The following is a 56,614-nucleotide window of genomic DNA, read 5'->3' as shown; positions in this document are numbered from 1 at the left end:
GAGCCGCCGAGGAACTCGCTGCTGATGGCCATCAGCAGCGCGATGGTGGCCGCGATGCGCAGGCCGGCGAAGACGAACGGCAGCATCGACGGCGCGACGATGAAGCGCAGCCGGTACCAGCGGCTCAGGTGGTAGGCGCGGCCCACCCGCTTGAGCTGCGGGGAGATCTGGCCGACGGCGTAGCTGGTCTGGATGATGATCGGCCACACGGCGGAGACCAGGATCAGCACCACGCCGAGCGTGCGGCCGGCGCCGAAGACCAGCAGGAACAGCGGGAGCAGTGCGATCGCCGGCACGGTCCGGCCGAAGTCGAGCACGAGCTGCGTGCTGCGGCGGGTGATCTCGTTGGAGCCGATGAGCAGGCCGACCGGCAGGCCGACCAGGACCACCAGGGCCAGGCCGGTCACCGCGGTGCGCAGCGAGGTGGCGATGTTGGCCCAGAAGTCCTGGGTGGGGACCGCGTCGGCGCCGGCTTCGAAGATGTCCAGCGGGGTGGGGAAGTCGCTCGAGCCTCCCGGCCCGGTGGCGAAGAGGTGCCACACCACGAGGGCGACGAGGATCGCGAGGACCCGGTAGGCCAGGCGCCTCACCGGGGAGGGTGCCTGCGAGGGCTTGGTGCGCGTCACGGCACTACCTCTCTTGCTTGGCGGATGTCGGGGTGCCTGCCGGGTGCGGGCTCGGCAGGAGCCGCGCACCCGGCAGGGTCAGCGGATGGTTCGTCGAGTCAGCGACTCAGCGGGTGAAGAGCACGTCGGCAGCGGCGGGAGCGCCCTGCTCGAACATGTCGTACTTCTCGAGGTAGTCGATGGAGAACTGCACGTCGTCCTCGGTCAGGGTGGCCTCGGTGTAGACCGGCAGGGCCGACTTGGCCAGCACGTCGGAGGGCGCCTTGATGACCTCGGCGATGGTGGAGACCAGCAGGTCCTTGTCGGCGTTGACCTTCGCGTTGGCCGCGCGGACCGCCTCGGCGAACGACTCGACGACGTCGGGGTTCTTCTTCGCGAAGGCCGCGGTGGTGACGTAGACGTAGGCGTGGCCGCCGCCGCCGGAGTTCGTCGGGCCGAGCAGCTTCAGCTCGCCCTTGGCGCGCTCGATGGTGCCCACCGGCTCCGGGGTCGTGGTCGCGTCCACCTGGCCCGACTTCAACGCGGTCAGCGGGTCGGGGCTCTCGACGAACTTGACCTTGGAGCTGTCGCCGCCGGCCTCGTCGACCGAGGCGCGCAGGTCGAGCCAGGGCTGGCTCTTGATCTGCGGGATGCCGACCTTCTTGCCCTCCAGGTCGGCCATCGAGTCGATGCCGGAGTTCTTGGCGACCCAGACGTTGGCGAAGGAGAAGTCCTCCTGGCCCTCCGGGATGCCACCGTCGGTGCCGCCTGCGATGTAGACGAGGTCCATGCCCTGACCGATGGCGACCAGGGAGGTCGCGACGTCGAGCAGTGCGATGTCCACCTTGCCGCCGATGAGCTGCGGGATCATCTCGCTCGAGGTCTTGGCGGTGGTCAGCGCGACGTCGAGGTCGTTGTCCTCGAAGACGCCCTCGTCGTCGCCGGCGAAGGCCGGGGCGCCGTTGACGGACGCGAAGACCGCCAGGTTGATCTTGCCGTCCGCGGCACCCGAGCCGCCGTCGTCGGAGGAGCACGCCGAGGTGGTCGCCAGCAGGGCGGCGACGGCGAACGCCGCTGCGCCGAGACGCTTAGAAGCCATAGGTGTTCATGTCCTTCGTGACAGGGGGATCGAGATCGCTCCCCAGCCGTCGCGGCGACGGCATGTGACGACACTTACAAACCTCGATCGGCGGTGGCCCCGATCACTCACCGTGCGGAATTTCGATCTGCGAGCAGTAGTGCCGTCACGCCTGGCTCGGCCCGTGGGGAGATGTCTGCGACGTACGTCATTCCGCTGGGTGCGAGACCGCGCCCGACCCGCCGACCCGGGCCGGACACTGGAGCGGACGACCGGCGGCCCCGCCCCGGTCCCCGTTCCGCCCGCCGGCCCGCACCGGGTCGCCGCGTCGCGCCCGTCGATCCAAGGAGTCTGATCGTGACCGAGCTGTTCACCGAGGAAGCCACCAGCCGTTTCGTGGAGCTGCCCTCGGGCCGGGTCCACTACAACGAGTACGGCGAGGGCCACCCGATCGTGCTGCTGCACGGCTCGGGCCCCGGCGCCACCGGCTGGTCGAACTTCGCCGACAACATGCGTGAGCTCGGCAAGCACTTCCGCTGCCTGGCCGTCGACATGCCCGGCTGGGGCAAGTCCTCCCCCGTCTCCTACGACGACCGCGACCACGCCACGACGGCGCTCGAGTTCCTGGACGCCCTCGGCATCGAGAAGGCCGCCTTCATCGGCAACTCGATGGGCGGGGCGACGTCGGTCATGTTCGCCGCCACCCAGCACGACCGGGTCAGCCACCTGGTCACCATGGGCGCCGGCGTGGGCGGTGCCCACCTGTTCGTCCCCGGTGGCGGCCCGTCGGAGGGCGTGAAGGTGCTGCAGCGCACCTACCAGGAGCCGACCGAGGAGAACTTCCGCGCGCTGGTCGACATCATGACCTACGACCCGGCCTTCGCCTCCGAGGAGCTGCTGGCCCAGCGCTACCGCGCCGCGGTCGACCACCCCGAGCACATCAAGAACTTCGCCGACGGCATCGGCCGCCCGCGCCCGCACATGGCCACGCACGCCCAGATCGCCTCGATCACCGCGCCGTCGCTGTTCTTCCACGGCCGCGACGACCGGGTCGTGCACTACGAGTCGACGCTGAAGCTGGTCTCGCTGGTGCAGAGCTCGCGCGCGGTGCTGCTGGCCGGCTGCGGCCACTGGGCCCAGCTCGAGCACGCCGACGAGTTCAACCGGCTGGTCATCGACTTCCTTACGCACAACTGAGCGCCCGCTCACCCCGGCACACGACAGCACCCAGAACAGAACGAAGGTCCCCGATGCACGAGGTACACGAACGGATCCTGGCCCGCGCCGAGGAGCTCGCCGCCGAGGCGCCCGTCAGCGACGAGCTGGGACGCCTCAGCGACACCACCGCCGAGATCCTGCGCAGCAGCGGCGTGATGCGCATGCTGCAGCCCAAGGAGCACGGCGGCTACGAGGCCGACCCGATCGACTTCTTCCGCGCCCAGCTCGAGATCGGCACCCGCTCCTCCTCGGCCGGCTGGGTCGCCGGCGTCGTCGGCGTGCACGCCTTCGAGATGGCCCAGATGGATCCCACCCTGCAGAAGGAGATCTGGGCGGACGACCCCGACACCTGGATCGCGTCGCCGTACGCACCGCTGGGGCGGGCGAAGCCGGTCGACGGGGGCTACGTCTTCTCCGGCCGCTGGCCCTTCTCCTCGGGCACCGACCACTGCCAGTGGATCATCCTCGGCGGCCTGATCACCGACGCCGACGGCGTGCCGGTGCCCGGCGGGCTGCGGCACTTCGTCCTTCCCCGGGCGGACTACGAGATCCTGCACGACACCTGGGACGTCGTGGGCCTGCGCGGCACCGGCAGCAAGGACATCCTGATCAAGGACGCCTTCATCCCGGGCCACCGGGTGTTCGACCCGGTCCCGATGGAGGACGGCGGCCTCGCCGAGCAGGTCGGCCGCGGCGACAGCGCGCTCTACCGGATGCCGTTCCACCCGATGTTCACCGCCGGCATCACCACCGCCACGGTGGCCATGGCCGAGGGTGCTCTCGCCGCGTTCGTCGCCGCCATGCGCGACCGCGTCACCGCGCGCGGGGTGAAGACCGCCAACGACCCGCATCAGCTCGCGGTCCTGGGCCGGGCGTCCGCGGACCTCGCGGCCGGCCGCAACCAGCTCTTCGACGACATCGAGCAGATGACGGAGCACGCGCGCAGCGGCGAGCGGTTCAGCCCCGAGCAGCGGCTCACCCTGCGCCGCAACCAGGTCCGGATCGCGCGCCGGGCGGTCAACGCCGTCGACGAGCTGTTCCTGCACGCGGGCGGCACCGCCCTGCGCTCCGGCTCGACCCTGCAGCGGTGCTGGCGCGACATCCACGCCGCGCTGAACCACGCGTCGAACAACGCCGACCCGATCTACCAGGCGTACGGCCTCAACCTCTACGGCAACCCGACGCCGCCGACCGTGCTCTTCTGAGCGGCGCCGCCTGACCCGCCCACCACCAGACGACCTCCGGGTCCGGCCCCACACCGGACCCGGAGGTCTCCCTGTCCCACCCCCTGTCCCACCACCCGCCGCCGGCACCGGAGGTCCCGATGTCGCTCGAGGACCGCGTCGACCGCCTGGGCCGCGACCTGCGCCGCCCGGTGGTGCTCTACGACCAGGCCATGAAGCTGGTTGCGCACAGCGCCCACTCCGAGCAGGAGATCGACCCGAACCGCCGTGGCGCGATCCTGGCGCGTCGTACCGAGCCGCGGGCGCTGCAGCTGGTGCACCGCTCCGGCGTGCACCGCTCCCCCGGCCCCGTCCTGGTGCCCTCGGACCCCGGGCACGCCGACCGCATCGGCATGGCCGTGCGGCACGAGGGCGTCGTCCTGGGCTACCTGGTCTGCAACGTCGAGGACGGCGACGTCCCGTTCGACGAGCGCTTCGACGACCTCCTGCGCACGGCGGCCGCCGAGATCGCGCTGCTGCTGCAGATCCGCGTCCTGGAACGGCGCACCCGGCAGCACTCCTCGCTCGCCGCCGTCCGCGACCTGCTCGCCGACGACGAGGCCACCCGCGAGCACGCCGCCGCCACGTTGCACGCCGAGGGATTCGGCGCCGCCGCCCGCGGCTACCTCGCGCTCGCCCTCTCCACCCGCCTTCCCCTCGACGACCCGCCGCCCCAGGCGGACCGGCTGCGGCTGGAGACGATCCTGGGCGACGTCGCCGCGACATCGGCCGCCGGCAGCGCCGGCGCCGTCGGCGCCGTCGTGGCCGACACCGCGGTGCTGGTCTGCGCTGTCGCCGCCGACCACGAGCGGGCGTTGACCCGGCTGGGCCGGAGCCTGCCCGCCGGCGTCCGGGTCGGTGTCGGCACGTCGCGCGAACGGCTCGCCGACGTCGCGGCCTCCGCCCGCGAGGCGGCCCTGGCACTCGCGGGCTGCTGGCGCGACCCGGGGCGCTACGGCACCGTCGCGACGTGGGCAGACCTGGGCGCCGACCGGCTCCTGCTCCGGCTGCCGCTGACCGACCTGGGCGCCGCCGACCTGCCCGACGCCGTACGACGCCTGCTGGACGCGCCGGGCGGACCGGACCTGGCGCACACCGTCGAGGCCTACCTGCACCGAGGCGGGGACGCGCAGGCCACCGCGCAGGCGCTGTCGATCCACCGCAGCACGCTCTACTACCGGCTGGACCGGGTGCGCACGCTCACCGGGGTCGACGTGCGCCACGGCGCAGCCCGACACGACCTCCAGGTCGGGCTGCGCGTGGCCACGCTCTGCGGCCTGCGCTGAGGCTGGGTGGCCGGGTGGCCCGGTGGTTCAGCGAGCGCCGTCGGCCAGCAGCCGCTCGGCCATCCGCTCGGCCTCTGAGGTCTTGGGCGAGTTGAAGAACAGCACGCGGCCGATGATGGGGTCGCCGGTGTAGTAGCGCTCGTACAGCGCCTGCCGCGCAGCGAAGGGGCTGCTGGTGGCGTCCCACACCATGCGCATCACCTGCAGCCGGCGCTCGGCCGGCACGTCCGGCCCGTGCACGTAGGCCTCGACGAGGTGAGCGATGTCGGCGTGCCGCAGGTCGCCCTCGGTCATCGCGATCGCGCCGCTGCCGGCGACCAGCCGCAGGACCTCCACGGCCTTGGCGATCGCATGCGGGAAGAAGAAGGTCAGCGCCGAGATGCCCACCCGCGACTCCACCGCGGGCTCGCCCGGGCCGGGCACCGGTGCGTCGGCGCCCAGGCGGCGGGTCTCGATCCGGCGGTGCAGGTCGAGCGCGGCGGCGTCGAGCAGGCCCTCGGCGACGTTGAGCAGCCCGACCAGCTCGCCGACCTCCTCCTGGTAGCGCGGCGAGCCGGCGCGGCCGGTGGCCCGGGCGGCGACGGTGGCCAGGCCGGTGAGGAAGCGCAGCTTCGCGGTGCTCCGGGCGGCGCCCTGGAGCGGGCCGTAGCCGGCGGCGCCGCCGACCACGGCGTTGTAGGCCGCGAGGTCACCGTCGACGATGATCCGGTCGCTGGGTACGAAGACCTCGTCGAAGATGAGGATCGCGTCGCCCTCGTCGAAGCGGCCCGACAGCGGGGTGTCAAAGAGACCGTCACCGCGGTCGTACGCCTGCCGGCAGACGATCTTGAGTCCGTCGGTGGCGAGCGGGAGCGTGAACGCCAGCGCGTAGTCCTCCTGGCCGGTGCGGCGCGGCACGTAGGGGCCGACGAAGACCTCGTTGGCCACCGGCGCCAGCGTCGAGAGCAGCCGGGCGCCGCTCACCACCATGCCGTCGGCACGCCGCTCGACGACGTGCACGGCCTCCGGCGGCGCGTCGGTGGTGGACCGGTCGCTCTGCGGGTCGACGAGGGTGTGGGTGACGGCGAGGTCCTCGCGGCGCAGTCGCTCCAGGTAGTCGCCCAGCCGAGCCGCCTCGCGCTCCTTGCCGGCGTGCAGCAGGCTGCTGCGGATGTCGAGCAGGTAGGCGTTCATGAAGTCCGGGAGCCGGCCCATCATGCCGTAGGTCAGGTCGGTACGGAGCCGGTCGCAGCGCAGCCGGGTGCGCGCGTCGTCGAGGGTGTGCACCTCGAGCAGGGTGGTGCTGTGGACCTGTCCGGTGCGCGGGTCGGCGACCGTGAGCACGTCGGCGAGCTCGGGGTCGTGCTGGGCGTCGTACAGCCCCGCCAGGGTGCGCAGCACGCCCTGGAAGGCGGGGTAGGTCGTCACGTCCTCGACCCGCCGGCCGTCGACGTAGACGCTGCGCCCGTCGTCCAGGCTCTTCAGGTACTGCTCTCCGGTGCGGATGGCCATGCTCGCCTCGTCCTCGTCTCGCTCGTGTGCTGCTCCGGGCACTCCCTCGTCCCGGCGCCGGCTCAGGCTAGGAAGCGCCGCGGCGCGCCGCCTCCGCTCCGCGGCGGAACTTCGGGGGCGCCGATCCGACACCGTGTCGCACGGCCGGCATCTCGTCACGTGGGACACGGCCGTTGAAATCTGGACGAGATAGCGCTATCTCGCGTACGTTCCGTTATTCGGGACGGAGTTCCACTATGCTGAACGTACTGCGGAGCGTCAGATGAGCGATATCAACGGCAAGCGCGGCGTGCTGCAGCGCGCCTTCGACATCCTGGGTTGCTTCGGCGGTCCCGATCCCGACCGCTCGGTCGCGGATGTCTGCGCCATGACCGGCCTGCCGCCCGCTACGGTGCACCGCATGCTGGCAACGCTCTCCGAACACGGAGCGATCGACAAGGTGGGACGCGGCCGCTATCGGCTCGGCTCCCGGCTGTGGCGCCTGGGACACGGGGTCCCCGACATCCGCAACCTGCGCGACTGCGCCCGCCCGGCGCTGGTCGACCTGCACGCCAGCACGCGCCTCCCGGTCGCACTGGCCTCCGCCGAGGGCGACCGCCTGCACCTGATCGACAAGATCGCCGGTCGCAGCACCACCGCGGTGTGGCAGCAGCTCGGCACGCCCCGGCTCGCCGAGCACCCCGCCGGACTCGCGCTGCTGGCGTGGAGCGAGGACCAGGGCGTCCGGATCGCCCAGGAGACCCACCCGCGGTTCAGCGAGTTCGCCTGGCGCCAGCACATCGCCCGGATCCGCCAGGCCGGCTTCGCGCACTCCGCCACCGGCGCCGAGTACACCGCCCCCCTGGTGTGGGGCGCGGCGCCGGTCTTCGGCGACCGGCCCGACGCCCAGGTGTGCGTGATGCTCGGCGGACGCCGCGGCCAGCACCCGCCCGTCGCGCTGGGCCGCCTGGCCAAGACCACGGCGCAGGACATCTCCGCGGCGCTGCGCAAGCTCAGCAGCGAACCCTCGCTCTCGGGCACCCACGCCTAGCCGTGTCCGTCCTGGCGAAGGCCGCCGCCGCGATCGACCTCGTGGCCCGCTCCCACGAGCCGGTCCGGCTCAGCGACGCCGCCACCGCCCTCGGCATGCCGAAGTCGTCGGCGCACCGCCTGCTCGGTGACCTCGTCGACAGCGACCTGCTGCGCCGCGACGCGAGCGGCCGCTTCCTGCTCGGCATCCGGCTGCTCACGTGGGGCCAGGCCGCCGAGTCCAGCTTCGACATCCGCGGCCTCGCCCTGCCGCACATGCGCCGGCTGTCCGAGCTCACAGGCGAGACGGTCAACCTGCACGTGCCCCAGGGCGAGTACCGGGTCTGCGTGGCGACCCAGGCCGGCGCGAACATCGCCTTCGCCCCGGTCGTCGTCGGCCAGGCGCTGCCGCTGGGCATCGGCGCCACCGGCAAGCTGCTGCTCGCGTTCTCCCCCGAGCCGCTGCGCACCGACGTCCTGGAGGAGCTGCGGCGTACGGGACGTCCCGTGCCCTCGGCAGACGAGCTGGCTCGGATCCGCGGCCTGCGCTGGGCGACCTCGCAGAACGAGCAGGAGGTGGGGATGAGCGCCGGCGCCACCGTCGTCACCGGGGTGGGCGGCAAGGTGCTCGCCGCGCTCGCGGTCGGCGGCGACGTCGAGCGGCTGCCCCAGGCGCGGCTCGACGCGCTGCGTGAGGACGTGCTGCGCGCCGCCAGCGCCATCGCCGACGGCATCACCGGCGCCGAGGGCTGATCCGCTCCGACGCGGACGGGTGATTCGCCTGCTGTCCGGGCCTGCCGATTCGGGAACGGGCCGATTCCACTGGGTGCGAGCGAGCTGCCACGGCCCGCGCGGGCGCCCGAGACTGGGGCGTCAAGCGACGCGACCGCGTCGAGCCCCAGAGAGGACACCGTGAGCGCCGCTCCCACCGCGCCCCTGCCCGCCACCGCTACCGAGCAGCTGGTCGCCTTCGTCTGCGACGCCGCCCCGGCGCCCACGCCGGCCACCGTCGCCGCACTGCGCGGCCTGGTCGTGGACACGGTGGCCGTGGCCACGGCCGGCACCCGCACGCCGGCGGCCGACCTGCTCCGCTCCTGGGTCACCGAGCAGTACCCGGCGCGCACCGCCGACTCCACCGGCCTCGCCGCCGTCTGGGGCACCGGCACCCGGCTCGGCCCGGCCGACGCCGCCCTGGTCAACGGCACCGCGGCGCACGCGCTGGACTGGGACGACGCCGCACCGTCGATGGCGATGCATCCCGCTGCGGTGCTGCTGCCGACGCTGTTCGCGCTGTCCGCCCGACGCCCGGTGACCGGTGCCGAGCTCGTCGCTGCATACGACGTGGGCTCGGCCGTCTTCCGCGCCGTCTCCGAGATCCTGCCGCACCACGTGCACTACGGCCGCGGCTGGCACAACACCTCCACCACCGGCCGCCTGGCCGCCACCGCCGCCGCGGGCCGCCTGCTCGGACTGGACCGCACCGCCACCCGGCACGCCCTGGGCATCGCCGCGTCGTGCGCGGCCGGCAGCCTGGCGAACTTCGGCACGATGACCAAGCCGATGCACGCCGGGCTCGCCGCCCGGGACGCGGTGACGGCGGTGGGCCTGGCGGCCCGGGGGTTCACCGCCAACCCGGGCCAGCTGGACGCCCGCGGCGGCTTCCTGGAGCTCTTCGGCGAGCCCTCCGCCGACCGGACCGCCCGGCTGGGCGAGCGGCTGGAGCACTGGCGCGTCGCCTGGGTCGAGGACTACGCGATCAAGGCCTACCCGTCCTGCTTCGCTACGCAGCGCGCGATCGACGCCGGCATCTCGCTGCGCGAGGAGCTGGGTGCGGACCTCGGCGCGCACGGCGACGCGGTGGCCCGGATCGAGGTCACCCTCGAGCACCGCGGCACCCGTCCGCTGCGCGACGCTCCCGCGAGCACCGGCTTGGAGGCCAAGTTCTCCCTCGAGTACTGCCTCGCCGTCGCACTGGTGCACGGCGACGTGGTGCTCGGCGACTTCACCGACGCCGCACTGGGCCGGCCCGGGCTGGCCACGCTGGCGGCCAAGGTCGAGCTCGGGGAGCGCCCGGCCGCCGACGAGCCCGGGCACACCGTCGTCCGGCTGCACCTGACGGACGGCCGGACGCTCGAGCGCATCGTGCACCACTCCCGCGGCGACTCCCACCGGCCGCTGACGACCGACGAGCTGGCGGCGAAGTTCGGCCAGTGCGTGGGCGACGGCGCGCCGCAGCGAGCCTGGTTCGAGGCGCTGCACGGCGTACCGGACCGGACCACGGCGAGCGACCTGCAGGAGCTGCTCGCCGGGCCCGAGGCCTCCTGAACCGGCCGGCGGAGCGTCGGTCGCCGACCACTCCGCTCGGCTGGTCGTGACACACCGGCCGCTCGCGCGTCCTCGTTGCTTGTCGTGGAGACGTTGAACCTCACCGTGACCAGCACGAGGAAACCGGTCGGCGTCGCCGGCCGCGGGCCGAGGACGTCCTCGAACAGCCACGAGCCGCCGTCCGGCGGTCAGCAGGCCCACGCCGCGAACGGCACAAGCGTGACCGTTCGTGCCCCGGCGGGCCGTGGAGTGCCGTGCCGCTGCTGATGGGCCGGTGGCTGCTGGTGGCCGGTGGCGGTCAGTCTCGGGGGGCCTGACCGCCACCGGGTCTGAGAGGCGCAAACCCGGTCGGGGGAGATCCGGGCCGCACCTGCCTCCAGTCTCTCTCCCGCGGTGCCGCCGAACATCTCCCGGTGGTGGCACGTCCGTGCCTCCTTCGAGGAGCGTCGGGCGTTTGCACGCCGGTGACGCCGACCTACGCTGAAAGTGGTCCCGGTGCCGGTGCCGCGCCGGCAGCCCTCCGGGACGACTCCTCGGGACGGCAGGTGAGGTCATGAGCAGCAGGCCACGCCCCGAGCGCGATGCCGCCGAGCCCCCCACGATGCTGGCGGAGGCGCTCGGCGCCGACCAGCTGGCCGAGCTGCAGGCCGTGCTGGTGCAGGCCGAGCGGGTGCTCGGCGAGACCTCGGTGCCACCGCTGGAGGACATCGACGACTTCGGCGCCGCCGTGGCCGCCCTCGAGCGCGGGTGGCGCGACGTACGCACCGCGGTGGCCGACGCCGACGTCCGGGCCGACGACCTGGACCACACGAACGTCGAGGACCTGATGCGCCGCATCGTGCGCGCCGAGCGGACGGTGCGCACCGCCGACGTGCGCCGCCGGGAGTCCGCGGTCCGCCTGGTCCGCGAGGCGCTCGCCGAGCTGCGCGACATCGGCTCGGTGGAGGGGCTGATCGCGCACGGCGGGGAGGCGTTGTGCCGGCTCGGGTTCGACCGGGGGCTGATCTCCAGCGTGAGCGACGACGTGTGGCTCACCGAGTCGCTGCACCTGGACGACGACCCGGAGTGGGCGGCCTCGATCGTCGCCGCGGGCCGGGCGAACCCGGTGGTCCTGGGGCGTGGGCTGCCCGAGGACGAGGCCCGGCGCCGACGGCGACCGGTGTTGGTCACCGGCGTGCAGGAGCGCGAGGAGGTGCACCAGGCGGTCGCCGAGGCATCCCAGGCCCGCTCGTACGCCGCCGCGCCGATCATGCCCGGGCAGCGCCTGCTCGGCTTCGTGCACGGCGACCGGTTCTTCCACCGCGGGGACCTCACCGACTTCGACGCCGAGCTGGTCGGGGTGTTCACCCAGGGTTACAGCTTCGCCCTGGAGCGGGCGATTCTCGCCGAGGAGCTGGCGCGGCTGCAGGAGACCGTGCGGCTGATCGGCGCCGGCCTGCAGGACCTCGGCCCACCGAACGGCGGCACCGGCCCGGACCTGGCCTTGCCGCGCCGCCCGGAGCCCGGGCACCCGTGGGCCCCTCCCCCGGCGCGCACCCTGCGCAGCGTGCCCCGCACCACGGCGTACGACGCCACGCTGACCCGGCGCGAGCAGGAGGTCCTGGAGCTGATGGCCCAGGGCGACACCAACCAGCGGATCGCCCGGCGACTCTCGATCACCGAGGGCACCGCGAAGTCCCACGTCAAGCACATCCTGCGCAAGCTCGGCGCCGCGAACCGCGCCGAGGCGGTGGCGCGCTGGCACCAGGCGCGCAGCGACGTCGGGCGCTCGGGCTGACCTCCCCGCCCCGGTCCGCCAGCAACCCCGGCCCAGCGGGACCCCCCGGCTCGGCGGGAGCCGCGCTCCTGCGCCGATGCATCGAACGGCGGATGCTCCTACCCCCAGGGGGAGACGCCGTACCGCCCCCGCGGCCCGCACCATCGTGTGGTGCCCGCACGAGCCGGGCGCGCCGAGCCCCGAGCCACCCCGAGAAGGAGGGCCATGCACTGGCACACCTCGACGATCGAGCAGGACCGACTGCAGCACCTGATCCAGCGGATCCGTGCGGAGGGCGGCACCGTCGGCAGCTGCCAGCGCTGCAGCGAGGGGCTCCTCGTCACCTGGTTCGTGCCGTAGCCGACGCCGCGCCTTCCGGCCCCGCCCGAGCCGCCTCAGGCGCCGGTGAACACCGGCCGGCGGCGGGCCAAGAAGGAGCCGACCGCCTCCAGGTGGTCCACGGTGGTGCCGAGCACGGACTGCTCGGCGGCCTCGGCCGCCAGGCTCGCCTCCAGGTCGCGGTGGCCGGCGTCGGCGAGCAGCCGCTTGGACGCGGCGTAGGAGCGTGTCGGCCCGGTCGCGAGACGGCCGGCCAGCGCCAGCGCCGTGGGCAGCACCTCGCCCGGTGCGACGAGGTCACCGGCCAGTCCCCACTCCAGGCCCTGCTCGACGGGGAACGTCTCGGCGAGCAGCACCAGTCGCGCGGCCCGTGCCGCCCCGACGGAGCGGGCCAGGGTCGCCGACAGCCCGGAGTCGCAGGTCAGCCCCACCTTGGCGAACGCGGTGCCCAGGGTGGTCCCCTCGCCCCACACCTGCAGGTCGCAGGCGAGTGCGAACCCCAGCCCGGCACCGACGCAGGTGCCGGAGACGGCGGCGACCACCGGCTTCGGCATGGTCGCCAGCAGGCGGGTGATGGGGTTGTAGTGCTCCGCGACGGTGTCTCCCGCGCGGGCCGGGTCGCGGCGCAGCGCCTCGTGCAGCTCGGCGAGGTCCTGGCCGACGGTGAACACCTGCTCGTTGCCGGCGAGCACGACCGCTCGCGCGGTGTCGTCGGCGGCCACCTCGGCCAGGGTGTCGCGCAGCGCGGTCTTCAGCTCCACATCGAGCGCGTTGCCGTGCTCGGGCCGGTGCATCTGCAGCAGGACGACCCCGGCCTCGGGCCGGCTCGTCCGCAGGCCGCTCACGCCAGCTTCTCGTAGAGGGTGACCGGGTTGCCCGCCCGGTCGTGGACGAGGACCCGGCGCTCGTGCGGCCCGACGACGACGGGCCCGGTCTCGGTGCCGGCGTCGGCGAGGTCGGCGACCACGGCGTCGAGGTCGTCGACCTCCAGGCTGAGCACGGTGCGCCCGGCGACCGGCTGCTCGCCGGGGCCGGCCAGGCCCAGCGTGGTGGTGCCGTCGGTGAGCGCGGCGTAGCGGTCGCCGTCGCGGAAGCGGACGCTCAGCCCGAGCCGCTCGTAGAAGCCGAGCTGGGCGTCGAGGTCGTCAGCCGGCACGATGACGTGGCCGATCCTCATGCCTTGAACCTCGGCATGACCTCGCGGGCGAAGCGCTCCACGATCTCCATGGAGCGCTCGATCGGCAGGTCCAGCCACTGCGTGCGGAACACGAAGTGGTTGAACCCGGCCGAGGCGAAGTCGGTGACCTTGGCCGCGATGTCGTCGGGCGAGCCGAAGAACAGCGCCTTGTGCTTGATGCCCTCCCACTGGGACTCGAAGTAGTCCATGCCGTACTGGACGTACTCGCCGTACGAGCGCCGGACCGGGCCGCCCGCGATCTCCCAGGCGTCCTCGAAGGAGTCGGCCACGCACAGGTCGCGGTGGATCGGGAAGACCGCACCGGTGTCGTCGAAGCCGGCGTCCTTGCGGTGCGCGCGGTAGTCCTGCAGGTTGCCGACCGCCCAGTTGCGGCGCACGTTGGACGGCGCGAGCCACGGCAGCCCTTGGCGGGCGATCCGCTCGATCCCGATCGGCCCGTTGGCACCGACCCACACCGGGATCTCCTGCTGCGCCGGCAGCACGCTGCAGCGCACGCCGTCGAGGTCGAAGTGCTTGCCGTGGTGGGTCACGGTCTCACCGCTCCACAGCTTGCGCATCACCTCCAGCGACTCGTTGAGCCGCGAGACCCGGGTCCGACGCTCGACCCCGAACGAGGCGAACTCGTCCTCGCGGTAGCCCGAGCCGACGCCCAGCACGAAGCGCCCGCCGGACATCTGGTCGATGGTGGCGATCTCCTCGGCCCAGTGCACCGGATGACCCAGCGGGAGGATGAGGATGCCCGTGCCGAGCTCCATCGTCCCGGAGTGGTCGATCAACCGCGACAGCAGCGGCAGGGGCTGCGGGGTGCTCAGCGACGACAGGTAGTGGTGGATGCCGAAGACCGAGTCATAGCCGAGGTCGCGGATGTGCTGGACGAACTCGACCAGCTCACCGCTGCGACGACCGATGTCGTCGCCGCGGTCGTACTGGTGGTCGAGGAGGATGCCGAACTTCACGGCTCTCAGGCCTCCTGGGAGCGCGCGTCGCTGAGCCGGAAGTAGGGGGCCACCATCATGTCGCGCTTCTCCAGCGCCTTGCTGACACCCTGCGTCATCCGCTCCTTGAGGAAGTTGAAGTCACCGTCCTCGAAGGAGACGTTGGTGGCCCAGCCGTGGCCGACCCAGCCGGTCATCGCGCCGAGGCCCTTGCCGCGGGCCTCCATCACGATCTGCATCATCGACTTGCCCATCATCAGCGAGTCGAGCGGCATGACGGCGATCGCCTCGGCGTAGTCGGCGACCCACTGGTCGAGCTCGTCGCGGGGCACGACCTTGGTGACCAGGCCCTTGGCCTCGCCCTCCTCGGCGCCGATCGCGCGCATGGTGAGCATGACGTCCTTCATCGTCGTCAGGCCGACCTTCTCGATCCAGTGGTACATGTCCTGCGGGGCGGGACCGAGGTAGCGGAACGCCGGGTGGGTGAACTTGGCGTCCGGGCTGGCGATGACGATGTCGGCCGACAGCGCGATCTGGAAGTGGCCGCCGTAGCAGTAGCCCTGCACCTGGCAGATGGTCGCCTTCAGCGACTCGATGATCGGGCGGGTGAAGCCGGCGGTCAGCACGTTGCGGTCGGGCAGGATGCGCTGGCGCTGGGCGGGACGACGGCGCGAGGCCTTGTCGGTGCCCTTCTTGTAGCCGATGTAGTGGCCGAGCTCGGCGGCGTCCGCGCCGGTGCCGAAGTGCTTGCCCTCGCCCTTGAAGATGATGACCTTGACCCGGTCGTCGGTCTCGGCCTCGCGGACCAGGTCACCGACCCGCTCGAACGCCGCCACCGGGATGGCGTTGAGCAGCTCGGGACGGTCGAAGGTGATGGTGGCGGTCGCCAGCTTCTCGTCGACCTCGTAGCGCACGTAGCGCGCGAGGACCTCGGGGTCGACCTCCATGTTCTCGACGTCCCACTGGTTCTCCAGCATCTCTGCTTCGGTCTTCTTCACGGTTTCCTCGCTCGGGGTTCGTTGTCGGCGTCCGCCAGCCGGGGCGGACTGCTCGGGTTGATCGGTTCAGGGGGTGTCGGTCGGGGCGTCGGTCGGGGCGTCAGCGGAAGGCAGGGAAGACCTCCTCGGCGAAGAGCCGAAGCGAGGCACGCACCTTCTCGGGCGGCATGCCCAGCCAGCCGGGCCGGAAGATCAGGTGGTTGAAGCCGACCTCGCGCAGCTCGCCGATCCGCCTCACCAGGTCCTCGGGGCTGCCCAGGAGCAGCGTGTTGACCACCAGCTCGTCGAACCGGTCCCGCTGCCAACGCAGGGCGGGATACTCGGCGTAGGTGGAGTACTCGCGCCGGGCGTGCGGCAGCGCCTCGGCGACGGCCTGCTCGGTCGTCGGCGCGCAGTAGAGCTCGACGCCGACCGGACGCTCCACCGTCGCCGGGTCCTTGCCCGCCTCGAGCAGCGCGGCGTCGTACACCGCGACGTGGTCGGGCAGGAAGGACGGGTTCGGTGAGTTGCCGGGTGCGTACCAGGCGTCGCCGAGCCGCGCCGCACGCCGCACGGCCTTCGTGCCACCGGCACCGACCCAGACCGGCGGGCCGCCGGGGGTGAGCGGCCGGACGCCGATCGAGGCGTCCTCGAGTGAGAAGTGCTTGCCGGAGAAGGTGACCGGCTCGCCGGTCCACAGCTCGCGGATCAGCCGCAGGCTCTCGTCCAGGCGGCCGAACCGGGTGGCCGGGTCGATGCCGAAGGCAGCGAACTCGTTCTCCCGGTAGCCGGCACCGACCCCGAGCACCACCCGGCCGCCGGAGAGCTGGTCCAGCGTCGCGAACTCCTCGGCGACGTGCGCCGGGTGGAAGAGGGGCAGCAGCAGGATGCCGGTGCCGATGGTCATGTCCCCGGTGCGCGGGATGAGGCTGGCGATCATCGAGATCGGCTGCGGGGTGGCCAGGTTGGACTGGAAGTGGTTGATGGTCCACACCGAGTCGTAGCCGAGCTCCGCTGCCAGCTCCACCGTGCCGAACAGGTCGGAGAGGTGGGCCCGCAGGTCCTCCTCGTGCGGGTACTGGTGGGAGGCCATGATGCCGAACTTCACGGCGCCACCTCCGCCAGCTCCACCGCCGTGCGCTTGATCTTGCCGGCCTCGCTGCGCTCCAGCTCCGCCACGAACTCCCACCGGCGCGGGGTCTTGAAGTGCGCCAGGCGCTCGCGGGCGAAGGCGGTCAGCTCGGCGACCACGGAGTCGGCGTCGGCCCCGTCGGCCCCGTCGGCCCCGTCGGCCCCGTCGGCCCCGTCGGCCTGGTCGTCGCGGACGACCAGCGCGAGCGGGATCTCGCCCATCCGGTCGTCGGGCACGCCGACGACCCGGACGTCGCGGACCCGCGGGTGCTCGCGCAGGACGTCCTCGATCTCCTCGGGCCAGACCTGGAAGCCGCCGCACTTGATCATGTCGCGCTTGCGGCCGGACAGCCACAGCACGCCGTCGGCGTCGACGTGGCCCATGTCGCCGGTGTGCACCCAGCCGTCGCGGACCAGCTCCGCGGAGGCGGCGGCGTCGTCGACGTACCCCTTGGTCAGCTCGGAGCGTACGACGATCTCGCCCTCCTCACCGACGCCCAGCACGCGGCCGTCGTCGTCGCGCACCTCCAGGTCGACCCCGGGGTAGACCCGGCCGGCCGAGCCGGGCTTCCAGAGCCCGGCCTTCATGTCCTTGCCGGTCCAGCCGGCGATGTGCCCGGACTCGGTGGAGCCGTAGTTGACCAGGATCGGCACCTGGTAGCGCTCCTCGAACTGCCGCCGCAGGGTCCAGGAGATCGCCTGGCCGGCGACGAGCACCGACTTCACGCCCTCGAACGGCAGGTCCTGCTCGGCATGCACGATGTCGTAGACCATCGTGGGCAGGAAGAAGAAGTTGTCGAAGCGGTGGCGCTCCATGAGCCGGGCGAGCCGGTCGACGCCGAAGCGCTCCCACACGACCGTGCCGCGGCCCACGAAGTGGGCGAACAGCAGCGAGTGCTGGCCACCGGAGTGGAACAGCGGCAGCGCGATCAGGTTCGGGCGGGCGTCCGGTGCCGCCGAGCCCTGTCGGTCTGTGCCGGCGGACACGCGCGCCAGGCGGGCGAGCGAGGCGTAGGTGCCGCCGTGGGTGATGCTGACGGCCTTGGGCCGGCCGGTGGTGCCGCCGGTGAACAGGATGCAGGCCTCGGCGTCCTCGGCGACCTCGACGGCTGCCACGCGGGCCTCGTGCCGCCAGTCCAGCCGCGGCAGCCCGGAGTCCGCGGTGCCGATGCTGAGCACCTCCACGGTCCCGGCGAGGGTGGTGGCCGCCGCGCTCCCCCGGTCGTCGACGAGCAGGAGCCGGGGGGAGGTCTTGTCCACCGACTCCGCCAGCTCGGCCGCGTTGTAGAGGCTGCTGATGGTCACCGGGACGGCGCCGATCTTCCACGCGCCGTACAGGAACAGGGCGAGCTCGGGCCCGTTGGTCAGGTAGCAGGCGACCCGGTCTCCCGCGACGACGCCGTGCGCGGACAGCGCCTGCGCCACGCCGCCGGCGAGCAGGTCGACCTCGGTGAAGGTCCAGGTGCCGCCGTGCTCGGACCACAGCGCGGTGCTCTCGCCGCGGTCGGCGGCACGGCCCTCGATGATCGCGGCGAGGTTGCTGCTCATCGTCCGGCTCCGTCCCCGACCCGGGCGACGACCTCGTCGCCGAAGCGCCGGATCTGCTCCATGGTCTCCTCCTGGCCCGCACCCACGAACTGCAGGCGCAGGCACACCTCCGTGATGCCGAGCTCGGACTCCCAGCGGTGCAGCTTGGCGACGATGTCGTCCGCCGAGCCCACCAGGCAGTCCTCGGCGAGGTAGCGCTCGACGTCGACCGACTGCGCGTCGTCCCACGACTTGTAGCCGGCGTACTGCCGCTCCAGGTGGGGCCGGACGCCGGCGGCGGCCGAGGCGAAGGTGTCTCCGATGAAGCCCTCGCGGCTCATCGGGTACTCCCGCTCGAGGGAGAACCCGTGCTCGCTCAGCGTGCTGCGGTAGAGGTCGAGCTGGGCCGCCAGCTGCGCGTCGTCGCCCTTCGGCCCGATCAGCCAGGGGGCGTCGAGCCGGGCGGCGCGCCGGATCGCGGGGTCGGCGAAGGCGCCGATCCACAGCGGCGGGCCACCGGGCTGCACCGGGCGCAGGGCGAGCGAGGCGTTGGGCACCTCGCCCCAGGTGCCGGCGAGGTCGAGGCTCTCGCCGGCCCACAGCGCGCGCAGGATCGGCACGTACTCCCGCAGCCGGCGCAGCCGGTCCTCCCAGGCGACGCCGAAGGCGGTGGTCTCCCGCTTGCGGTAGCCGGCGCCCATCCCGACGGTGAGCCGGCCACCGGACAGCACGTCCAGGGTGGCCAGGTCCTCGGCCAGGGCGACCGGGTTGAGCAGGGGGGCGAGCAGCACGCCGAAGCCGATGCGCACCCGTTCGGTGGCAGCCGCGAGGTAGCCGGCGAGCGGGATCGGCTGCACGAACGCCGACTGGGCGAGGTAGTGGTGGCCCAGCATGACCGCGTGGAAGCCGGCCTCCTCGGCGGCCACGGCCTGCGCGAGCACGTCGTCGATGCCCTGGGTCGCCGAGGCGCCGGGGTCGAACTGCGCGCTCAGGAAGCAGCTGATCTTCACCCGACGACCGCCTCGACGGGGGCGGCCAGCTCGTCCTGCGCCCGGAAGTGCGGGATGACCTTGTCGGCGAACATCTCCATCGAGCGCAGCGCCTCGGCCCGGTCCAGCGTGGGGATCCGCAGCCAGCCGATGTAGTGGTTGATGCCGAGCTGCTCGCGGAGCATCTCGATGGTCTCGATCACGCGCTGCGGGGAGCCGAAGTTGCCGCCGTGCGTCAGCGTCTGCTCCAAGGTGAGCAGCTCGATGTTCTTGGCGACGGCGCGGTAGTAGTCGCGCTCCTGCTCCATGGCTTCCTCCGAGCCGGGGATCACCTTGCCCACCGACTTGTAGTAGTTCAGCGCGGCCTGCGCCGCCGCCCGGAGGCCATCCTCCCCGTCGCCGCACCACACCTGCTGCATGAAGGGCAGGTCGTAGGAGGCGAGGTCGAAGCCGTTCTCGGTCATCGCCGTGCGGTAGAGGGCGAAGTTCTTCTGCATGATCCCGAGCGGGGTGAAGTTCGGGGAGGTGATGATCGACTCGCCGATCTCGCCGCGCTCGCGGAAGCTGTCCGGCGAGACGGTGCCCTGCAGGATCGGCGGGCCGCCCGGGGTCAGCGGGCGCGGGTAGGTCGTCATGTCCTTGAACTGGAAGATCTCGCCCTCGTAGGAGAAGTTCTCCTGCGACAGCGCGAGCCGGACGACGTCGAGGGTCTCCTTGTAGCGCTGCTTGGACTCCTCGATCGGGACCCGGAAGCCGGCGAACTCGGCGGGGTTGTAGCCGCGGCCGACGCCGATGCTGACCCGGCCGCCGGAGAGCACGTCGAGGGCGGCGATGTCCTCGGCCAGGCGCAGCGGGTCGTGCAGCGGGATGACCAGGACGGCGGTGCCGATGGTGATCCGCTGGGTGCGCTCGGCGACGGCCATCGCGAAGTTCAGCGGGTTGCCGAGGATGCCGTACTTGGAGAAGTGGTGCTCGGCGAGCCAGATCGAGTCGAAGCCGAGCTCGTCGGCGAGCTGCACCTCCTCCAGGGTGTCGCGCAGCACCTGGTGGTCAGACGCCCCGTCGGCGACGGGGAAGAGGTTCATGATGCCGAACTTCACTGGGACTCCTTTATTCCGACCAGTTGGTATGTTACTGGCGACGACGGACCCCGGCAAGGGGCCCTTGGGACTGGGGGGACGAGTGGCCGAGGCGGCCTGATCAGGCGGACGCGCGGCGGTCGGCGACCCGCAGCGCACCCGTACGGCGTCGGTGCCAGGCACCGGTGCCGTACGACGCGTCGAGCACGAGCGCCCGGCGCAGGAACAGGTGGGGGTCCGCCTCGCGGGTGATCCCCATGCCGCCGTGCACCTGGATGCAGCGCTCGGCGGCGAAGACGGCGGCCTTGCCCGCGGCCGCCTTGGCCGCGTGCACCTGGATCGCCGCGTCCGGGCGGGCGTTGTCGACGGCCCACGCGGCGTACAGGGACAGGTCCCAGGCCGCCTTGCGCACCGCGACCGCCTCGGCGAGCTGGAAGGCGACCGCCTGGAAGGAGCCGATGGGCCGGCCGAACTGGTGCCGGTTGCGGGCGTACTCGGCGGCGAGGTCGATCGCGCCCTGCGCGACGCCGCTCAGCTCGGCGGCGGCGACCAGGGTGGCCCGCTGCAGGCCGGCCTCCCCCGCCCCGGCGAGCTCGCCGTCCGCGGTGGGCGTGACGTCGGCCAGGGGCACGGCCGGGTCGAACGACTCGCGCTGCCGCACCTCGACCGAGGCGCGGTCGAGGAGGCGGACGCCGTCGGTGCCGGCGACGACGAACGCGTCGGCGGACTCGGCGTGCGCGACCAGGGTCCGGGTCGTCGTACCGCCGGCGGTGGGGGCCCAGCCGGCCGCGCCGGGCACGACGACCGCGCCGGTGAGCACCTGCTGGCCCTCCAGGGCGGCCTCCGGCACCTCGCCACTCCCGGCGAGGAGCTGGATCGCGGCCGCGTGGGCGGCGAAGCGGGAGGGGACGAGCGAGGCGCCGAGGGCCTCGACGGCGACGAGCAGGTCGACCAGCGAGGAGCCGGGCCCGCCGGCGGACTCGGCGACGCCGAGGCCGGAGAAGCCCTCGAGCAGCGCGGCGTCGCACGAGGGCGCGGACCAGCCCTCGTCGAGCGCGGCGCGGGCGCCGGTCTTCTCATCGCCGACCATCGCGCGCACGGTGGCCGCGATGTCCTGCTGGTCCCGGGTGAAGGTTGCGTGCATCTGCCGGACTCCTGCTCAGCGCGAGCGGGGCAGGCCGAGGACCCGCTCCGCGAGGATGGACTTCTGGACTTCCTCGGTGCCGCCCTCGATCGTGTGGGCGCGGGCACGCAGGTAGCGGCGCATCCGGGCGGCGGCACCGTCGCCGTCGAGGAGGACGCCGCCCGCCTCGTCGAGCTGCACGGCCATGCGGTTGGCGTTCTGCACGACGCCGGCCCACAGGCTCTTCAGCGCGGAGGTCTCCGGGCCGGGGATGCCGCCGGCCTGGCTCTCGGCGACCATGCGCATCGAGCCGATCCGCACGGCCTCGGCGTCGCACTGCAGCGCGCCGACGGAGTCCCAGAAGGCCTCGTCGTCGCACCTGCCGCGCTCCAGGGCCAGGTCGACCAGGCGGTCCACCGCCTGGCGGGCCCAGACCCACAGGTTCAGGGCCATGCTCCCGCGCTCGAAGGCCAGCGTGGTCAGGGCGACCTTCCAGCCGTTGCCGACGCCACCGAGGACGTCGGAGTCGGGGACGAAGACGTCGTCGAGGAACATCTCGTTGAACTCGGTGTCCTCGTTGATCATCACCAGCGGCTTGACCGTGAACCTGTCCATCGGCGCCAGCAGGTAGGAGATCCCGCCGTGCTTGTTGGCCGGGTCCGGATCGGTGCGCGCCAGCAGCAGACACATCGAGGCGTTGTGCGCGTTCGAGGTCCAGATCTTCGAGCCGTTGACCAGCCAGCCGCCGTCGACCTTGACCGCCGAGGTGCGCAGGCTGGCGAGGTCGGAGCCCGAGCCGGGCTCCGAGAAGCCCTGGCACCAGTACGTCTCACCGGACAGGATCCCCGGCAGGTAGCGGGCCTGCTGCTCGGCGGTCCCGTGGGCGATGATCGTCGGCCCGGCGAGCATCATGCCGACGCCGTTGAGCGGGTACGGCGCGCCGCGCTTGGCCGCCTCCTCGTTGAAGATCGCCTGCGCGAGCGCGTCCATGCCGCGCCCACCGTGCTCGACCGGCCAGGACAGGCCCGCCCAGCCGGCCTCGCAGAGCCGGTCCTGCCAGGTCCGCGACCAGGCCTCGCGCTCGTCCTGGGAGAGCTCCTCCTGGTCCGGGACGTCGGCGAGCGCCCGGTCCAGCCAGGCCCCCACCTCCTCGCGGAACGCGCGGTCCTCAGTGCTGTCGTCGAAGTCCATCTGCACCCTTCCCTCGTGCTGGCCGGCTCACGCCGGGGTGGCGTCGGCGAGCCGCGCCTTGTAGAGCTTGCCGTTGGGGTCGCGTGGGAGCGCCCGGTGCACCACGTACTCCCGGGGATGCTTGGGCCCGGCCAGCCGGGCGGCCACGTGCTCGCGCAGCGCGGCGGTCACGGCGTCGGCGTCGGGGGCCTGCGCGGTGGTCGCGACGTGCGCGACCGGCACCTCGCCGTACTCGTCGTCGGGACGACCCACCACCCCGACGTCGGCGACCCAGGGGTGCTCGATGAGCGCGGCCTCGATCTCGGCGGGGTAGACGTTCACGCCGCCCACCAGGATCAGCTCGGCCGCGCGACCGGTGATGTAGAGGAAGCCGTCGGCGTCGACGTGCCCGACGTCCCACACGGTCAGCAGGTTGCCGCGGCGCGAGCCGTCGGTCTTGTCCGGGTCGTTGTGGTACTCCATGCGGTCCTCGCCCTGGCGCATGTAGACGATGCCGGTCTCCCCCGTCGGCACCTCCTCGCCCGCGGCGTCGAGGATCTTCAGCGTGGAGATCGACGCCGGCCGGCCGACGGTGCCGGGGTGGGCCAGCCACTCATGCGGGCGGGCGATGGTGGTGCCGACCTCGGTGGAGCCGTAGTACTCGTAGACGACCGGGCCGAACCAGTCCATGATCCGCCGCTTGACCTCGATCGGGCAGGGTGCGGCGCCGTGCAGCACGTAGCGCAGCGAGGAGACGTCGTACGACGTGCGCACGTCGTCGGCCAGCTGCAGGAGGCGGAAGAAGTGGGTGGGCACCATGCTGGAGCCGGTGACCCCGTGCTGGGCGACCCGGGCCAGGAAGCCCTCGGGGGTCCAGCCGTCCATGAGCACCAGCGTCCCACCCGCGTGCAGCGCGCCCATGGCGGGAGTGATGTTGGCGGAGTGGTACATCGGCGCGGAGACCAGCCAGGCGCCGAACGCCTCGCGCTCCATGCCGAACTCCTTGAACAGCCACACGTAGGTCTGCGCGCCGGTGTCGGCGTCGACGCCGCTGAGCGGGCGCTTGACGCCCTTGGGCCGGCCGGTGGTGCCGGAGGTGTACATCATCAGCGAGCCGGCCGGGGTCGTCTCCGGGCTGGTCGCGGGCATCTGGTCCGTCAGCTCGGCGAGCGGCCGCCCGGCCCTCGCCTCGCCGTCCACGAAGACGGGGACGCCGTGCTCGGCGGCCGCGGCGGCGACGGTGTCCTGCACCCGGTCGGTGCACACCACGACGCGGGCCGCGCTGTCACCGAGGATGTAGGCGATCTCGGGCGCGGTGAGGTGGTAGTTGACCGTGACCAGGTAGATCCCGGACTGCATCGCGGCGAGGTAGAGCGCGACCATGCCGACGCTGTTGGTCATCACGCACGCGACCGTGTCGCCCTCGGCCACGCCGTGCGCGCGCAGGCCGTGCGAGATGCGGTTGACCTCGGCGAACAGCTCGCCGTAGGTCACCTCGCGGTCGTCCGCGGTGATGACTGCGCGCGCCTGCGGCTGGGCGACCGCCCAGCGCCGGAAGCCCACCTGCCCCTGGTCCATCGCACTCCTTGAACTTGATTCCGACCGTTCGGTATGTTCTGTGCCACAACATTAGACGGGAGCTCGACCGATGTCCATACCCCTCCACGAGATCGAGGCGCGCACCTACCGGGAGCGGCGGGTCGCGAGCCCCGGCGCCGTCGTCGACGGCGTGTGGGCGGTGCCGGTCCCGCTGCACGGCAGCCCGCTGCGCTCGGTCACGGTGCACCTGCTCGAGTCGAGCGCCGGCCTGGTGCTCGTCGATGCCGGCTACGAGCACCCCGGCTGCTGGACCGCGTTCCGCGACGGCCTGGCCACGCTCGGCCTCGGCGTCGAGGAGATCTGCGCGGTGCTGCTCTCCCACAACCACCCCGACCACGTCGGGTTCGCCGACCGGGTGCGGCAGGCCTCGGGCGCGGAGGTGGTGATCCACCGCGAGGACGACTTCGACCACCAGCGCGCGATCGGCCGCGGCGGCTTCCTGGACCAGCTGCGCCGGGCGCTGCCGGCCGCCGGGGTGCCCGCCGAGACCGCGCAGCGGATGTACGACGAAGCGGTCAAGGTCGCCCACCACGCCGAGGACCTGGTTCCCGACCGGATCCTCGACGGCGACACCGACCTGACCTACGGCGACCTCGTGGTGCGCGTCCTGCACACCCCCGGGCACACCCCCGGGCACACCGTGCACGTCGCCCACGGGGTCGTGCTCACCGGCGACACGATGATGCCCGAGGGCCCCACCCAGCTCGCCATCCCGAGCCTGCCCGGCGACGCACCGGCCCGCGACCTGCTCGCCACGCTCACCCGGATCCGCGACCTGGCCGCACACGGCGAGGTGCACGCCGCCGCACCCGCGCACCAGTACGCCTACCGCGACGTCGCGGAGCGGGCCACCGAGCTGCTCGAGCACCACGCGGGCGAGCGGGAGCGCGCGCTCGAGGTGGCCGCCACCCACGGCGCCGGGGCGAGCGCCTGGGACGTGGCGCCGCACCTGAGGTGGGCCAAGCCGTGGGAGGACCTCGGCCACGGCACCCGCCGGTTCGCGCTCATGCACACCGCGGCGCTGCTCGCCGGGGGCTGAGGTCTGGGACTCGAGCTCTGGGACTCGAGGTCTGGGCGGGGTCAGGCGGGGCGGGTCAGGCCGGGGCGTAGCGCCAGTCGGGCTCCAGCCCGGCGAGCCGCTCGCGCAGGTCCCGTTTGAGCACCTTCCCGGACGGGTTGGTGGGCAGCTCGTCGACGACGTACACGGCCTTGGGCAGCTTGAACCTGCCCAGCCGTCCGTCGGCGCTGGCCACCAGGTCGGCGGGGTCCAGGCCGGGCCGGCCCACGACGAAGGCGACCGGCACCTCCTGCCAGCGCGGGTCCGGGGCGCCGACGACGGCGACGGAGAGGACGTCGGGGTGGTCGGCGAGCACGTTCTCGATCTCGGCGCTGGCCATGTTCTCTCCGCCCGAGCGGATCATGTCCTTGATCCGGTCGCGGATGTAGAGGTAGCCGTCGGCGTCGCGCACCCCGATGTCGCCGGTGTGGAACCAGCCGTCGCGGAATGCCGCCGCGGTGGCGGCCGGGTCGTCCAGGTAGCCGGGGCTGACCTTGGGACCGCGGGCGACGACCTCACCCTCGACGCCCGGCGGCACGTCCGCACCGCTGGGGTCGACCACCCGGACGTCGACCCAGGCGACCGGCAGCCCGACGGAGCCCTGCTTGGTCTCCATGTGCGCCTCGTCGAGGTAGGTCAGCCCGCTGCACGTCTCGGTCAGGCCGTAGCCCTCGATCAGCCGGGCGTGCCCGAACAGCTCGCGGGCGACCCGGAACAGCGCCGGGGTGACCTGGGAGAAGATCAGCCACCGCACGCTGCGCAGGTCCGCCGAGCGCTCCTCGGCCGCACGACGGACCATGTCGAGCATCGTCGCCGCCAGCACCATCCCGGTGATGCCCTCGTCCTCGATAGCGGCGAGGATGGCGTGCGGCTGCACCCGGCGCTGGAGCACCATCGTGCCGCCGACGTGCCAGATCGCGAAGCCCGGCAGGTCGGTGCCGCCGACGTGGTAGAGCGGGGCGAAGTTGAGGATCCGGTCGCTCGGTCGCAGGCCGAGCTCGACCACCTGGGCGTGCATGTTCGCGCGCACGTTGCCGTGGGTGAGCAGCACGCCCTTGGGCAGGCTGGTGGTGCCGGACGTGTAGACGATCCGCTGCAGATCGTCGTCGCCGAGCGCGACGTCGGCGACCACCGCACCGCGGTGGGCCTCGACCATCCGCGGGATGCTCGCCCAGCCCTCGTCGATCTCCTCCAGGCCGTAGCGGCGCACGCCCGGCAGCGCGGCGGCGGCCTCGGCGGTCAGCGCGGCGAATTCGGGGACCGTCGCCACCGCCTGCACCTGCGCGTGGCCGAGCAGGTGGGCGAGCTCGGCGGCGGTGAGCCGGTAGTTGAGCGGCACCAGCACCGCACCGAGGCGGCTCAGCGCCATCGCCAGCAGCAGGAATTCGGGGACGTTGTCGGCGACGACGGCGACCCGGGTGCCGCGGCCGACGCCGTCCTCGCGCAGCCCGGCGGCCAGCGCGGAGACGTCGCGGTCGAGCTCGGCGTAGGTCCAGCGACGCTCGGCGAAGACCAGGGCGGTGCGCTCGGCGAAGCGCACCGCGTTGCCGCCGACCACGCGGGCCAGGTTCGCGGTGCTCACCGGCCCGCTCCCCCCGCGAGCTCAGCGCTCCCGGCGGCTCCGGCGCTGGCGGTCCCCTGTTGGCGCAGCACCTTCTTGAGCACCTTGCCGGAGTCGTTGCGCGGCAGCGCCTCGACGATCTCGACGTGCTTGGGCACCTTGTAGCGGGCCAGGTTCGCCTCGCAGTGGGTGCGTACGTCGTCCTCGGTCAACCCGCTGCCGGGCCGGGCGACGACCCACGCCTTGGGCACCTCGTCCCAGCGCGGGTCGGGCACGCCGACGACGGCGACCTCCGCGACCCCGGGGTGGGAGGCGACGACCCGCTCCACCTCGGCGCTGGCGATGTTCTCGCCGCCGGACTTGATCAGGTCCGCGCGCCGGTCGACGAACCACAGATAGCCGTCGGCGTCGAGGCGGCCGACGTCGCCGGTCAGGAACCAGCCGTCGCGGCGCGAGCGCCGGGTGGCCTCCTCGTCGCGCCAGTAGCCGGGCGAGACCTTCTCGCCGCGCACCACGATCTCGCCCTCGACGCCGGGCGGCACCGGGCGGAAGTCCTCGTCGACGACCCGGATGTGCACCCCGGGGAAGGGAGCACCGAGCGCGCCGAGCTTCTCCACCTCGTGCGCGGCATCCATGTAGGCCACGCCGTTGCACAGCTCGGTCATCCCGAAGGTGTCCACGGTGCGCACGTGCGGCAGCCGCTCCTTGACCTGGCGGCGCACGCTCGGCGCGACGCCGGCGAAGAGCAGGTAGCGCAGCGAGGACAGGTCCGGGGCGGGGTCCGCCTCGAGGATGCCGAACAGGATCTGGGCGGCCAGCACCAGACCGGTGATCCGCTCGGTCTCCACCAGCCGGCCGATGTCGGCGGGGCTGGTGGTCGGCGCGACCACCAGCGTCGCCCCGGCCACGAAGGTGGCCAGGCCGGGCGCCTCGAGGCCGGAGACGTGGAACATCGGCGCGGAGAGCAGGATCCGGTCGGCCTGGGTCAGCTCGAGCTCGAGCACCTGGGCGCGGTGGTTGGCGGCCACGTTGGCGCAGGTGTGGATCACGCCCTTGGGGTGCGCCGTGGTGCCCGAGGTGTAGAGCAGCCGGTGCACGTCGTCGCGGTCCTTCTCCGCGTCCGGCACCCGGGTGCCGGCCGGCACCGCGGCCAACAGGTCGGTGAGCCGGAGGGCGCCGCGCTCCAGCACGTCGCCGTGGGAGACGAGGACGCGCAGCGGGAGGTCCGCGTCGACCTCGCGCACGAGGCCGGCGAACTCGTCGTCGTACGCCAGGGCGGTGATGCCGGCCTGGCGCAGCACGTAGCTCTGCTCGCTGGGGTGCAGCCGCCAGTTCAGCGGCACGGCGATCGCCCCGATCCGGGCCAGCGCGAGCAGCTCGAGCAGGTAGGTCGCGCTGTTGCGGCCCAGGATGCCGACCAGGTCGGCGGGGGTGACGCCGGCGGCCAGCAGCGCGGCGGCGTGCCGGTCGACGTCGGCGTCGAGCTCGGCGTAGGTCCAGCGCTCCTCGCCGTCGACGAGCGCCTCGCGCTGCCCGCGCCGCAGCGCCTGGCCGCGCAGCACCTCCGCGAAGTTAGCCGTCGTCACGGGCGCTCACCGCCGCCGCGACACCGCGCCGGAAGGCTCGGATCTCCTCCCGGCTGGGCAGGCTGACGAACTCCAGCAGGTTGCCGTCAAGGTCGCGGGCGGCGAACGCGGTGATGTAGCCGTAGTTCTCCAGCAGCACCCGGTTCGGCCGGGTCAGGCACTCCCCGCCGAGGGCGGCGACGCGGTCGTGCAGCTCCTCGATCTCCTCGACCGGCACCTGGAAGCTCAGCAGGAAGGTGCCCAGCTCGAGGTGGCCCGCAGTGCTGGTCCGCTGGGTCTGGCCGTTCCACTCGATCAGCTCGAGCTGGCCGATCTGGCTGGGGCCCTGCAGGTACTGCACCTTGCCGGTGGTGCCCTCGGGCAGGCCGAGGGAGGTCTCGATGCCGGGACCGCCGACGTCGGAGCGCAGGGTCCGGGTGTAGCCGAGCGCCTGCTCGTAGAACGCCGCCGCGCGCTCGACGTCGGAGACCGTCATCGCCACGTGGTGGACTTCGCTGACTGGCATGTTCGCCTTCCTGGTTCTGGCCTGGTTCTGCCGGCCCGGCTCAGTCGGAGCCGAGGACCTGCTGGATGAGCGCGATCTCGTCGGCACCGCCCTTGGGGACGATGAAGTCGTCCAGCGAGGTGATCTCGCCGATCGCGTCGAGCACGTCGTCGGGGGTGGCGGGCTCGCGACCGCCGTACCAGCCGGGGGTGACGCCGATGAAGACCCGGCCGACCCGGCCCCCACCGACGGTGAGGATCGTGCGGTCGAGCTCGCACTGCTCGGAGGCGAGGTACGTCGCCACGGCGGCCACGTGCTGGGGGTCGAACCGCTCGGCGAGCTCGCCGAGCAGGCCCTCGGTCATCCGGGTCGCAGCCGTCGGGGAGATCGCGTTGACCAGGATCCCGCTGCGGGCGCCCTCCAGGGCCAGCACGTTCATCAGCCCGATCAGCCCCGCCTTGGCCGCGGCGTAGCTGGACTGGCCGAAGTTGCCGAGCAGGCCCGAGCTGGAGGTGGTCAGCACGATCCGGCCGTAGCCGGCCTCGACCATGTGCGGCCAGGCCGGGCGCAACACGTTGAACGCCCCGCCGAGGTGCACGTCGAGGACCGACGTGACGTCGGCGTCCTCCATCTTCGCGAACGAGCGGTCGCGCAGGATGCCGGCGTTGTGGATGACCGCGTCGACCCGACCCCAGGCCTCGATCGCGGTGTCGATGAGGGCACGGCCGCCCTCGACGGTGGCCACCGAGTCGGTGGAGGCGACGGCCTCTCCCCCGGCGGCGACGATCTCGTCGACCACGCGCTGCGCGGCACCGGAGGTGCCGCTGCCGTCGACGGCGCCGCCGAGGTCGTTGACCACGACGCGGGCGCCGCGGCTCGCGAGGGTGAGGGCGTGGGCCCGGCCGATGCCGTTGCCGGCACCGGTGACCACGACGACGCGGCCGTCGTAGGAGACGAAGCTGCTCGAGCTGCTCATGCGCGCACCGGCTCCTCGTTGCCGAGCACCGCCACGAAGGCGACGCAGGATCCGGGCTGGCCGCCCAGGTTCTGGGCCAGCGCCAACCGGGCGCCGTCGACCTGGCGCTCACCGGCCTCGCCGCGCAGCTGGCTGAAGCACTCGAACATCATCCGCAACCCGGTGGCACCGATCGGGTGTCCGAACGACTTCAGGCCACCGTCGGTGTTGACCGGCAGCGCGCCGTCGAGGTCGTAGCGGCCGTCGAGGATGTCGCGCCAGGCCTTGCCGCGCTCGGAGAACCCGAGGTCCTCCATGAGCACCATCTCGGTCGGGGTGAAGCAGTCGTGCACCTCGGCCAGCGAGATCTGCGTGGCGGGGTCGGTGACGCCGGCCTGCTCGTAGGCCTGCGCCGCGGCCTGGGCGACCTCGGGGAAGGTGGTGAAGTCGTAGCCGTCGGTGGCCAGGCCGTCGCCGGAGCCGGCGATGAAGGACATCCCGTGCAGGAACACCGGCTTGTCGGTGTACTTGTAGGCGTCCTCGGCGCGGACCACGACCGCCACCGCGGCGCCGTCGGAGACGCCGGAGCAGTCCATGACGCCGAGCATGCCGGCGATCGGCGGCGCCTTCTCGACGACCTCGGGCGTGATCGGCTTCTGGAACTGCGCGCGCGGGTTGAGCGCACCGTTGGCGTGGTTCTTCACCGCCACGTGGGTCAGCGCGGAGCGCAGGTCGGGCTGCGTCACGCCGTACGCCGCGGCGTAGGCGGGGGCCAGCAGGGAGAACCCGGCCGGGGCGGTCCAGTCGACGTCGCTGCCGTCGGCGGGCGGGAAGACCGCGGAGAGGCCGGACTGCGAGGAGTCCTTGAGCTTCTCCACACCGGTCGCCATCACCATGTCGTAGGCGCCGGAGGCCACCGCGAAGGCCGCGTTGCGGAACGCCTCGGAGCCGGTCGCGCAGTAGTTCTCCACCCGGGTCACCGGCTTGCCGGTCAGCCGCAGCGGACGGGCCAGGGTCTGCCCGGACATGCCGGAGCCCTGGGTGCCCACCCAGAACGCGTCGACGGCGTCCAGGGTGATCTTGTCGTTGGACTCCAGGCAGGCCTGGACCGCGTCCACCAGCAGGTCGTCGGCCGACGAGCTCCAGTGGTCGCGGAACGGCGTGCAGCCCATCGCCACGATCGCGACGTCGTGGAACATCGGTTTGGCGCTCATCAGCGGTTGCCCTCCCAGGGACGAAGCTTCCAGAAGTGGTTGTGGATCCCGTCGGTGGTCCACATGCGGCGGAACGTCGGCCGCACCGTCATCCCGACCTGGACCTCGCTCGGCCGGATGTCGGTGGCGTAGCCGGTGAGCCGGCCGCCGCCCTCGACGTCGGCGACGACCACGGCCACCGAGGCCTCGGGCATGGTGGTGAGGTGGTCCTCGGTCACCGAGACGACGGTGGCGAAGGCGTCGCGCAGCGAGACCTTGCCGGTGCCGTCACCGCCGAGGGTGCCGCAGCCGGCACAGACCCGGCTGGGCGGGGTGCTCACGGCGCCGCAGGCCTCGCACCGGCTGCCCTCGAGCCGGTACTTCCAGCCCTCGCGGCGGTACATCGGCGGGGCGGCGGGCGCCGGGGCCGCCGGGCGAGCAGGACCCTGCACGTCGAGCAGCCCGCGCCAGCGCAGGTAGCGGCCGTAGCCCACGCTCGCGCGGCCGGCGAGCTGGTCGGCGACGGCGGGGCTGCGGCGGGCGTCCTCGATGCCGTCGGCGACCCGGAGCACGAACGCGTCCGCGCCCTCGGTGGCCGAGAGCAGCAGCACGGTCTGGCCGGGCTCGGCGACGTCGAGGGTCGCGGCGAGCAGCAGGCCGGGGTGCGCGGCGCCGGTGAAGCCGACCTGTCGCTCGACCGCGGCGTCGGCGCCGCTGCCGCCGAGGCGGCGGCGCAGCGCGGCGGCGGCACGGGCGTTGCTGGAGGAGACCACCACGTGGTCCACGGCCTCGACGCCGGCCTCGGCCAGCGCGGCGGAGGCGGCCGCCGACGCGGCCTCGACGAGCACCTCGGCGGTGAACCGCTCGTCCCACACCCGGTCGTGCTGCTCGCCGGGCAGCCGCCAGCGCTCCAGCAGCTCGGTGGTGCGTCCGGCGGAGGCGAGCAGCCGCACCGCGTCGCCGGGGGCGAACGCGGCGGCGGCGTCACCCTGGGCCAGCTCGTCCGGGGCGCCGGGCCGGGTGCCGCGCAGGTCGGAGGCGGCCGCGGTGGCACCCAGCCGGAGCACCAGGTCCAGCGCGGTGGCGCCGGCGCGGTGGCCGTGCAGGTCGGTGGCCCTCACCGACGGGTCGAGGCCGAGCGCGGCGTGCACGATCCCGGCCGACGTCTTCACCGCGTAGGGCGCCGAGGTGCTGGCGAGCAGCAGCGGGCCGCGGGTGGTCTCATCGACCAGGCCACGCAGGGCCTCCACCGCCATGGTGACGCTGTCCTCGTCGTACGCGGCGACGCTGCGGGCGGGCCCGCCGGGCCGCGCGGACCGGGCACCGTCGATCTGGTTGTCGGTGAGCACGTACGACGGCAGGTACGCCGCGTAGGCTCCGATCCCGTTCGCTTCGGGCATGTGGTTGCTGCTCCTGTCAGTTCCAGGTCGGGATGGCAGCCAGCAGCTGCCGGGTGTAGTCCTCGTGCGGGTGTTCGAGCACGTCCATCGCCGGCCCCTGCTCGACGACGCGGCCCTGGCTCATCACCGCGATCCGGTCGCACAGGTCGCTGGCCAGCATCAGGTCGTGGGTGACGAACAGCAGCCCGATGCCGAGCTCGTCGACGAGGGTGCGGAACAGCTCGACCACCTTGGTCTGGGTGGTCACGTCCAGCGCCGTGGTGCACTCGTCGGCGATGACGAGCGAGGGCCGGGTGACGACGGCGAGACCGATCGCCACCCGCTGCCGCAGGCCGCCGGAGAGCTGGTGCGGATAGCTGTCGAGCACCCGGCGCGCGTCGGCGATCCGCATCTGCTCGAGCACCTCGACCGAGCGCTGCTCGATCTCCTGCTTGGTGATGTGGGGGACGTGGCGCCGCAGCACCTCGGCCAGGTGCGCCCGGATCCGCATCAGGGGGTTGAGCGAGCGGGAGGCGTCCTGGAAGACCATGCCGACCTGTGCGCCGCGCACCTCGCGGGTGCGGTCGACGCCCGGCGCCACGACCTGGGTCTCGGCGAGGCGGACCTCGCCGGCCTCGACCCGGACGTTGCGCTCGAGCAGCCCGACCACGCAGCGGGCGAGGGTGGTCTTGCCGCTGCCGGACTCGCCGACGACGCCGAGCACCTCGCCGCGGCCCACGGTCAGGTCGACGTCGCGCAGCAGCGGCAGGTCGCCGTCGGCGACGCGGGCGGTGATCGCGAGGCCGGAGATGGTGAGCAGGTCGTTCATCGCCGCTTCTTCCTCGGGTCGTGGTGGGTGAGCAGGGCGTCGCCGAGCAGGTTGACCAGCAGCACGGTCGCCGTGATCGCCAGGCCCGGGAACAGCGCGATCCACCACGCCTGGCCGAGCTCGTCCTGGCCGGCGGCAAGCATGGAGCCCCAGCTGGCCTTCGGCGGGACGACCCCCAGGCCGAGGAAGCTCAGGGCGCTCTCGACCAGGATCGCGGTGCCGATCTGCAGCGTGCCCAGCGCGACGATCGTGCCGGCCAGGTTGGGCAGCACGTGCCGGAACACGATGCGCGGCTCGGAGGCGCCGGCAGCGCGCAGCCCCATCACGAACTGCCGCTCGCGCAGGCTGAGCGTCGCGGCTCGGGTCACCCGGGCGCACGGCGCCCACCCGGTCAGCGCGAGGACGACGAACAGCACCGGCAGCGAGCTGCCGCGGTTGGCGATGATCGCCAGCGCGATGAGGATGAACGGCAGGGCGAGCTGGGCATCGATCAGGATCGAGATGACCTTGTCGACCCATCCCCGGCAGTAGCCGGCGAAGAGGCCGAGCAGGGTCCCGGGGCCGATCGAGACCAGGGCCCCGACCAGGCCGATCAGGATGGTGAGCCGGCCGGCCTCGACGAGCTGGCTGAGCACGTCCTGGCCGAGCTTGTTGGTGCCCAGCGGGTTGGCCCAGGAGCCGCCGTCGAGGAAGGCCGGCGGGCGGCGCGTGGCGGTGAGGTCCTGGGCGGTGCCGGGCAGCAGGCCGGTCATCGGCAGCACGAACACGGCCACGGCCATCACCGCGAGCGGGAGCGCGAGCCAGAAGACCGCGGTCCTGCGGCGGCGGTTGCGGCGGCCGGCGCGGGCGGGGGCCGGCGGCGGCGTGGGGGCGACCAGTTCGACGTCGAGCTGGGTCATGACCTCTACCTCACCCTCGGGTCGACGACGGAGTGCAGGATGTCCACCACCAGGTTCAGGCCGACGAAGACGAGCGCGCCGAAGACGACGATCGCCTGGACCAGCGGGAAGTCGCGGAACTGGATGGCCTGCAGGGCGAGCTGCCCGAGGCCCGGCCAGCTGTAGACGTACTCGATGGCCACGGCGCCGGAGAGCAGGATGCCCGTCTGCAGCACGACGATGGTCAGGATCGGCATCATCGCGTTCTTGAAGGCGTGCCGCCACACGACCCGGACCTGGCTGATGCCCCGGGCGCGGGCGGAGTCGACGAACGGCTCGGCGAGCGCCTCGCTCATCGAGGCGCGGGTGAGCCGGGCGATGTGCGCCATCGGGTAGAGCGCCATGGTCACCGCGGGCAGGATCAGGTGCTTGAAGCTCCCCGACTGCCCGGCGGGCAGCCAGCCGAGGTTCACGGCGAACAGGACGATGAACATCATCCCCAGCCAGAACACCGGCACCGACTGGCCGAGCAGGGCCAGGGTCGAGGCCCCGCGGTCCCACCAGGTGCCCTCGCGGAGCGCGGCGAGCGTGCCGAGCGGGACGCCGACCAGGACGGCCAGCAGCATGCCGGCGGCGACCAGCTGCAGCGTGAAGGGAAGTCGCTCCAGGATCATCGCGGTGTTGTCCTGGTAGAACTGCAGCGACGTCCCGAGGTCGGCGGTGAACACGCCGCGCAAGTAGTCGAGGTACTGCACGAGCAGGGGCCGGTCGAGGCCCAGCTCGGCCCGCAGCGCGTCACGCTGCTCCTGCGGCGCCATCGGGCCGAGGATGGTGGCGGTCGGGTCGCCGGAGAGGCGGCCGAGCGCGAAGGCGATGGTCAGCGCGATCATCAGGGACGCGAACAGCGCGCCGAGCCGGGATCCGATCCGGCGCAGGGTGGAGACCTTCATCGGCGGGACCTCCATCGGCTGCCGGGCATCGCGTCCAGCAGCTCTCGGGTGTAGTCCGCGGTGGGGGCGCGGAAGACCTGTTCGCACGCGCCGGCCTCGACGACCTGGCCGCGGAACATCACGATCACCGCCTCGCACACGGACCGCACGACGGCCAGGTCGTGGCTGATCATCAGCAGGGCGGCGCCGGTCGTCTCGCGGATCTCCTGCAGCAGCCGCAGCACGTCGGCCTGGACCGAGACGTCGAGACCGGAGGTCGGCTCGTCGGCGACGATGAGCCGCGGACGCATCAGCAGTGCCCGGGCGATGCAGACCCGCTGGGCCTGGCCGCCGCTGAGCTGGTGGGGGTAGCGGTCGAGCAGCGCCGGGGACAGGCGGACCCGCTCCAGCAGCGCCTCGTCGGTGATCCAGGTGGTCCGCTCCGGCTGCAGCTTGCGCAGCTCGGCGAAGCCCGAGCGCACCGACTGGCGCGGGTCGAGGGAGCCGTGGGGGTCCTGGAAGACGACCTGGACCTCGGGGCGCAGCGCCCGGAGCTCGCTCCGGCCGAGGGCGTCGAGGTCGCGGCCGAGCAGCTCGATCCGGCCGCCGGTGCGCGGGCCGAGCCCGGTGGCGGCCATGGCGAGCGTCGTCTTGCCGGAGCCGGACTCGCCGACCACGGCCAGGCTCTGACCGGCGCCGATCCGCAGGGACACGCGGTCCACCGCGGTGAAGATCTCCCCGGAGGTCCGGTTCCGGTGCTCGACGACGAGGTCGTCGACCACCAGCACCGGGTCCCCCGGTGCCGGGGACGGCGGCCGTCCGGCCGCCGTCCCCGTCACCATCGCATGCGACATGGTCAGCTCTTCACCTTGGTGAAGTCCATCGCGCTGAGGGCGTTGAAGCCCATCCCGCTGACGTCCTTCTGCGTGGCGTAGGTGTGCTGCATCCGGTAGAGCGGGACGTAGCAGTGCTTCTCCACGACGCCGAGGGTGTTGAGCTCCTCGTAGATCGGCGCGGCGGCAGCGGCGTCGTCCTGCTCCAGGGCGGAGGCGACGAGCTCGTCCATCTTCGGGTCCGGGCAGTTGCCGGTGATCGAGACGGACTTCATGAAGCCGCTGGCGAAGAAGTCGGGCACGGCCACGTTCGGGACGCCGGCGAAGAAGTAGATGCCGTTGAGCTGGCGACCGACGATCTGCTTGACCAGGGTGCCGTAGTCGACGGGGTTGTACTTCACCTTGAAGCCGGCGGCCTCGAGACTGCCGCCGATGGCCTGGGCGACCTCGTCGATGTTGACGTACTGGCCGGCCGGGTAGGTGATCGGGACCTCCGGGCTGCCCTTGACCAGGCTCTTGGCCTTGGCCGGGTCGGCGTCGACCTGCTCGGCGGGCTCGCTGCCCGGCTTGATGTTGAGCAGGCCCCCGTCCGGGATCACGTTGCCGTCGAAGATGCCCTCGGCGATGGCCTCGCGGTCGATCGCCAGCGCCGCGGCCTCACGCAGCTGCGGGTCGTCGAAGGGCGCCTTGTTGGACTCCAGGAAGGCGATGATCTTCATCGCCGTGTCGACGGTGGTGGTCTTCAGACCGGCCTTCTCCGCCTGCTCGGCCTGCGCCTGGGGCAGGTCGAGGGCGATGTCGACGCTCTCGCTCTGCAGCAGCGCCAGGCGCTGGGAGGGCTCGTTGGACCAGGTGAACTCGACACCCTCGTTCTCGGGCTCCTCGCCCCAGTAGTCCGGGTTGACCTTCACCGAGATGCTGCGCCCGGCGGCGACCTCGTCCAGGACGTACGGGCCGGTGCCGACCGGAGCGGCGGCGAAGCCCTCGGAGCCCTTCTCCTCGTAGTACTTCGCCGGCACCAGGAAGACGTTGCTGAGCAGGTCGGCGAGGTTGTACTGCGGCTTCTCGGTCGTCACCACGACGGTGGTGGCGTCGGGAGCCTCGACGGTCTTCACGTTGGCGAAGTACGACTTCAGGATCGCGGCGTCGGTGTCGCGGTTGAGCAGGATGCTGTTCGCGACGGCGGCGGCGTCGGCCTTCTCGCCGTTGGTGAACTCGATGCCCTCGCGGACCTTGAAGGTCCAGGTGGTCGGGTCGGTGCGCTCCCAGGACGTGATGATGCCGGTGTCGACCAGCTCCAGGTCGTCGTCGGCGTCGATCAGCGGCTCGAGCATGGTCGACCACACCGAGGCGGCCGTCCGGGCGCCCACGACGGGGTCGAGGGTCGTCGGCTGCGCGTACAGCAGGGCGCGGACCGGGCCGCCGTCGCCGCTGGCGTCGTTGTCGTCGCTACCGCAGGCCGACAGGCCCAGCGCGGTCATGGTCAGCACGGCTGCAGCGGCAACGAGCCGCCGCGAGCCCACGCGGTTCTTGATCATCCTGCTCATTCCTCCAGGCGTCGGGATGCGTCACCTGCTCCCGGGATCGTGACGCGAGCCACACCGTACCGACCGGCCGGTATGAACGTCAACGGCACCCTTCCGGCGAGTTCGGGAACAGTCTTTCGTGACCGTCGTCACGCGCAGGGCCGGGCCATCCGAGCCGGGACCTCGGACCCGGAACCGGGATGATCTTGATTCATACCGACCGGTATGTATGATTCTTTCATGTCCACCACCCTCGAGCGCACCCACGACGGCCGGGCCGCGCGCGTCACGTTCGACAACGCCTCGCGCGCCAACGCGTTCGACGAGACGCTGCTGTGCGACCTCGTCGACACCCTCGAGGCCGCGGCCACCGACGAGGGCTGCGCCGTCGTCGAGCTGGTGATGGCCGGCCCGCACTTCTGCGGTGGCTGGGACACCACCACGTTCCCCGCCCTCGCCGCCTCCGGCGCCGACGCCGTGGCCGGCGGCCTGCGCCGCAGCGACGAGCTCCTCGACCGGATCCGCGACCTGCCGGTGCCGGTCGTGGCGGGCGTGCGGGGCCGGGTGATCGGCTTCGGCGCCGGCCTGCTCGCCGCCATCCACCTCCCGGTCGCCGCACGCGACGCACGACTGCTGCTGCCCGAGCTCGGCTACGGCTTCACCCCGGCCGGCGTCGGGCGCACCCTTGCTCGCGCCCTGCCCCGCGCCCGGGCCTACGGCCTGCTCACCGGCACCACCGAGGCCGACGGCGACGACCTCGTCGCGCTCGGCCTCGCAGCCCGCGCCGTCGCTCCTACGGACCTGGACGAGACCCTCGCCGCGACCGTCACCGCACTCGCCGGGTTGCCGGCGGACGCGGTCCGCGGCCTCGTCACCGTCGTCGAGTCCGCACGCCGCGACGAGGACCCCGGCATCGTGTTCGAGACCTCGGCGCGCACCGTGCTCCGGGGCCTCGCGGCCGGGAGCCGGTCATGAACGCGACCTTCGCTCCGGGCGAGCCGGTCTGGGTCGAGCTCAGCTGCACCGACCCCGCCGCGGCCGAGGCCTTCTACGCCGACCTGCTCGGCTGGGAGGTCCGCCACGAGCAGCTCGGCGACTCGGTCTACCGGATGTGCAGCCTGGACGGGCGCGACGTCGCCGGCATCTCCGAGGCAGGGATGCACGGCGGGCGCCCGCACGGCTGGATCACCTACTTCGCCGTCGACGACATCGAGCAGGCCACCCGCACCGCCCGGTCGCTGGGCGGGGAGGTGCTCACACCCCCGCGCCACCTGCCCGCAGCCGGGCACGGGGCCTCGGTGCTCGACCCGCACGGCGCCGTCCTCGGCCTCTACCAGGGCGTCGCCCGGGCCGGTGTCGAGGCGCTCAACGGCCGCGGCGCCCTGTGCTGGAACGAGCTGGACACCGGGGAGCCCGAGCAGTCGCTGGCCTTCTACGGCGCCCTGTTCGGGTTCGCCTCGCAGCTGCACACCTCCGCCACCGGCCGCCCGTACCGGGTGCTCACCATCGAGGACCGCCCGGTCGCGGGCCTGCTGGAGCTGGAGAGCACCTGGCCCAACCTGCTGCCCTCGAAGTGGATCACCTACTTCGGCGTCGACTCCCTCGAACAGGCCGTCGACCGCGCCGTCGCGCTCGGCGGCACCGCGGGCCGTGGCCCGCTGGCCAGCCCCTACGGCCGGCTCCACCTGGTCCGCGACTCCGGCGGGCACTCGCTGTGCCTCATCGAGCTCGAGGCCGACCTCCGACCCGCCCACCCCTCGACGAAGCCGACGGTGACCCGATGACGACCGAGCCCCTCTTCGACTCCACCACGTTCCGCCGGGTGTGCGGACAGTTCCCGACCGGGGTCACCGCCGTCACGGCCGTGACCGACACCGGCGAGGTCGCCGCGCTGACCGTGAACTCGTTCACCTCGGTCTCCCTGGAGCCCGCGAAGGTGCTGTTCTGCCTGGCGACGTCGTCCTCGAGCTTCGACCGGCTGCAGCGCGCCCGCCGGATCGCGGTGCACATCCTGGCCCAGGACCAGGAGGACGTCGCCCGCCGCTTCGCCACCTCCGGGCTGTCCGGGGAGGAGAAGCTCGAGGGGGTCGAGTGGACGGCCGGCCCCGACGGCGTGCCGATCATCCCCGACACCCCGGCGATCCTGGCCGGCACCACCGACGAGGCGATCACCAGCGGGGACCACGTGATCTTCGTCCTCGACGTCGACCACGTGCACCTCAAGCCCGGCCCCGTGCCGGCGCTGTCGTTCTACCAGGGGCGGTTCGCCTCCCCCACCGCGGTCATCGCCGAATGAGGGCCGGCTGAGGGCCGACTGAGGGCCGACTGAGGGCCGACTGAGGAACGCGAAGGTCAGGGACGCAGGCCGTCCAGGATCAGCTCGCAGAACTGGTCGGCGATCTCGTCGATGCCCAGGCGACCGTCCGGCCGGTACCACTGGAAGGCACCGGCGCACATGCCGATGATGCCGAAGGTCGCGATCCGCCCGGTCAGGCTGTCGCGGAACACACCGGTGTCGATGCCGCGCTGCACCGCGTCGAGGAACAGCGACTCGAGCTCGTTGCGCTTGGCCGCCACGGTCTCCAGCCGCTGCCCGGTCAGGTGACGACGCTCCTGGGAGAAGATCGTGACGTGCGCGCGGTGCGACTCCACGCCGCCCAGGCTCAGCCGGATCAGGGCGCGCAGCTGCTCGACCGGGTCGTCGTCCTTCTCCCGGATCGCCGTGGCAGCCTCGATCTGGCTGTCCAGGTACTCGTTCTGGATCTGCCAGAGCACGTCTTCCTTGCTCTGGAAGTGGTGGTAGAACGCGCCTTTCGTCAGGCCCGCGCCGTCGACGATCTGCTGCAGCGTCGTACGGTCGAAGCCGTCACGCTCGAAGAGGTCCAGCGCGCTCTGGATCAGGGCGCCCCGGGTGCGCTGCGGGTCGTAGCCGTCCGGCCACTTGCGGCGCCCCGATCTCGGCGCGCCACCTTCGGAGTCAGACTTCACCAGGGCTTCCCCCTCGGGCCTAGGCGTAGTAGCGGAACAGGAGCTCGGCGACGCAGCAGGGCTGCGACTCGTCCGCGAACTCTACGACCAAGGACGCCTTCGCCTGGACACCTGAAGCAGATTTGTCGTCGGTGCCGGGCAGCTCGACGGCGTCCACGAGCGTCGCGACGCCCTGGATCGGGGTGCCGGGGCGCAGCGGCTGGATGAAGCGCACCCGGTCGAGGCCGTAGTTGACGCCCATCGTGAAGCCGCGCACGTCGAGGATGTCGGCGAGCAGCAGCGGGGCCAGCGAGAGGGTCAGGAAGCCGTGGGCGATGGTCCCGCCGAACGGGCCCTCCTTCGCGCGCTCCACGTCGACGTGGATCCACTGGTGGTCGCCGGTGACGTCGGCGAAGGCGTTCACGTCGGCCTGGCTGACGCTGCGCACCTCGCTGACGCCGAGCTCGGCTCCGACCAGGCCGAGGAGGTCGTGTGGGCTCTCCACGATGGTCCGGCTGGGTTCGCGCACTGGGGGTCCGATCGGAGGCGGGAAGGTGGCAGCGCCGGCGAGCCAGGACCGCAGCCCTGTTCATACCGACTGGCATGTATTTACCACGCCTGCGACCACCCCGGCAACGGTGCGCGACCGCCCGCGGACCGCGGAGCACCCTCGCCGGGACGCCGCGAGCCGCGGCTCAGGACCGCCGCAGGCGTCGTACGACGCGGGCGCCGGCCTCACGCACCCGCGCGGCTGCGCCCGCCGGCACCAGGGCCGGCACCAGGGCAGGGGCGGGGGCCGGGCGGCGCAGGTCGTGGACCTGGCCGAGCAGGCGGCTGCGCTCGGAGCGCAGGGAGCGGGTGTACTCGCGCAGCCAGTCGACGTACTCCCGGGCGGCCCCCAGGTCGTCGGCCTTCGTCGCCTCGACCGGTCCCGGCAGGTCGACGGCGGCCAGGCGCTGCTCGAACGAGACGCCGCCGTCGCCGTGGGTGAAGGTGTTCTTCAGGCCGTGGGCGTCGAGGTAGGACTCGAACCGGGCGAACCGCTCGCGGTGCCCGGCCACCATCGGACCCCAGTCGGCCTCCTCGAGCAGGCGGGCGGGGTCGACGTCCTCGGGCAGGGTGGTGAGCACGTGGTGCGGGATCTGGAAGTAGCGCGCGAGCTCCAGCGTCCGAGCGTCGCCGGAGAGGACCAGGGCCGGCGTGCCGGCGAGGATCGCGGCGATGTTGCCGTGGATGCGCCCGCCGATGGAGAAGTCGACGTCGCGCAGGTCCCGGATCCAGGTGCTGGGGTCCATGTAGACGCGGACCTTGCCCTCGGCGTACATGGGGTGCTCGGGGTTGGTGGGCACCGAGGTGAGGGCTCGGAGGTTGCGCGGCAGGGTGCGCCAGCGCAGCGAGGTGGCCTCCACGTTGTTCTGGCCGATGAAGATCGTGCGGGGGAACCGCTCGCGGACCCGGTCCACGATGCGGCCGAGGTCCTGGTTGCGGAACAGCGCGTGCGAGCCGTTCATCGAGATCGTCGAGTCCGCGGTGGGACCGGCGCTCGGCTGGCGGAAGGGCAGCTCGGGGCCGTGGCGGAACATCGAGGGGCAGCCGATGACCTCGACGTCGCGGAAGCCCAGGGAGGTCAGGTACTCGGCGGTGAACTCGCCGCGCACGCCGATCGAGGGGCCCTTGTCGAGCACCGCGGAGACGAAGTCCTTGACGGTCTCCTCCATCGGGCGCAGGTGCTCGACGTCGCCGCCGACCCCGGCCTGGCCGCCCACGCCGAGCACGACCACGGGCTTGGTGGACCTGCGGATGGTGCGGGTCAGGCGCTTGAGGCCGGGCTCGAAGGAGGGCCGGAACGCGTTCGCCAGCGGGACGACGAAGGCGTCGAACTCCTCGTTGATCCGGTCCCCCAGCTTGCCGCGCACGCCGTCGGAGGAGGTCGAGACGACCTCGACGCCGGGGACGTCCATCAGCTTGTGGGCGGCCTCGCTGAAGACCAGGTTCCCGCTGTTGGTCAGGATCGTGTCCCGCTCGATCGACTCCTCGAGGCCGACGATCTCGAACGGGTCCTTGCCGGAGCGCATGAGCAGGCGGGTCACGCGGCTCACGCTAACGGATCCGCCCCTGCCGGACCGCGCTGGCCGGGCGGCGTCAGCGCGGGGCCATCCGCAGGGCGCCGTCCATCCGGATGGTCTCGCCGTTGAGGTAGTCGTGCTCGACGAGGTGCAGGGCGAGCGAGGCGTACTCCTCGGGGCGGCCGAGGCGGGGCGGGAACGGCACGCCGGCGGCGAGCCCGGCGCGGAACTCCTCGGAGACGGTGGCCAGCATCGGCGTCTCCACGATGCCGGGGCAGATCGTGTTGACCCGGATGCCGTACTGCGCGAGGTCGCGCGCGGCAGGCAGGGTGAGGCCGACGACGCCACCCTTGGACGAGGAGTACGCCGCCTGGCCGACCTGGCCGTCGAAGGCGGCCACGGAGGCGGTGTTGACCACGACGCCGCGGGCGTCGTCGGCCAGCGGCTCGGTGGCCGCGATCTTCTCCGCGGCCAGCGTCATCACGTTGAAGGTGCCGATCAGGTTGACCTGGACGACCTTGGCGTAGAAGGCGAGGTCGTGCGGGCCCTTCTTGCCGAGGATCCGCATCGAGGGGCCGATGCCGGCGCAGTTGACCACGATCCGCAGGGGCTCGACGCCGGCAGCGGCGGTGTCGACGGCCGCTTGGACCTGCTCGGGGTCGGTGATGTCGGCGGCCAGGTAGCTCACGCCGTCGACCTCGGGTGCGTTCGCGATGGAGGAGGCCAGGTCGAGCACGTGGACGCGGGCACCCTTCTCGGCGAGGGCGCGCGCGGTCGCGGCACCCAGGCCGGAGGCTCCGCCGGTGACGATGGCTGCACTGCCTGCGATCTGCATGGGAGGGGTCCTTTCAGGACGCGATGGGGTGGGGGCCTGTCCGACGGAGGCGTCGGACAGCGCGGTCGCGGTCACGGGCCCGAGGGTCGCCGTGGAGCGCCTGGAGAACGTCAGGGAGCACGGGACGCGCCACCGGAGGCACCGATCGATACTAGCAACCGTTCTCTAGTACAGGTTCTCGTATCAATTCGGGTGTCACAATGGCCGGGTGCCCCCGCCCGACGCGTCCGACGGCCCGAGCACTCTCGGCGACCCCGCGCCGGCTCCGGCGCGCCGGCGGACCCGGCGCCAGCTCGACCTGCTCGACCGGCTGGTGGACCTGCTCGTCGCCGAGGGCTTCCTGCACCTGACCCTCGACGAGGTCTCGGCCCGGCTGCACTGCTCCAAGACGACCCTCTATGCCCTCGCCGACTCCAAGGCGGACCTCGCGGTGCAGGTCGTGCGGCGCTACGTCGAGGTCTCCGCCGAGGCCGTCGAGGCCCGCGTCGCCGAGGTCACCGACCCCCGGGAGCGGGTCGCGACCTACCTCGCCGCAACCTCGGGGCGACTGCGCCCGCTCTCCGGTGCATTCCTGGACGACGTCACCGGCTTCCGTCCCACCGCCGAGGTCTACCGCAGCAGCACCGCCGCCGCGGCCGACCGCCTCCGGGAGCTGATCGCCGAGGGCGTCGCTTCCGGTGCGTTCCGGCCCGTGCACGCCGCCTTCGCCGCCGAGATGGCCACCGCCACGATGTTCGCCGTCCCCCGCGGCGACCTGACCCGGCGCCTCGGCCTCAGCGACACCGAGGCGTACGGCGAGCTCGGCTCGCTGCTGCTGCACGCGCTGGCCTCCGACACCTGACCCTGCAGCACTCCCCCGGTCGGAGCGGCCGCGGACTCCTCCCGACAGAACTGGAACACGTTCTAGTATGAGCCTCGCGCCGGCGGACGCTCGGCGAACGAGCCACCTGGAGGATCCCGTGACCGCTGTGCGACCCGCCCGCTTCACCGACCGCAGGGTCGTCGTCACCGGAGCGGCCGGCGGTCTCGGCCGCGTCGTCGCCGAGCTGTTCCGCAGCGAGGGTGCCCAGGTCCTCGGCACCGACGTGGTCGCCGGGGACGGCGTCGTCGCCTGCGACCTGACCGACGACGCCGCGCGCGACGGCTTCGTCGCCCGCGCCCTCGCCGACCTCGGCGGCCTCGACGTGCTGTGCAACGTCGCCGGCATCCAACAGTTCGCCGAGCTCGGCAAGCTCACCCCGACCGGGGTGCGCAAGCACTTCGAGATCAACGCCCTTGCACCCCTCATGCTGACCCAGTCCTTCGCCGAGGCGCTCGTGGAGAGCAAGGGCAACGTCGTCTCGGTCGCGTCGATCTCGGCGGTGATGGGCCAGCCCTACAACACCCAGTACTGCGCCTCGAAGGCCGCGCTCCTGCTGGGCATGCGCTCGCTGGCCGTCGAGCTCGGCACCCAGGGCGTGCGCGTCAACTGCGTCTCCCCCGGCGGCATCGAGACCCCGATGATCGAGGCCGCCGCCGCGGGCCTGCCGGCGAACGTCAACTGGGACCTCATCGCGAAGAGCCAGTCGGTCATCCCCGGCTTCATGCCGCCCGAGGACGTCGCCGAGGCGTTGCTCTACCTGGCCTCCGATGCCGCGCGCTCGGTGACCGGGGCCAACCTCGTGGTCGACCGCGGCGTGGTCTGGTGAGCATCGGGCCCCGCGCGGGCGTCTCGGGCATGGGCGTCGGCATGACGCTGCCGGTGATGGAGCCCGACATCACCCCCGAGACGCTGCACGAGTGGGCCACGCTCATCGACACCGGGCCCTACAGCTGTCTGTCCTTCGGGGAGCGGATCGCCTTCGACAACCCCGACGCGCTCACCCTGCTCGGGGCGGTCGCGGCGTGGACGAGCCGGGTGCACCTGACCACCACCGTCGTCGTACCGCAGCTGCACGACCCGGTGCTGCTGGCCAAGGCACTGGCGACCGGGGACCGGCTCGCCGGCGGCCGGCTCTCCGTCGGCCTCGGGGTCGGCGGCCGCGACGAGGACTACGCCGCGGTGGGCGCGGACCTGGCGGACCGCACCATGGCCGACCTGGCCGAGCGCGCATCCGTGCTGCGCCGGGTCTGGGCGGGCGAGAACCTGACCGGCGCCACCCGTCCGGTCGGGCCCGCACCGCACCGCGAGGGCGGACCCGAGCTGTTGGTCGGCACCCACGGGGTGCGCACGCTGCGGCACTCCGCGCGCTGGGCCGACGGCCTCGCCGGGATGACCCTCGACGCGGACGTGTCGGGCACCGACACGCTCTTCGACGTCGCGCGTGCGGCGTGGGCCGAGGCGGGCCGGCCCACGCCCCGGCTCACCACGTCGTTCTGGTTCGCGTTGGCCGAGACCTCCGCCGACCCGCGCGGGCAGGTGCACACCCACCTTCGGCACTACATGAACTGGATCCCGGCGAGCTTCGTCGACGCCCTCGCCCCGACGGCCGGCTTCGCGGGCACGCTCGCCGAGCTGCGTGCGCTGCTGGCTCGCTTCGCCGACATCGGCGCCGACGAGGTGCAGCTCATCCCCACCAGCGACGACCCGCGGCAAGTCGAGCTGGTGGCCGAGCTGCTGGACTGAGCAGCTCGGCCGGCAGGGCCCCGGCCCGAGCGAGTCGCCTTGTCGCGATTCCAACCCGGGGACGACTGCGCCGTGACAGTGTCGGCCCCGTCCTCATCAGGACGCTGACCCCAACGACTCGGACGAGGGACTCTGTGGACAACGCGCTCATCCCACTCACCCCCATGGAGCTCGCAGGCACACCTGACGTTCCGGACGGCAACGTGCTGCTCTGGCGGGAGCAGGACGGCATCGTCGTGATCGGCGACGAGCAGGACCGCAGCCGGTTCCTCGAGTCGCTCGACGTGGCGCGCACCCACGTGACGACGGCGGGCGCGGCCGCCGGGTCGGTGGCGGCGGTGGCTGGGACCGCGGGTGAGTACTTCCGGCTCACGAAGACGTCCGCGGAGAAGCTCCATGTTCTGGGGAAGCAACACGATCCGAGCGGATCCATGTACGGCTTCGTGAAGTCGGGCAACCGATTCGCCGGCAACCTGCGGTTCGAGGAGGTCCCGGTTGCTCCCGAACAGGTGCTCGCGTTGCAGTCGGCGGCCGTTTCACTCGCCCTGCGTTCGGCGATCGCCGACGTGCAGGCGGCCGTGGAGCGGGTCGAGGACAAGGTCGAGGACGTGCAGCGCCACCTGCGCGCCCAGCTCAACGGCGACGTGATCGGCACGCTGCGCCACCTTGAGCGCGTCGCGACCGCCACCCAGCAGCGCGGGGTCCTGCTGGAGGCCGACTGGGCCAGCGTGGCGACCGTGCGGGTGGACATCAGCCGCAACCTGGAGCGGTTGCGCGACTTCGTGGCCCGTCAGGCCGGCGAGATCGATGCCCTGGCCCGCCTGCCCCGGCGCGAGGCCAAGCTGGACGACTTCCTCGAGCCCGGCGGTGGGCGGGACCAGCTCAACCTCATCCTGGTCTCGCAGCACTCGCTGCACCTGTGGGAGATGCTGCGTGTGGCGCAGGTACGTCAGCGGGAACCGGCTCACGTCGAGTCCGCGATCGAGGACGCTCGCCGCTCGCTCGCCCAGGAGCGTCGCAAGAACGAGGAGCTCATCATCTCGGTGTCGGCGGCCGTCGACGACCTCCGTCAGATCCGTCCGCTGGAGGTGCACCGATTCTTCAGTGCCCGTGAGATGCGGCAGACAGCGGCGGACATCCACGACTCCCTGGCCCAGTTCGCCGAGGCCGCCCGACTGCCGCTGCCCGAGGTGGGCGAGATCGTGCAGCCGACCGTGCGGGACGCCCGCGACGAGGCGCAGGCCCGCGCGCTCGACGCCGCGCGGACCGTCAGGGCACTGGGGACGGCGGCCGCGCACACCGGTTCGTCAGTGCTCGGCAAGTCTCGGGAGAGCGCTCGGCGCCGGTTGCGGCGTGACCGGCCCGACGCCGAGCACGGCCCGGACGCGCCGCACATGATCGAGCGGGACCTCCCGCCGGAGACCGAGCCGGCGGACTGAGCCGACCGAGTCAGAGGACCGAGTCAGGCCGGATCAGCGCGGACCCTCCGACGGGGCCGGCGCCTCCGCGCCGCCACGGACCCGCTCCAGGGCGTTCATCAGGTGGTAGAGCACGAGGATCGCGGCGGTGGCGATGGCGATCCCGCCGAGGGTGAAGTCGCCGAAGGCGATCACGTCGTTGCCCATGCCCATCGCGAGGATCAGTGCCGCGGCCACCGGGAACAGGTTCTTCTGCTGGCCGAAGTCGACCTGCCGGTCGATCCACATCCGCACGCCGATCAGCCCGATCACGCCGTACAGCACGAGGGTGGCGCCGCCGATGACGCCGTTCGGGATCGTGAACAGCAGCGCGCCGAACTTCGGGGAGAGCGAGAGCAGGATCGCGACCACGCCGGCCACCCAGTAGGCGGCGGTGGAGAAGACCCGGGTGGCGGACATGACGCCGATGTTCTCGCCGTACGTCGTGGTGGCCGAGCCGCCGCCGAGACCGGCCACGGTGGTGGCGAGGCCGTCGGCGAGCAGCGCGCGCCCGGTCAGGTCGTTGAGCGAGTCGTCGCCGACGAGGTGCGCCACCGAGCGCACGTGGCCGACGTTCTCGGCGACGAGCACGAAGACGACCGGCAGGAACATCGGCAGGACGCTCCACTCGACGCTTGGGCTGGTCAGCTCCGGCAGGCCGACCCAGTCGGCCGCCTTCACGGCGTCGAAGCTCACCACGCCCATGACCACGGCGACCAGGTAGGCGACGACGAAGCCGAGCAGCACCGCGATGCGGCCGAGGATGCCGCGGAAGAGGGCGGCGATCACGACGATCGAGAGCACCGTGACCGCGGCGAGCAGCAGGTGATCGTCGTCGACCGGCTTGCCGCCCGGGGCGAAGCTGCCGCCGGCGTCGAGGTTGATGACGTTGTTCCACGAGGCCTGCGCCAGGTTGAAGCCGATCAGGGCGACAACGCCGCCCATCACCACCGGCGGCATCAGGGCGTGGATCCAGCCCGTGCCGACCTTCATCACCAGCAGGCCGACCAGCGCCAACGCCACACCCGTGGCGGCGATCGCGAACAGCGCGGTGCTGATGTCGCCACCGCTCTTCGCGGCGATGACCGGGGAGATGAACGCGAAGGAGGAGCCCAGGTAGCTGGGCATCCGGTTGCCGGTCAGGAGCAGGAACAGCAGCGTGCCCAGACCGGAGAACAGCAGCGTGGTGCTCGGGTCGAACCCGGTGATGATCGGGACCAGGAACGTCGCGCCGAACATCGCCACGACGTGCTGGCCGCCGAGGCCGATGGTGCGCGGCCAGGAGAGCCGCTCCCCGGGGCGGACCACCGCTCCGGGCTCGACGGACTTGCCGTCACCGTGGATCGTCCAGGCCATCGCCGCCTCCTGCTGCTGGTGGGTGCCCGGGCCCAGATCGGCCGCGGGCGATGAAGCGCCCGAAGCCTAGGTCCCGGACAGGGTGATCCGGCAAGGGGGTGCGGTCCGGATCGCTCCGCATTGTCAGTGAAGCAGGACAGCCCCTCTCCCGCGGCGTGCGGGCGAGGGGCTGTTTTGTGGAGCCGCCTGTCGGAATCGAACCGACGACCTAATCATTACGAGTGATTCGCTCTACCGACTGAGCTAAGGCGGCGTGCCGCCCGAGGGCGACCGCGGAAGCATACCGGCGGGCGTGAGCCGGGAGCGAATCGCCCCGGCTCCGTGGGGGAGCCCGACGGAGGTGCGGTCGCCCTCGAGGTCAGACGACCGCGACGTCGCGGGTGACGACGGCCGTCTGCTGCGCGCCGCACCAGCACGTGAGGTGGACCCGGAAGCCGTCCGCGTGCGCCTCCAGGCCGTGCAGCTGGTCGGCGAAGATCAGCTCGCGGCGTTCGCAGGAGGTGCAGCGGTGGACGAACATCGGGGTTCCTCTCGGGGCGCTCGGCGGACCGCCGGTGAGGACCTGGCACCGGCGGCAGTTCCATCCTGGGGCCTCCGCGCGTCTAGGGGTAGGCTCAGATTGCTGCACTTCCCATAGGCAAAACCTATGGACCGGAGGGATCGGAGGGAGCCGTGCGCGTCCTCTCACTGCACCAGCTGACCTGCTTCCTGGCAACCTACGAGCACCAGTCGCTGACCCGAGCCGCCGATGAGCTCGGCTACGCCCAGCCGTCGGTCTCCGAGCAGATCCGGCTGCTGGAGCGCCACCTCGACGTGCAGCTGTTCCTCCGGGTCGGCCGGGGCGTCGTACCGACCGCCGCGGCGGAGACGCTGCGCCCCCATGCGGAGGCCGTGCTCGCTGCGGTGCAGGAGACCGAGCGGGCGGTGGCCGGGGTCCGCTCGCTGGAGACCGGGACGATCCGGTTCGGCATGTTCGGCGTCGCCCGGTTGTACGGCGGCGCCGGGCTGGTCGCCGACGTCCTCGAGCGCCATCCCGGCGTGCGGGTCGAGCTCGTCGGCCAGCACTCCCGTGACGTGCAGGAGAACCTGCGCCGCGGCCACCTCGAGGCGGCGATGATCGCCGTCGGTGGGGTGAGCAGCGAGGGCATGGCCATCACCCCCATCGCCCGCGACGAGCTGGTCTACATCTCCAGCGACCGCTCTCGGCTCGCCAGCCCGATCACCGCCGGCCGGCTCGCCTCCGCGCGGCTGGTGATGGCCGAGACGACCTGGCGCGACCACGACTCCGCCCGGGTCAAGCTGCGCCGGATGCTGCACGAGGCCGGCTACAACCCCGGCACCCGGATCGAGGTCGAGGACGTCGAGACCGCCGTCGAGCTCGTCGGCCGCGGGCTCGCCGACTCGGTGGTCAACCGGGGCGTGGCCCAGCAGCTGATCCCGCGGCTGGCGCCCGAGGCCGGCTGGGTCTCGCTGGAGCCGCGGCTCTACGACACCCTGGCCATCGTGCACCGCGCCGGCGCCAGCCTGTCACCGGCCACGCAGCTGATGATCGAGCTCGCGACCGCCCGGATCCGGGCGGTCATCGAACCGCTCTGAGCCGGCTCAGCAGCGCTTGCCGTCCTGCGGCACCACGCCGTCGACGAGGTAGCGGTGCACGACGTCGTCGATGCACTTGTTGCCCTTGTTGTAGCCCGTGTGGCCGTCGCCGTCGCGGGTCAGCAGGAGGCCGGTCTCGAGCTGGTTGGCCAGCGCCACCGCCTCCTCGTACGGCGTGGCGGGGTCGCGGGTGGTGCCGATGACCAGGATCGGCGGTGCACCGGAGCCGTCGATCTCCAGGTCGGGCGAGTCGGTGGCGGTGAACGGGATGTCCGCGCAGGCGGTCAGGCCCCAGGCGAACAGTCGGCCGAAGGTGGGCGAGGCCTTCTCGAAGTCGGCGAAGTTCTCCGGCACCTCGTCGGCGGTGACCGCCCACGGGTCGTCGAGGCAGTTGATCACGGAGATCGCCTCGAGGCTGTTGTCGGTGTAGCGACCGTCCTCGCGCGAGCCGTAGAAGTCGGCCAGGTAGAGCAGCACGCTGCCGTCGCCGGCCAGCCCTTTGCGCAGCGCCTCGTCGAGGATCGGCCAGTTCCCCTCGTTGTACAGCGGCGTGATCAGGCCGTAGAACGCCAGCCCCGAGGTCAGCTTGCGGCCCTCGGGGTCGGCGGTCTCCAGCGGCTTGGCGTCGATGTCCTCGAGCAGCCCCTTGATCCTCGCCAGGCCCTCCTCGACGTTGTTGCCGAGGAAGCAGTCGCCTGCCTTCACGCAGGCGGCGAGGTAGGAGCGCAGCGCCGTCTCGAACCCGGCGGCCTGGCTGAGCGCACCGTCACGGGAGGACAAACTGGGGTCGATGGCGCCGTCGAGCACCATCCGGCCGACCTTCTCGGGATAGAGCTCGGCGTACGTCGCCCCCAGCCGGGTGCCGTAGGAGAAGCCGAGGTAGTCCAGCTTGTCCTCGCCCAGCGCCTGGCGCAGCACGTCCATGTCGCGGGCCGCCTCGACCGTGGAGACGTGGGCCGCGACCTTGCCGCTGCGCTGCTGGCAGCCCTGCCAGAACTCCTCGGAGTAGCGCTCCCCCTCGGCGACCTCCTGGGGCGTGTCCGGGTCGGGGTCGGCGGCGATCTGCGCGTCCAGGTCGGCGTCGTCGAGGCAGTCGACGGGCGCCGAGGCGCCGGTGCCGCGCGGGTCGAAGCCGACGATGTCGAACGACTTCAGCAGCTCCGCGGCGAAGTACGACTCGGCGTCGCGGACGGTCTCGGTGCCGGGCGCGCCGGGTCCGCCCGGGTTGACCACCAACGAGCCGATCTTCTTTCCGGTGGCGCGGTGGCGCTCCAGCGCGATCTGGATCGTGCCGTCCTCGGGCGCCTCGTAGTCGATCGGCACGACCAGGGTGCCGCACTGGTTCTTGCCACAGGCGCGCCAGCCGACCTTCTGGTCGTAGATCTTCTGCAGGCTCTTGCCCTCGCCGGGCGGGCGGGGGGTGTGCCGCTGCTGCGTGGCACCGTCCCCGGCACTCGGGCCGGAACCGTCGCCGGCGATCACCAGCGCCACGACGCCGGCGGCACCGGCCAGGACCAGGGCGGCGATCAGCACCAGCGCCACGACCGACTTCTTCACGCGCCTGCTCCTAGCCTTGCGGGATCTTCAAGGACACCATCATCGACTCCAGTGCCAAGGCGACCGGGACGTTGAACTCCAGCATCTGCTCACGGGCCGCGAAGATCGCCCCGATCCGGCGCAGGTTCAGCTCCGGGGTCGAGGTGTCCACCAGCTTCTGCACCTGGTCGCGGATCTCCTCGTTGACCAACGCGCCGGGCGCACCGGTGGCCACCGCGATCGCGTCGCGGTAGACCGAGACCAGGTCGGTCAGGCCGCGGTCCACCACGTCGAGGTGGCGGCGCTTGGCGCGGGTGCGCTGTGCCTTCTCCAGGGCGGCGAGCGCGGGCCCGTACTCCCGGGGTCGGCGACCGCGCTCCACCACGCCGTACGACGCGTCGAGGTCGGCCTTCTCCTTCGCGTCGAGCTCGGCGGTGATGGCGTCCGCCTCCTCCTTCGCGGTGCTCGCCAGCCGGGTGGCGGCGTCCATGCAACGCCCGAGGTTGGTCAGCCGGGCGGGGAGCGCGACGACCTCCTGGCGCCGGGTGCGCACCGCCTCGTCGAAGGCCAGCGCGCGGGCCCGGCCGATGTGGCCCTGGCTGGCCCGGGCGGCGTACGTCGCCAGGGAGGGCCCCACGCCCTTGGCGACCAGGAACTCCGCGACCTCGGCGGTGGTCGGGGTGGACAGGGTGACCAGCCGGCACCGCGAGCGGATGGTGGGCAGCACGTCCTCGACGGTCGGGGCGCACAGCATCCACAGGGTGCGGCCGTTGGGCTCCTCGATCGCCTTGAGCAGCGCATTGCAGGCCTGCTCGGTGAGCCGGTCGGCGTCCTCGACGATGAGCACCTGCCAGCGATCGCCCATCGGGCTGAGCGAGGCGCGGCGGACCAGGTCGCGGACCTCGTCGACACCGATGGAGAGCTTCTGGGTGCGGATCACCGCGACGTCGGCGTGCGAGCCGGCGAGCACGGTGTGGCAGGCGTGGCAGGCATCGGGGCAGCCGGGACCGAGGCCGCCGTCGGAGCACTGCAGGGCAGCGGCGAACGCGATCGCGGCGTTCGAGCGACCCGAGCCCGGCGGGCCCGTGAACAGCCAGGCGTGGGTCATGCCGTCACCGGCGACCGCCCGGCTCAGCGCGGTGATGGTGGGCCGTTGGCCGACCAGGCTGTCCCAGACGCTCACGGCGCGTCCTGCAACGGCGCCTGCAGCGGGGCCTGCGCGGCGGGGCGGCGCACCGCCTGGCCCAGCAGCGGCGCGACCCGGGCCGCGACGGCGGCGGCGAGCTCGGCGATCGGGCGGCGGGCGTCGAGGACCAGGTAGTGCTCACCGTCGCGCTCGGCCAGGGCGAGGAACGAGGCGCGCACCCGCTGGTGGAACTCCAGCGACTCGCCCTCGATCCGGTCGCGGCCCTCGAAGCGGCCCAGCCCGGCGGCGGGCTCCAGGTCGAGCAGCACCGTCAGGTGCGGACGCAGGTCGCCGGTGGCCCAGCGCGAGACCTCCTCGATCTCCGCCGGGTCCAGGGCCCGGCCGGCGCCCTGGTAGGCCAGCGTGGAGTCGACGTACCGGTCGGTGATGACCACCTGGCCGGCCTCCAGCGCGGGGGCGACGACGGTCTCGACGTGCTCGGCCTTGTCGGCGGCGTAGAGCAGGAACTCGGTCTTGTCGCCCAGCGCACCGGTCTCCGGGCTGAGCACGATGCGGCGCAGCTCGGCGCCGACGGTGGTGCCGCCGGGCTCGCGGGTGAGGAGGACGTCGTACCCCTGGGCGCGCAGGTGCTCGGCCAGCAGCTGCGACTGGGTGGACTTGCCGCCCCCCTCGCCGCCCTCGAAGCAGACGAAGACGCCGGTGCTGGCGTAGCGGCCGGGGTAGCGGGTCACCCCCCGAACCTACGAGACGGCCCCGACGGCACGCGCCAGTGGGTCAGCGCCGCACCCGCAGCGAGCTCACCTTCTGCCTGCGGATCTCCTTGGCGGTCCAGGGGAAGGTGACCCACTTCTTGGCTCCGAAGAGCCGGGTCTGGTCGCTCGACCACGGCGAGGCCGGGTCCTCGGACTGTCCGTAGGTCAAGATCGTGCGGGCGTTGACCCGTCCCTTGGCGCCGAAGGCGATGGCCTGGATGTGGGAGGAGCCGAAGCCGACCGGCCGCAGCCGGCCCAGGTTGGTCCGCGCACCGTCGCTGTCCAGCGCGTTGGCGTTGCCGGCGAGGTCGCCGTCACCTCCGCCGAGGGGGATCGGCGGCGCGCCGCGGTCCCCGGCGACCTGCAGCGAGCCCCAGGTCGCGTCGGGGGCGATGCCGCGCTGCTTGAGGTAGGCGATCGCCTCGGCCATCGCACCGATCACGTCGCGGTTCGTCTCGTCCAGGTCGCGCGGGGTGTGCTGCGGGTCCGCTGCGTTGAAGGGCACCTTCCAGATGCCCGCGGTGAGCAGGCCGTCGGGGATGCGGGTCACGAACTCCTCGAAGATGTGATAGCCGCGGCTGGTGGTATCGGAGCGGCCGTCCCACCGCGCCAGCGCGGTGCAGTAGGCACCGCCCTTGGCCGCCTGGCAGACCTTGTCGAGATCACCACCGGCCCGCATCACCTCAGCAGCACGCACCCGGTTCTGGTGCTGGGTGCCGCGCAGCGACGCCGGGGTCACCTTCCCGACCCGGAGCCGGTCCAACACGTACTGGTTGACCATCCGGGTGCGCATCGTGCGCTCGCACGACTCACAACCGATGATCCGGGCGAAGCCGGTCAGCCGCTGTGCGGGGTTGGGCAGCCAGTAGGAGTCGTTGGCGTTCATCACCCAGTCGGCGCGGTAGGCGACGGGCAGGTTCTTCGGTCCCAGCACCCCGGGCCGCCCGGCGTCGGCGTCGGTGCCGAACTTGCACGAGGTATCGGCGAACGTGCCGTCCAGGCCGGGCAGGCCGGCGAGGGCGTGGGTGATCCGCCCGATCGGGGTCATGCAGCGGTCGGCCAGCGCGTTGGAGACGGCCGGCACCACCGAGTGGTCCGCATAGACGACGTCGCCGGCCCGGTCGGCGGCGATGGTGTTGACCCACGGCATCCCGCCGCCGGCGTCCTGGCGCCGGATCAGGTCGCGCACCGAGGTCGCCCGGCCCATGTCGAAGAACGTGTCGAGGGTGCGCAGCTGCTCACCGTTGGCGTCACGGATCGCGAAGAAGCTCAGCGGCGTCCATCCCATCAGCGTCGTCGGGTCGTCGATGACGTAGCCCTGCGGCGTGCGGTACATGTCCTCGGTGACGGTGCCGAGGCTGCCGTCCTTGCGCTTGACGACGACCTTGACGACCCGCTTCTCCAGCTGCTTGAGCACCCCGTTGGCGCTCAGGTAGGTGAACGGCGAGCCGACGGTGCGGTACTCGTACGGCGCGAACCGGTAGGCGGTGGAGACCGTGTGGGACCAGGCGACGTCCTTGTTCCACCCGATGTTGACCACCGGCGAGCCGATCAGGCTCGCACCGGCGACGTCGTACCGGCCGGGGATGGTCAGGTGCTGCTGGCTGAACCGGTAGCGACCGTTCCACGGGAAGTGCGGGTTGCCCAGCAGCATGCCGCGCCCCGTCGAGGACGCCTTGCGCCCGATCGCGGTGGCGTTCGAGCCGAACGCGTTGCGCGGGCCCAGCGCCTCGCGCAGCTCCTCGGCGCTGGGCAGCTTCGGCGGCACGATGCCGAAGGTGGCCAGGTCCGGCAGGCCGGGGTCGGTGAGACTGGGCGGCGTCGCGCCGACGATCTGCTTCAGGAAGTGCCCGGTCGAGGCGAGGATGTTGGCCAGGTAGATGCCGTACCAGACGTCGAGCGAGGTCACGTCCGCCTTGAGGTACGACGCCCCGCGGCACCCCCGGTCCGGGTGCCGCTTGCCGTTGCCGACCTTGCGCAGGTACTTGTTCACGCCCGCGGCGTAGCCGGTCACCATCTTGCGCACCGCCGGCCCCGGCCCGGCCTTGGGGTCGGCCAGCAGCCCCTGGACGACCCTGCGGTTGCGCAGGTCGGTGACCAGGGCGTCCATCTGCAGGTTGGTTCCGGACACGCTGACCCCGTCGTCGTACGGCGCGTCGGGGCCGAGGTGGCGCGAACGCTGGCCGCGGGCGGTCATCACGATGTCGGCGAGCGTGCAGGCGGTGGTCTGTGCGGCGGCGTAGCCGGAGCCGAAGCCGAGCGAGCCGTAGTCCTTCGCGGTGATGTGCGGGATGCCGTGCTTGGTCCGCACGATGGTGGCGTCGTAGCGGTACCGCTTCGCCTTCTTCTTGGCCTTCTTGGTCTTCTTGGCCTTCTTGGTCTTCTTCGACTTCGCCTTGGCTTTGGCCTTGGCCTTGGCCTTGGTGGACTTCTTCTTCGGCTTGGCCGCGACGCGCTCGCCCACCTCGTCGCCGGACTCCTCGACCGACGGGCCCGCACCGGGGGCGGCCGCCTGCACGGCCCCCGGGCCGGCCGGGGTCGGCGAGGCGGAGACCGGACCGGCCGCGGCGGCCAGGCCGGAGGAGATCAGGAGCAGGGCGGCCGCGCCCGCGAGGCGTCGTGTGGTCGAGGTCACGCCGTACTCAACGACGGCTTGTAGAACCTGTTATGGAAACGGTGCCCCGGGCGCCGGTGCCACATGCGTCACACGGGCCGGGCTCTTCCTGCGCTTTTGGGGGGTTGCAACCCCCAAAAGCGCAGGAATCCCCGGTCGACCGGGGATTCCTGCGGCAGCCGGCTCAGGACTTCTTCGCCGCAGCCTTCTTCGTCGTCTTCTTGGCCGCGGTCTTCTTGGCAGCCGTCTTCTTCGCGGGGGTCTTCTTGGCCGCCGCCTTCTTCGCGGTCTTCTTGGCGGCCTTCTTCGCTGGGCCCTTGGCGCGACGCTCGGCGAGGAGCTCGGCGGCGCGCTCGAGGGTGATCGCCTCGACGGAGTCGTCCTTGCGCAGGGTGGCGTTGTACTCACCGTCGGTG

General features: G+C 72.5%; 53 protein-coding genes and 1 tRNA gene (2 of these 54 only partly in view). 17 read left to right on the top strand and 37 right to left on the bottom strand.

What is annotated here, in order from left to right:
• Both KG111_RS01260 and KG111_RS01255 read right to left on the bottom strand, forming a co-directional pair.
• Positions 1–626, bottom strand: partial view of an ABC transporter permease gene (locus tag KG111_RS01260; protein ID WP_205292524.1) — the 5' portion only. It extends 175 nt beyond the left edge of the window; only the first 626 of its 801 coding nucleotides appear in the window; it begins with the start codon at positions 624–626; the stop codon falls past the left edge of the window.
• A gap of 106 nt (positions 627–732) precedes the next feature.
• The gene (locus tag KG111_RS01255) at positions 733–1,704 is read right to left on the bottom strand and encodes an ABC transporter substrate-binding protein (RefSeq protein ID WP_205292523.1); all 972 of its coding nucleotides are present in this window, start codon (positions 1,702–1,704) and stop codon (positions 733–735) included.
• Positions 1,705–2,040: 336 nt separating this feature from the next.
• On the opposite strand from KG111_RS01255, the gene KG111_RS01250 reads away from it, so the two are divergent.
• The 3 genes from KG111_RS01250 to KG111_RS01240 all read left to right on the top strand — a co-directional run bounded on the left by KG111_RS01250 (position 2,041) and on the right by KG111_RS01240 (position 5,410).
• Entirely contained in the window at positions 2,041–2,880 is an 840-nt protein-coding gene (locus KG111_RS01250; protein ID WP_249666244.1) for an alpha/beta fold hydrolase, read from the top strand.
• 53 nt (positions 2,881–2,933) lie between these two features.
• Positions 2,934–4,106, top strand: a complete 1,173-nt coding sequence (locus tag KG111_RS01245; RefSeq protein ID WP_205292522.1) for an acyl-CoA dehydrogenase family protein — start codon at positions 2,934–2,936, stop codon at positions 4,104–4,106.
• Positions 4,107–4,225: 119 nt separating this feature from the next.
• Complete coding sequence (locus KG111_RS01240; protein WP_205292521.1) at positions 4,226–5,410, top strand: PucR family transcriptional regulator; 1,185 nt, start codon at positions 4,226–4,228, stop codon at positions 5,408–5,410.
• Between the two features lie 27 nt (positions 5,411–5,437).
• Here the strand turns inward: KG111_RS01240 and KG111_RS01235 are convergent, their stop codons facing one another.
• The gene (locus KG111_RS01235) at positions 5,438–6,901 is read right to left on the bottom strand and encodes a 4-hydroxyphenylacetate 3-hydroxylase N-terminal domain-containing protein (RefSeq protein ID WP_205292520.1); all 1,464 of its coding nucleotides are present in this window, start codon (positions 6,899–6,901) and stop codon (positions 5,438–5,440) included.
• Positions 6,902–7,163: 262 nt separating this feature from the next.
• Between KG111_RS01235 and KG111_RS01230 the strand changes: the two genes are divergently transcribed.
• The 5 genes from KG111_RS01230 to KG111_RS18420 all read left to right on the top strand — a co-directional run bounded on the left by KG111_RS01230 (position 7,164) and on the right by KG111_RS18420 (position 12,350).
• Positions 7,164–7,931, top strand: coding sequence for an IclR family transcriptional regulator (locus tag KG111_RS01230; RefSeq protein WP_205292519.1), 768 nt, complete (start codon positions 7,164–7,166; stop codon positions 7,929–7,931).
• Between the two features lie 2 nt (positions 7,932–7,933).
• Entirely contained in the window at positions 7,934–8,662 is a 729-nt protein-coding gene (locus tag KG111_RS01225) for an IclR family transcriptional regulator (RefSeq protein ID WP_205292518.1), read from the top strand.
• 159 nt (positions 8,663–8,821) lie between these two features.
• Entirely contained in the window at positions 8,822–10,234 is a 1,413-nt protein-coding gene (locus tag KG111_RS01220) for an MmgE/PrpD family protein (RefSeq protein WP_205292517.1), read from the top strand.
• A 553-nt stretch (positions 10,235–10,787) separates the two neighbouring features.
• A complete protein-coding gene (locus KG111_RS01215; RefSeq protein WP_205292516.1) occupies positions 10,788–12,011 on the top strand; it encodes a LuxR C-terminal-related transcriptional regulator in 1,224 nt (407 codons plus the stop codon).
• A 204-nt stretch (positions 12,012–12,215) separates the two neighbouring features.
• A complete protein-coding gene (locus tag KG111_RS18420) occupies positions 12,216–12,350 on the top strand; it encodes a hypothetical protein (protein ID WP_275890209.1) in 135 nt (44 codons plus the stop codon).
• A gap of 35 nt (positions 12,351–12,385) precedes the next feature.
• Here the strand turns inward: KG111_RS18420 and KG111_RS01210 are convergent, their stop codons facing one another.
• The 11 genes from KG111_RS01210 to KG111_RS01160 form a co-directional block, all read right to left on the bottom strand.
• The gene (locus tag KG111_RS01210; RefSeq protein WP_205292515.1) at positions 12,386–13,174 is read right to left on the bottom strand and encodes an enoyl-CoA hydratase/isomerase family protein; all 789 of its coding nucleotides are present in this window, start codon (positions 13,172–13,174) and stop codon (positions 12,386–12,388) included.
• Positions 13,171–13,506 (bottom strand): VOC family protein, encoded by a 336-nt coding sequence (locus KG111_RS01205; protein ID WP_205292514.1) that lies wholly within the window; start codon positions 13,504–13,506, stop codon positions 13,171–13,173. Before KG111_RS01205 ends, KG111_RS01210 begins: the two co-directional genes overlap by 4 nt.
• Positions 13,503–14,483, bottom strand: a complete 981-nt coding sequence (locus tag KG111_RS01200) for an LLM class flavin-dependent oxidoreductase (RefSeq protein WP_205292513.1) — start codon at positions 14,481–14,483, stop codon at positions 13,503–13,505. The genes KG111_RS01205 and KG111_RS01200 overlap by 4 nt, the downstream gene beginning before the upstream one ends.
• A 5-nt stretch (positions 14,484–14,488) precedes the next feature.
• Complete coding sequence (locus KG111_RS01195; protein WP_205292512.1) at positions 14,489–15,460, bottom strand: enoyl-CoA hydratase/isomerase family protein; 972 nt, start codon at positions 15,458–15,460, stop codon at positions 14,489–14,491.
• 100 nt (positions 15,461–15,560) lie between these two features.
• Positions 15,561–16,547: an LLM class flavin-dependent oxidoreductase gene (locus KG111_RS01190; protein ID WP_205292511.1), complete on the bottom strand. Its 987-nt coding sequence runs from the start codon at positions 16,545–16,547 to the stop codon at positions 15,561–15,563.
• A complete protein-coding gene (locus KG111_RS01185) occupies positions 16,544–18,118 on the bottom strand; it encodes a class I adenylate-forming enzyme family protein (protein ID WP_205292510.1) in 1,575 nt (524 codons plus the stop codon). Before KG111_RS01185 ends, KG111_RS01190 begins: the two co-directional genes overlap by 4 nt.
• The gene (locus tag KG111_RS01180; RefSeq protein ID WP_205292509.1) at positions 18,115–19,107 is read right to left on the bottom strand and encodes an LLM class flavin-dependent oxidoreductase; all 993 of its coding nucleotides are present in this window, start codon (positions 19,105–19,107) and stop codon (positions 18,115–18,117) included. Before KG111_RS01180 ends, KG111_RS01185 begins: the two co-directional genes overlap by 4 nt.
• Entirely contained in the window at positions 19,104–20,186 is a 1,083-nt protein-coding gene (locus KG111_RS01175; protein WP_205292508.1) for an LLM class flavin-dependent oxidoreductase, read from the bottom strand. Before KG111_RS01175 ends, KG111_RS01180 begins: the two co-directional genes overlap by 4 nt.
• A 100-nt stretch (positions 20,187–20,286) precedes the next feature.
• Entirely contained in the window at positions 20,287–21,309 is a 1,023-nt protein-coding gene (locus tag KG111_RS18415) for an acyl-CoA dehydrogenase family protein (RefSeq protein ID WP_205292507.1), read from the bottom strand.
• Between the two features lie 15 nt (positions 21,310–21,324).
• Positions 21,325–22,479: an acyl-CoA dehydrogenase family protein gene (locus tag KG111_RS01165; protein WP_205292506.1), complete on the bottom strand. Its 1,155-nt coding sequence runs from the start codon at positions 22,477–22,479 to the stop codon at positions 21,325–21,327.
• 27 nt (positions 22,480–22,506) lie between these two features.
• Positions 22,507–24,036, bottom strand: a complete 1,530-nt coding sequence (locus KG111_RS01160; protein WP_205292505.1) for an AMP-binding protein — start codon at positions 24,034–24,036, stop codon at positions 22,507–22,509.
• Positions 24,037–24,106: 70 nt separating this feature from the next.
• Between KG111_RS01160 and KG111_RS01155 the strand changes: the two genes are divergently transcribed.
• Positions 24,107–25,096 carry an MBL fold metallo-hydrolase gene (locus KG111_RS01155; RefSeq protein WP_205292504.1) on the top strand — a complete coding sequence of 330 codons (990 nt, stop codon included), beginning with the start codon at positions 24,107–24,109 and terminating at the stop codon, positions 25,094–25,096.
• A 55-nt stretch (positions 25,097–25,151) separates the two neighbouring features.
• Here the strand turns inward: KG111_RS01155 and KG111_RS01150 are convergent, their stop codons facing one another.
• The 11 genes from KG111_RS01150 to KG111_RS01100 are packed head-to-tail and all read right to left on the bottom strand — an operon-like array spanning position 25,152 to position 37,279.
• A complete protein-coding gene (locus tag KG111_RS01150) occupies positions 25,152–26,696 on the bottom strand; it encodes a class I adenylate-forming enzyme family protein (protein ID WP_205292503.1) in 1,545 nt (514 codons plus the stop codon).
• The gene (locus KG111_RS01145) at positions 26,693–28,261 is read right to left on the bottom strand and encodes a class I adenylate-forming enzyme family protein (RefSeq protein ID WP_205292502.1); all 1,569 of its coding nucleotides are present in this window, start codon (positions 28,259–28,261) and stop codon (positions 26,693–26,695) included. Before KG111_RS01145 ends, KG111_RS01150 begins: the two co-directional genes overlap by 4 nt.
• On the bottom strand, positions 28,248–28,766 hold the full coding sequence (locus KG111_RS01140; protein ID WP_205292501.1) for a VOC family protein: 519 nt from the start codon (positions 28,764–28,766) through the stop codon (positions 28,248–28,250). Before KG111_RS01140 ends, KG111_RS01145 begins: the two co-directional genes overlap by 14 nt.
• A 40-nt stretch (positions 28,767–28,806) precedes the next feature.
• Complete coding sequence (locus tag KG111_RS01135) at positions 28,807–29,721, bottom strand: SDR family NAD(P)-dependent oxidoreductase (RefSeq protein WP_205292500.1); 915 nt, start codon at positions 29,719–29,721, stop codon at positions 28,807–28,809.
• Positions 29,718–30,914, bottom strand: a complete 1,197-nt coding sequence (locus KG111_RS01130; RefSeq protein ID WP_205292499.1) for an acetyl-CoA acetyltransferase — start codon at positions 30,912–30,914, stop codon at positions 29,718–29,720. The genes KG111_RS01135 and KG111_RS01130 overlap by 4 nt, the downstream gene beginning before the upstream one ends.
• Positions 30,914–32,293, bottom strand: a complete 1,380-nt coding sequence (locus KG111_RS01125) for a zinc ribbon domain-containing protein (protein ID WP_205292498.1) — start codon at positions 32,291–32,293, stop codon at positions 30,914–30,916. Before KG111_RS01125 ends, KG111_RS01130 begins: the two co-directional genes overlap by 1 nt.
• 16 nt (positions 32,294–32,309) lie before the next feature.
• A complete protein-coding gene (locus tag KG111_RS01120; protein WP_205292497.1) occupies positions 32,310–33,101 on the bottom strand; it encodes an ABC transporter ATP-binding protein in 792 nt (263 codons plus the stop codon).
• Complete coding sequence (locus KG111_RS01115; protein WP_205292496.1) at positions 33,098–34,000, bottom strand: ABC transporter permease; 903 nt, start codon at positions 33,998–34,000, stop codon at positions 33,098–33,100. The genes KG111_RS01120 and KG111_RS01115 overlap by 4 nt, the downstream gene beginning before the upstream one ends.
• Positions 34,001–34,005: 5 nt before the next feature.
• Positions 34,006–34,929, bottom strand: a complete 924-nt coding sequence (locus KG111_RS01110) for an ABC transporter permease (RefSeq protein WP_205292495.1) — start codon at positions 34,927–34,929, stop codon at positions 34,006–34,008.
• Positions 34,926–35,762, bottom strand: a complete 837-nt coding sequence (locus KG111_RS01105; RefSeq protein WP_240196007.1) for an ABC transporter ATP-binding protein — start codon at positions 35,760–35,762, stop codon at positions 34,926–34,928. Before KG111_RS01105 ends, KG111_RS01110 begins: the two co-directional genes overlap by 4 nt.
• 2 nt (positions 35,763–35,764) lie before the next feature.
• Positions 35,765–37,279: an ABC transporter substrate-binding protein gene (locus KG111_RS01100; protein ID WP_205292494.1), complete on the bottom strand. Its 1,515-nt coding sequence runs from the start codon at positions 37,277–37,279 to the stop codon at positions 35,765–35,767.
• A gap of 228 nt (positions 37,280–37,507) precedes the next feature.
• Between KG111_RS01100 and KG111_RS01095 the strand changes: the two genes are divergently transcribed.
• Genes KG111_RS01095 through KG111_RS01085 form a run of 3 tightly spaced genes read left to right on the top strand, consistent with a single transcriptional unit; the run spans position 37,508 to position 39,563 of the window.
• Entirely contained in the window at positions 37,508–38,242 is a 735-nt protein-coding gene (locus KG111_RS01095) for an enoyl-CoA hydratase/isomerase family protein (protein WP_205292493.1), read from the top strand.
• Positions 38,239–39,051: a VOC family protein gene (locus tag KG111_RS01090; protein ID WP_205292492.1), complete on the top strand. Its 813-nt coding sequence runs from the start codon at positions 38,239–38,241 to the stop codon at positions 39,049–39,051. Before KG111_RS01095 ends, KG111_RS01090 begins: the two co-directional genes overlap by 4 nt.
• Positions 39,048–39,563 carry a flavin reductase family protein gene (locus KG111_RS01085; protein WP_205292491.1) on the top strand — a complete coding sequence of 172 codons (516 nt, stop codon included), beginning with the start codon at positions 39,048–39,050 and terminating at the stop codon, positions 39,561–39,563. The genes KG111_RS01090 and KG111_RS01085 overlap by 4 nt, the downstream gene beginning before the upstream one ends.
• A gap of 56 nt (positions 39,564–39,619) precedes the next feature.
• Here KG111_RS01085 and KG111_RS01080 read toward each other — a convergent pair whose 3' ends face one another.
• From KG111_RS01080 to KG111_RS01065, 4 genes are all read right to left on the bottom strand, one after another.
• Complete coding sequence (locus KG111_RS01080; RefSeq protein WP_205292490.1) at positions 39,620–40,255, bottom strand: TetR/AcrR family transcriptional regulator; 636 nt, start codon at positions 40,253–40,255, stop codon at positions 39,620–39,622.
• Between the two features lie 19 nt (positions 40,256–40,274).
• Positions 40,275–40,739, bottom strand: a complete 465-nt coding sequence (locus tag KG111_RS18410; protein ID WP_283770582.1) for a MaoC family dehydratase — start codon at positions 40,737–40,739, stop codon at positions 40,275–40,277.
• A gap of 190 nt (positions 40,740–40,929) precedes the next feature.
• A complete protein-coding gene (locus tag KG111_RS01070; protein WP_205292488.1) occupies positions 40,930–42,324 on the bottom strand; it encodes a polysaccharide pyruvyl transferase family protein in 1,395 nt (464 codons plus the stop codon).
• A gap of 52 nt (positions 42,325–42,376) precedes the next feature.
• On the bottom strand, positions 42,377–43,135 hold the full coding sequence (locus tag KG111_RS01065; RefSeq protein ID WP_205292487.1) for an SDR family NAD(P)-dependent oxidoreductase: 759 nt from the start codon (positions 43,133–43,135) through the stop codon (positions 42,377–42,379).
• Positions 43,136–43,343: 208 nt separating this feature from the next.
• Here KG111_RS01065 and KG111_RS01060 point away from each other — a divergent pair, with 208 nt between their 5' ends.
• The 4 genes from KG111_RS01060 to KG111_RS01045 all read left to right on the top strand — a co-directional run bounded on the left by KG111_RS01060 (position 43,344) and on the right by KG111_RS01045 (position 47,179).
• On the top strand, positions 43,344–43,976 hold the full coding sequence (locus tag KG111_RS01060; protein ID WP_249666243.1) for a TetR/AcrR family transcriptional regulator: 633 nt from the start codon (positions 43,344–43,346) through the stop codon (positions 43,974–43,976).
• A gap of 118 nt (positions 43,977–44,094) precedes the next feature.
• Positions 44,095–44,823, top strand: coding sequence for an SDR family NAD(P)-dependent oxidoreductase (locus KG111_RS01055; protein ID WP_205292486.1), 729 nt, complete (start codon positions 44,095–44,097; stop codon positions 44,821–44,823).
• A complete protein-coding gene (locus tag KG111_RS01050; RefSeq protein WP_205292485.1) occupies positions 44,820–45,740 on the top strand; it encodes an LLM class flavin-dependent oxidoreductase in 921 nt (306 codons plus the stop codon). Before KG111_RS01055 ends, KG111_RS01050 begins: the two co-directional genes overlap by 4 nt.
• A 164-nt stretch (positions 45,741–45,904) precedes the next feature.
• Entirely contained in the window at positions 45,905–47,179 is a 1,275-nt protein-coding gene (locus KG111_RS01045) for an FUSC family protein (RefSeq protein WP_205292484.1), read from the top strand.
• Between the two features lie 33 nt (positions 47,180–47,212).
• On the opposite strand, the gene KG111_RS01040 is transcribed toward KG111_RS01045, so the two are convergent.
• The 3 genes from KG111_RS01040 to KG111_RS01030 all read right to left on the bottom strand — a co-directional run bounded on the left by KG111_RS01040 (position 47,213) and on the right by KG111_RS01030 (position 49,073).
• Complete coding sequence (locus KG111_RS01040) at positions 47,213–48,553, bottom strand: uracil-xanthine permease family protein (protein WP_205292483.1); 1,341 nt, start codon at positions 48,551–48,553, stop codon at positions 47,213–47,215.
• A 177-nt stretch (positions 48,554–48,730) separates the two neighbouring features.
• A tRNA-Thr gene (locus KG111_RS01035) sits at positions 48,731–48,806 on the bottom strand.
• A 105-nt stretch (positions 48,807–48,911) separates the two neighbouring features.
• On the bottom strand, positions 48,912–49,073 hold the full coding sequence (locus KG111_RS01030) for a hypothetical protein (protein WP_205292482.1): 162 nt from the start codon (positions 49,071–49,073) through the stop codon (positions 48,912–48,914).
• A gap of 152 nt (positions 49,074–49,225) precedes the next feature.
• On the opposite strand from KG111_RS01030, the gene KG111_RS01025 reads away from it, so the two are divergent.
• Positions 49,226–50,149 (top strand): LysR family transcriptional regulator, encoded by a 924-nt coding sequence (locus KG111_RS01025; RefSeq protein WP_205292481.1) that lies wholly within the window; start codon positions 49,226–49,228, stop codon positions 50,147–50,149.
• A 6-nt stretch (positions 50,150–50,155) separates the two neighbouring features.
• Here KG111_RS01025 and KG111_RS01020 read toward each other — a convergent pair whose 3' ends face one another.
• The 5 genes from KG111_RS01020 to topA form a co-directional block, all read right to left on the bottom strand.
• Positions 50,156–51,706 (bottom strand): alpha/beta hydrolase, encoded by a 1,551-nt coding sequence (locus KG111_RS01020; RefSeq protein ID WP_205292480.1) that lies wholly within the window; start codon positions 51,704–51,706, stop codon positions 50,156–50,158.
• 10 nt (positions 51,707–51,716) lie between these two features.
• Complete coding sequence (locus tag KG111_RS01015; protein WP_205292479.1) at positions 51,717–52,868, bottom strand: DNA polymerase III subunit delta'; 1,152 nt, start codon at positions 52,866–52,868, stop codon at positions 51,717–51,719.
• Positions 52,865–53,563 (bottom strand): dTMP kinase, encoded by a 699-nt coding sequence (tmk, locus tag KG111_RS01010; protein ID WP_205292478.1) that lies wholly within the window; start codon positions 53,561–53,563, stop codon positions 52,865–52,867. Before tmk ends, KG111_RS01015 begins: the two co-directional genes overlap by 4 nt.
• Positions 53,564–53,606: 43 nt before the next feature.
• Complete coding sequence (locus KG111_RS01005) at positions 53,607–56,219, bottom strand: penicillin acylase family protein (RefSeq protein WP_249666242.1); 2,613 nt, start codon at positions 56,217–56,219, stop codon at positions 53,607–53,609.
• Between the two features lie 163 nt (positions 56,220–56,382).
• On the bottom strand, positions 56,383–56,614 hold the 3' end of the coding sequence (topA, locus tag KG111_RS01000) for a type I DNA topoisomerase (protein ID WP_205292477.1). 2,489 nt of this gene lie beyond the right edge of the window; the window shows 232 of its 2,721 coding nt (coding positions 2,490–2,721); its start codon lies off the right edge, out of view — the gene reads right to left on this strand; it ends in the stop codon at positions 56,383–56,385.

This window comes from Nocardioides faecalis, from assembly GCF_018388425.1.
In the GTDB taxonomy this organism is placed as follows: domain Bacteria; phylum Actinomycetota; class Actinomycetes; order Propionibacteriales; family Nocardioidaceae; genus Nocardioides; species Nocardioides faecalis.
Note: the sequence above shows the minus strand (reverse complement) of the source record. Positions and strands in the feature narration are given on the sequence as shown.

Excerpts from the sequence above, each read along its gene's own strand:
- KG111_RS01245 (WP_205292522.1), top strand. The coding sequence starts at position 2,934 with ATGCACGAGGTACACGAACGGATCCTGGCCCGCGCCGAGGAGCTCGCC.
- KG111_RS01125 (WP_205292498.1), bottom strand. The coding sequence starts at position 32,293 with ATGCCCGAAGCGAACGGGATCGGAGCCTACGCGGCGTACCTGCCGTCG.
- KG111_RS01065 (WP_205292487.1), bottom strand. The coding sequence starts at position 43,135 with ATGCAGATCGCAGGCAGTGCAGCCATCGTCACCGGCGGAGCCTCCGGC.
- KG111_RS01105 (WP_240196007.1), bottom strand. The coding sequence starts at position 35,762 with ATGTCGCATGCGATGGTGACGGGGACGGCGGCCGGACGGCCGCCGTCC.
- KG111_RS01140 (WP_205292501.1), bottom strand. The coding sequence starts at position 28,766 with ATGCCAGTCAGCGAAGTCCACCACGTGGCGATGACGGTCTCCGACGTC.
- KG111_RS01205 (WP_205292514.1), bottom strand. The coding sequence starts at position 13,506 with ATGAGGATCGGCCACGTCATCGTGCCGGCTGACGACCTCGACGCCCAG.
- KG111_RS01255 (WP_205292523.1), bottom strand. The coding sequence starts at position 1,704 with ATGGCTTCTAAGCGTCTCGGCGCAGCGGCGTTCGCCGTCGCCGCCCTG.
- KG111_RS01215 (WP_205292516.1), top strand. The coding sequence starts at position 10,788 with ATGAGCAGCAGGCCACGCCCCGAGCGCGATGCCGCCGAGCCCCCCACG.
- KG111_RS01160 (WP_205292505.1), bottom strand. The coding sequence starts at position 24,036 with ATGGACCAGGGGCAGGTGGGCTTCCGGCGCTGGGCGGTCGCCCAGCCG.
- KG111_RS01135 (WP_205292500.1), bottom strand. The coding sequence starts at position 29,721 with ATGAGCAGCTCGAGCAGCTTCGTCTCCTACGACGGCCGCGTCGTCGTG.
- KG111_RS01115 (WP_205292496.1), bottom strand. The coding sequence starts at position 34,000 with ATGACCCAGCTCGACGTCGAACTGGTCGCCCCCACGCCGCCGCCGGCC.
- KG111_RS01100 (WP_205292494.1), bottom strand. The coding sequence starts at position 37,279 with ATGATCAAGAACCGCGTGGGCTCGCGGCGGCTCGTTGCCGCTGCAGCC.
- KG111_RS01085 (WP_205292491.1), top strand. The coding sequence starts at position 39,048 with ATGACGACCGAGCCCCTCTTCGACTCCACCACGTTCCGCCGGGTGTGC.
- KG111_RS01040 (WP_205292483.1), bottom strand. The coding sequence starts at position 48,553 with ATGGCCTGGACGATCCACGGTGACGGCAAGTCCGTCGAGCCCGGAGCG.
- KG111_RS01240 (WP_205292521.1), top strand. The coding sequence starts at position 4,226 with ATGTCGCTCGAGGACCGCGTCGACCGCCTGGGCCGCGACCTGCGCCGC.
- KG111_RS01120 (WP_205292497.1), bottom strand. The coding sequence starts at position 33,101 with ATGAACGACCTGCTCACCATCTCCGGCCTCGCGATCACCGCCCGCGTC.
- KG111_RS01230 (WP_205292519.1), top strand. The coding sequence starts at position 7,164 with ATGAGCGATATCAACGGCAAGCGCGGCGTGCTGCAGCGCGCCTTCGAC.
- KG111_RS01235 (WP_205292520.1), bottom strand. The coding sequence starts at position 6,901 with ATGGCCATCCGCACCGGAGAGCAGTACCTGAAGAGCCTGGACGACGGG.
- KG111_RS01185 (WP_205292510.1), bottom strand. The coding sequence starts at position 18,118 with ATGAGCAGCAACCTCGCCGCGATCATCGAGGGCCGTGCCGCCGACCGC.
- KG111_RS01165 (WP_205292506.1), bottom strand. The coding sequence starts at position 22,479 with ATGGACTTCGACGACAGCACTGAGGACCGCGCGTTCCGCGAGGAGGTG.
- KG111_RS01130 (WP_205292499.1), bottom strand. The coding sequence starts at position 30,914 with ATGAGCGCCAAACCGATGTTCCACGACGTCGCGATCGTGGCGATGGGC.
- KG111_RS01090 (WP_205292492.1), top strand. The coding sequence starts at position 38,239 with ATGAACGCGACCTTCGCTCCGGGCGAGCCGGTCTGGGTCGAGCTCAGC.
- KG111_RS18415 (WP_205292507.1), bottom strand. The coding sequence starts at position 21,309 with ATGCACGCAACCTTCACCCGGGACCAGCAGGACATCGCGGCCACCGTG.
- KG111_RS01030 (WP_205292482.1), bottom strand. The coding sequence starts at position 49,073 with ATGTTCGTCCACCGCTGCACCTCCTGCGAACGCCGCGAGCTGATCTTC.
- KG111_RS01045 (WP_205292484.1), top strand. The coding sequence starts at position 45,905 with ATGGAGCTCGCAGGCACACCTGACGTTCCGGACGGCAACGTGCTGCTC.
- KG111_RS01095 (WP_205292493.1), top strand. The coding sequence starts at position 37,508 with ATGTCCACCACCCTCGAGCGCACCCACGACGGCCGGGCCGCGCGCGTC.
- KG111_RS18420 (WP_275890209.1), top strand. The coding sequence starts at position 12,216 with ATGCACTGGCACACCTCGACGATCGAGCAGGACCGACTGCAGCACCTG.
- KG111_RS01155 (WP_205292504.1), top strand. The coding sequence starts at position 24,107 with ATGTCCATACCCCTCCACGAGATCGAGGCGCGCACCTACCGGGAGCGG.
- KG111_RS01110 (WP_205292495.1), bottom strand. The coding sequence starts at position 34,929 with ATGAAGGTCTCCACCCTGCGCCGGATCGGATCCCGGCTCGGCGCGCTG.